General features: G+C 51.7%; 53 protein-coding genes, 1 tRNA gene and 9 pseudogenes (2 of these 63 only partly in view). 24 read left to right on the top strand and 39 right to left on the bottom strand.

Annotated features, from left to right (window positions below):
• The 8 genes and pseudogenes from HRU78_01125 to HRU78_01090 form a co-directional block, all read left to right on the top strand.
• On the top strand, positions 1 to 154 hold the end of the coding sequence (locus HRU78_01125) for an isochorismatase family protein (protein ID QOJ22414.1). The gene continues 479 nt to the left of window position 1, outside the view; 154 of the gene's 633 nt are visible here — the last part of the coding sequence; its start codon lies beyond the left edge, outside the window; the stop codon is at positions 152 to 154.
• Positions 155 to 161: 7 nt separating this feature from the next.
• On the top strand, positions 162 to 512 hold the full coding sequence (locus tag HRU78_01120; protein QOJ22413.1) for a nuclear transport factor 2 family protein: 351 nt from the start codon (positions 162 to 164) through the stop codon (positions 510 to 512).
• Between the two features lie 40 nt (positions 513 to 552).
• Complete coding sequence (locus HRU78_01115; GenBank protein QOJ22412.1) at positions 553 to 1,182, top strand: hydrolase; 630 nt, start codon at positions 553 to 555, stop codon at positions 1,180 to 1,182.
• Between the two features lie 139 nt (positions 1,183 to 1,321).
• Positions 1,322 to 3,196: an amidohydrolase gene (locus HRU78_01110; GenBank protein QOJ22411.1), complete on the top strand. Its 1,875-nt coding sequence runs from the start codon at positions 1,322 to 1,324 to the stop codon at positions 3,194 to 3,196.
• Positions 3,197 to 3,230: 34 nt separating this feature from the next.
• On the top strand, positions 3,231 to 3,959 hold the full coding sequence (locus HRU78_01105; GenBank protein ID QOJ22410.1) for an alginate export family protein: 729 nt from the start codon (positions 3,231 to 3,233) through the stop codon (positions 3,957 to 3,959).
• Positions 3,883 to 4,605 (top strand): alginate export family protein, encoded by a 723-nt coding sequence (locus tag HRU78_01100; GenBank protein QOJ24855.1) that lies wholly within the window; start codon positions 3,883 to 3,885, stop codon positions 4,603 to 4,605. The genes HRU78_01105 and HRU78_01100 overlap by 77 nt, the downstream gene beginning before the upstream one ends.
• A gap of 120 nt (positions 4,606 to 4,725) precedes the next feature.
• A pseudogene (gene ada / locus HRU78_01095) lies at positions 4,726 to 5,803 on the top strand (bifunctional DNA-binding transcriptional regulator/O6-methylguanine-DNA methyltransferase Ada).
• Positions 5,794 to 6,054, top strand: a pseudogene (locus HRU78_01090) (2OG-Fe(II) oxygenase). The pseudogenes ada and HRU78_01090 overlap by 10 nt, the downstream one beginning before the upstream one ends.
• 123 nt (positions 6,055 to 6,177) lie before the next feature.
• Here HRU78_01090 and HRU78_01085 read toward each other — a convergent pair.
• Together HRU78_01085 and ilvA are read right to left on the bottom strand one after the other, a co-directional pair.
• The gene (locus tag HRU78_01085; GenBank protein QOJ24854.1) at positions 6,178 to 6,270 is read right to left on the bottom strand and encodes a PEP-CTERM sorting domain-containing protein; all 93 of its coding nucleotides are present in this window, start codon (positions 6,268 to 6,270) and stop codon (positions 6,178 to 6,180) included.
• A gap of 730 nt (positions 6,271 to 7,000) precedes the next feature.
• A complete protein-coding gene (ilvA, locus tag HRU78_01080; GenBank protein ID QOJ22409.1) occupies positions 7,001 to 8,512 on the bottom strand; it encodes a threonine ammonia-lyase, biosynthetic in 1,512 nt (503 codons plus the stop codon).
• A gap of 229 nt (positions 8,513 to 8,741) precedes the next feature.
• Here ilvA and HRU78_01075 point away from each other — a divergent pair, with 229 nt between their 5' ends.
• Positions 8,742 to 9,032, top strand: a complete 291-nt coding sequence (locus HRU78_01075; protein QOJ22408.1) for a nucleotidyltransferase family protein — start codon at positions 8,742 to 8,744, stop codon at positions 9,030 to 9,032.
• Complete coding sequence (locus HRU78_01070) at positions 9,025 to 9,378, top strand: DUF86 domain-containing protein (GenBank protein QOJ22407.1); 354 nt, start codon at positions 9,025 to 9,027, stop codon at positions 9,376 to 9,378. The genes HRU78_01075 and HRU78_01070 overlap by 8 nt, the downstream gene beginning before the upstream one ends.
• Before the next feature lie 32 nt (positions 9,379 to 9,410).
• Here HRU78_01070 and sbcB read toward each other — a convergent pair whose 3' ends face one another.
• Positions 9,411 to 10,838, bottom strand: coding sequence for an exodeoxyribonuclease I (gene sbcB / locus HRU78_01065; protein ID QOJ22406.1), 1,428 nt, complete (start codon positions 10,836 to 10,838; stop codon positions 9,411 to 9,413).
• A 117-nt stretch (positions 10,839 to 10,955) separates the two neighbouring features.
• Between sbcB and HRU78_01060 the strand changes: the two genes are divergently transcribed.
• Complete coding sequence (locus tag HRU78_01060; GenBank protein ID QOJ22405.1) at positions 10,956 to 11,348, top strand: RidA family protein; 393 nt, start codon at positions 10,956 to 10,958, stop codon at positions 11,346 to 11,348.
• Between the two features lie 105 nt (positions 11,349 to 11,453).
• On the opposite strand, the pseudogene HRU78_01055 reads toward HRU78_01060, so the two are convergent.
• From HRU78_01055 to HRU78_00990, 14 genes and pseudogenes are all read right to left on the bottom strand, one after another.
• Positions 11,454 to 11,543: pseudogene (locus HRU78_01055) on the bottom strand (PEP-CTERM sorting domain-containing protein).
• Positions 11,544 to 12,104: 561 nt separating this feature from the next.
• Complete coding sequence (locus tag HRU78_01050) at positions 12,105 to 12,245, bottom strand: hypothetical protein (GenBank protein ID QOJ22404.1); 141 nt, start codon at positions 12,243 to 12,245, stop codon at positions 12,105 to 12,107.
• Positions 12,246 to 12,484: 239 nt separating this feature from the next.
• Positions 12,485 to 13,333: a hypothetical protein gene (locus tag HRU78_01045; GenBank protein QOJ22403.1), complete on the bottom strand. Its 849-nt coding sequence runs from the start codon at positions 13,331 to 13,333 to the stop codon at positions 12,485 to 12,487.
• 29 nt (positions 13,334 to 13,362) lie between these two features.
• A complete protein-coding gene (locus HRU78_01040; protein ID QOJ22402.1) occupies positions 13,363 to 13,758 on the bottom strand; it encodes a prepilin-type N-terminal cleavage/methylation domain-containing protein in 396 nt (131 codons plus the stop codon).
• Complete coding sequence (locus HRU78_01035) at positions 13,752 to 14,261, bottom strand: type II secretion system protein (protein QOJ22401.1); 510 nt, start codon at positions 14,259 to 14,261, stop codon at positions 13,752 to 13,754. The genes HRU78_01040 and HRU78_01035 overlap by 7 nt, the downstream gene beginning before the upstream one ends.
• Positions 14,262 to 14,269: 8 nt before the next feature.
• The gene (locus HRU78_01030; GenBank protein QOJ22400.1) at positions 14,270 to 16,570 is read right to left on the bottom strand and encodes a secretin and TonB N-terminal domain-containing protein; all 2,301 of its coding nucleotides are present in this window, start codon (positions 16,568 to 16,570) and stop codon (positions 14,270 to 14,272) included.
• Positions 16,567 to 17,133 carry a hypothetical protein gene (locus HRU78_01025; protein ID QOJ22399.1) on the bottom strand — a complete coding sequence of 189 codons (567 nt, stop codon included), beginning with the start codon at positions 17,131 to 17,133 and terminating at the stop codon, positions 16,567 to 16,569. The genes HRU78_01030 and HRU78_01025 overlap by 4 nt, the downstream gene beginning before the upstream one ends.
• Before the next feature lie 5 nt (positions 17,134 to 17,138).
• Positions 17,139 to 17,735, bottom strand: a complete 597-nt coding sequence (locus HRU78_01020) for a hypothetical protein (protein ID QOJ22398.1) — start codon at positions 17,733 to 17,735, stop codon at positions 17,139 to 17,141.
• Positions 17,717 to 18,265: a PilN domain-containing protein gene (locus HRU78_01015; protein QOJ22397.1), complete on the bottom strand. Its 549-nt coding sequence runs from the start codon at positions 18,263 to 18,265 to the stop codon at positions 17,717 to 17,719. The genes HRU78_01020 and HRU78_01015 overlap by 19 nt, the downstream gene beginning before the upstream one ends.
• Positions 18,246 to 19,085 (bottom strand): hypothetical protein, encoded by an 840-nt coding sequence (locus HRU78_01010; protein ID QOJ22396.1) that lies wholly within the window; start codon positions 19,083 to 19,085, stop codon positions 18,246 to 18,248. Before HRU78_01010 ends, HRU78_01015 begins: the two co-directional genes overlap by 20 nt.
• On the bottom strand, positions 19,066 to 20,754 hold the full coding sequence (locus tag HRU78_01005) for a type II/IV secretion system protein (GenBank protein ID QOJ22395.1): 1,689 nt from the start codon (positions 20,752 to 20,754) through the stop codon (positions 19,066 to 19,068). Before HRU78_01005 ends, HRU78_01010 begins: the two co-directional genes overlap by 20 nt.
• Complete coding sequence (locus HRU78_01000) at positions 20,754 to 21,938, bottom strand: type II secretion system F family protein (protein ID QOJ22394.1); 1,185 nt, start codon at positions 21,936 to 21,938, stop codon at positions 20,754 to 20,756. The genes HRU78_01005 and HRU78_01000 overlap by 1 nt, the downstream gene beginning before the upstream one ends.
• Positions 21,939 to 21,947: 9 nt before the next feature.
• Positions 21,948 to 22,382 (bottom strand): type II secretion system major pseudopilin GspG, encoded by a 435-nt coding sequence (gspG, locus tag HRU78_00995; GenBank protein ID QOJ22393.1) that lies wholly within the window; start codon positions 22,380 to 22,382, stop codon positions 21,948 to 21,950.
• Positions 22,383 to 22,524: 142 nt separating this feature from the next.
• The gene (locus HRU78_00990) at positions 22,525 to 23,208 is read right to left on the bottom strand and encodes a zinc metallopeptidase (GenBank protein QOJ22392.1); all 684 of its coding nucleotides are present in this window, start codon (positions 23,206 to 23,208) and stop codon (positions 22,525 to 22,527) included.
• Between the two features lie 327 nt (positions 23,209 to 23,535).
• On the opposite strand from HRU78_00990, the gene mgtA reads away from it, so the two are divergent.
• On the top strand, positions 23,536 to 26,040 hold the full coding sequence (mgtA, locus tag HRU78_00985; protein ID QOJ22391.1) for a magnesium-translocating P-type ATPase: 2,505 nt from the start codon (positions 23,536 to 23,538) through the stop codon (positions 26,038 to 26,040).
• Between the two features lie 221 nt (positions 26,041 to 26,261).
• Positions 26,262 to 30,248, top strand: coding sequence for a PAS domain S-box protein (locus HRU78_00980; GenBank protein QOJ22390.1), 3,987 nt, complete (start codon positions 26,262 to 26,264; stop codon positions 30,246 to 30,248).
• Positions 30,249 to 30,300: 52 nt separating this feature from the next.
• On the opposite strand, the gene HRU78_00975 is transcribed toward HRU78_00980, so the two are convergent.
• Positions 30,301 to 31,710 carry a GTPase/DUF3482 domain-containing protein gene (locus HRU78_00975; protein QOJ22389.1) on the bottom strand — a complete coding sequence of 470 codons (1,410 nt, stop codon included), beginning with the start codon at positions 31,708 to 31,710 and terminating at the stop codon, positions 30,301 to 30,303.
• Between the two features lie 3 nt (positions 31,711 to 31,713).
• Complete coding sequence (locus HRU78_00970; GenBank protein ID QOJ22388.1) at positions 31,714 to 33,096, bottom strand: DUF2868 domain-containing protein; 1,383 nt, start codon at positions 33,094 to 33,096, stop codon at positions 31,714 to 31,716.
• Positions 33,097 to 33,261: 165 nt separating this feature from the next.
• On the opposite strand from HRU78_00970, the gene HRU78_00965 reads away from it, so the two are divergent.
• The gene (locus HRU78_00965) at positions 33,262 to 33,963 is read left to right on the top strand and encodes a type 1 glutamine amidotransferase (GenBank protein QOJ22387.1); all 702 of its coding nucleotides are present in this window, start codon (positions 33,262 to 33,264) and stop codon (positions 33,961 to 33,963) included.
• 17 nt (positions 33,964 to 33,980) lie between these two features.
• Here the strand turns inward: HRU78_00965 and HRU78_00960 are convergent, their stop codons facing one another.
• The gene (locus tag HRU78_00960; protein ID QOJ22386.1) at positions 33,981 to 34,991 is read right to left on the bottom strand and encodes a metal-dependent hydrolase; all 1,011 of its coding nucleotides are present in this window, start codon (positions 34,989 to 34,991) and stop codon (positions 33,981 to 33,983) included.
• A gap of 376 nt (positions 34,992 to 35,367) precedes the next feature.
• Between HRU78_00960 and HRU78_00955 the strand changes: the two genes are divergently transcribed.
• From HRU78_00955 to HRU78_00945, 3 genes are read left to right on the top strand one after another with little or no spacing between them, the layout of a single operon-like run.
• Positions 35,368 to 36,030: a protocatechuate 3,4-dioxygenase gene (locus tag HRU78_00955; protein QOJ22385.1), complete on the top strand. Its 663-nt coding sequence runs from the start codon at positions 35,368 to 35,370 to the stop codon at positions 36,028 to 36,030.
• 3 nt (positions 36,031 to 36,033) lie between these two features.
• Positions 36,034 to 36,984, top strand: a complete 951-nt coding sequence (trxB, locus tag HRU78_00950; protein QOJ22384.1) for a thioredoxin-disulfide reductase — start codon at positions 36,034 to 36,036, stop codon at positions 36,982 to 36,984.
• A 43-nt stretch (positions 36,985 to 37,027) separates the two neighbouring features.
• Positions 37,028 to 37,576, top strand: a complete 549-nt coding sequence (locus HRU78_00945; protein ID QOJ22383.1) for a Smr/MutS family protein — start codon at positions 37,028 to 37,030, stop codon at positions 37,574 to 37,576.
• 6 nt (positions 37,577 to 37,582) lie between these two features.
• Here the strand turns inward: HRU78_00945 and HRU78_00940 are convergent, their stop codons facing one another.
• The 3 genes from HRU78_00940 to HRU78_00930 form a co-directional block, all read right to left on the bottom strand.
• Positions 37,583 to 37,954: a TraR/DksA family transcriptional regulator gene (locus tag HRU78_00940; protein QOJ22382.1), complete on the bottom strand. Its 372-nt coding sequence runs from the start codon at positions 37,952 to 37,954 to the stop codon at positions 37,583 to 37,585.
• A 112-nt stretch (positions 37,955 to 38,066) separates the two neighbouring features.
• Complete coding sequence (locus HRU78_00935; GenBank protein QOJ22381.1) at positions 38,067 to 38,600, bottom strand: peroxiredoxin; 534 nt, start codon at positions 38,598 to 38,600, stop codon at positions 38,067 to 38,069.
• A 14-nt stretch (positions 38,601 to 38,614) separates the two neighbouring features.
• A complete protein-coding gene (locus HRU78_00930; protein QOJ22380.1) occupies positions 38,615 to 39,847 on the bottom strand; it encodes an MFS transporter in 1,233 nt (410 codons plus the stop codon).
• Between the two features lie 30 nt (positions 39,848 to 39,877).
• Here HRU78_00930 and HRU78_00925 point away from each other — a divergent pair.
• The 4 genes from HRU78_00925 (at position 39,878) to HRU78_00910 (ending at position 41,767) form a co-directional block, all read left to right on the top strand.
• Positions 39,878 to 39,953: transfer RNA gene (locus HRU78_00925), tRNA-Arg, on the top strand.
• A gap of 373 nt (positions 39,954 to 40,326) precedes the next feature.
• A complete protein-coding gene (locus HRU78_00920) occupies positions 40,327 to 40,647 on the top strand; it encodes a transposase (protein QOJ22379.1) in 321 nt (106 codons plus the stop codon).
• A 17-nt stretch (positions 40,648 to 40,664) separates the two neighbouring features.
• The gene (locus HRU78_00915) at positions 40,665 to 41,489 is read left to right on the top strand and encodes a transposase (GenBank protein ID QOJ22378.1); all 825 of its coding nucleotides are present in this window, start codon (positions 40,665 to 40,667) and stop codon (positions 41,487 to 41,489) included.
• The gene (locus HRU78_00910; GenBank protein QOJ22377.1) at positions 41,375 to 41,767 is read left to right on the top strand and encodes a transposase; all 393 of its coding nucleotides are present in this window, start codon (positions 41,375 to 41,377) and stop codon (positions 41,765 to 41,767) included. Before HRU78_00915 ends, HRU78_00910 begins: the two co-directional genes overlap by 115 nt.
• A gap of 38 nt (positions 41,768 to 41,805) precedes the next feature.
• Here the strand turns inward: HRU78_00910 and HRU78_00905 are convergent, their stop codons facing one another.
• From HRU78_00905 to HRU78_00875, 7 genes and pseudogenes are all read right to left on the bottom strand, one after another.
• Positions 41,806 to 45,033 carry a type I restriction endonuclease subunit R gene (locus HRU78_00905; GenBank protein ID QOJ22376.1) on the bottom strand — a complete coding sequence of 1,076 codons (3,228 nt, stop codon included), beginning with the start codon at positions 45,031 to 45,033 and terminating at the stop codon, positions 41,806 to 41,808.
• A gap of 69 nt (positions 45,034 to 45,102) precedes the next feature.
• Positions 45,103 to 46,236, bottom strand: coding sequence for a Fic family protein (locus tag HRU78_00900; GenBank protein ID QOJ22375.1), 1,134 nt, complete (start codon positions 46,234 to 46,236; stop codon positions 45,103 to 45,105).
• Positions 46,233 to 47,498, bottom strand: a complete 1,266-nt coding sequence (locus HRU78_00895; GenBank protein ID QOJ22374.1) for a restriction endonuclease subunit S — start codon at positions 47,496 to 47,498, stop codon at positions 46,233 to 46,235. The genes HRU78_00900 and HRU78_00895 overlap by 4 nt, the downstream gene beginning before the upstream one ends.
• Positions 47,495 to 49,564 carry an SAM-dependent DNA methyltransferase gene (locus HRU78_00890; protein QOJ22373.1) on the bottom strand — a complete coding sequence of 690 codons (2,070 nt, stop codon included), beginning with the start codon at positions 49,562 to 49,564 and terminating at the stop codon, positions 47,495 to 47,497. The genes HRU78_00895 and HRU78_00890 overlap by 4 nt, the downstream gene beginning before the upstream one ends.
• A gap of 54 nt (positions 49,565 to 49,618) precedes the next feature.
• Positions 49,619 to 49,867 carry a hypothetical protein gene (locus tag HRU78_00885; protein QOJ22372.1) on the bottom strand — a complete coding sequence of 83 codons (249 nt, stop codon included), beginning with the start codon at positions 49,865 to 49,867 and terminating at the stop codon, positions 49,619 to 49,621.
• Between the two features lie 67 nt (positions 49,868 to 49,934).
• Positions 49,935 to 50,036: pseudogene (locus tag HRU78_00880) on the bottom strand (PEP-CTERM sorting domain-containing protein).
• Between the two features lie 808 nt (positions 50,037 to 50,844).
• Positions 50,845 to 51,000: pseudogene (locus HRU78_00875) on the bottom strand (serum amyloid a protein).
• Positions 51,001 to 51,358: 358 nt separating this feature from the next.
• On the opposite strand from HRU78_00875, the pseudogene HRU78_00870 reads away from it, so the two are divergent.
• The 3 genes and pseudogenes from HRU78_00870 (at position 51,359) to HRU78_00860 (ending at position 53,579) form a co-directional block, all read left to right on the top strand.
• Positions 51,359 to 52,127: pseudogene (locus HRU78_00870) on the top strand (MBL fold metallo-hydrolase).
• Between the two features lie 131 nt (positions 52,128 to 52,258).
• Positions 52,259 to 53,290: a helix-turn-helix domain-containing protein gene (locus HRU78_00865; GenBank protein ID QOJ22371.1), complete on the top strand. Its 1,032-nt coding sequence runs from the start codon at positions 52,259 to 52,261 to the stop codon at positions 53,288 to 53,290.
• Between the two features lie 22 nt (positions 53,291 to 53,312).
• A pseudogene (locus HRU78_00860) lies at positions 53,313 to 53,579 on the top strand (ubiquinone biosynthesis protein UbiE).
• A gap of 169 nt (positions 53,580 to 53,748) precedes the next feature.
• On the opposite strand, the gene HRU78_00855 reads toward HRU78_00860, so the two are convergent.
• From HRU78_00855 to HRU78_00815, 9 genes and pseudogenes are all read right to left on the bottom strand, one after another.
• Positions 53,749 to 54,234, bottom strand: a complete 486-nt coding sequence (locus HRU78_00855; GenBank protein ID QOJ22370.1) for a hypothetical protein — start codon at positions 54,232 to 54,234, stop codon at positions 53,749 to 53,751.
• A 173-nt stretch (positions 54,235 to 54,407) separates the two neighbouring features.
• Positions 54,408 to 54,725 carry a DUF190 domain-containing protein gene (locus HRU78_00850; protein ID QOJ22369.1) on the bottom strand — a complete coding sequence of 106 codons (318 nt, stop codon included), beginning with the start codon at positions 54,723 to 54,725 and terminating at the stop codon, positions 54,408 to 54,410.
• Positions 54,726 to 54,741: 16 nt separating this feature from the next.
• On the bottom strand, positions 54,742 to 55,125 hold the full coding sequence (crcB, locus tag HRU78_00845; protein ID QOJ24853.1) for a fluoride efflux transporter CrcB: 384 nt from the start codon (positions 55,123 to 55,125) through the stop codon (positions 54,742 to 54,744).
• A gap of 48 nt (positions 55,126 to 55,173) precedes the next feature.
• Positions 55,174 to 55,389, bottom strand: a pseudogene (locus HRU78_00840) (RHS repeat-associated core domain-containing protein).
• A 78-nt stretch (positions 55,390 to 55,467) separates the two neighbouring features.
• Positions 55,468 to 55,680 carry a hypothetical protein gene (locus HRU78_00835; protein ID QOJ22368.1) on the bottom strand — a complete coding sequence of 71 codons (213 nt, stop codon included), beginning with the start codon at positions 55,678 to 55,680 and terminating at the stop codon, positions 55,468 to 55,470.
• A gap of 249 nt (positions 55,681 to 55,929) precedes the next feature.
• Positions 55,930 to 56,238: a hypothetical protein gene (locus HRU78_00830; protein ID QOJ22367.1), complete on the bottom strand. Its 309-nt coding sequence runs from the start codon at positions 56,236 to 56,238 to the stop codon at positions 55,930 to 55,932.
• 14 nt (positions 56,239 to 56,252) lie between these two features.
• A complete protein-coding gene (locus HRU78_00825; protein QOJ22366.1) occupies positions 56,253 to 56,444 on the bottom strand; it encodes a hypothetical protein in 192 nt (63 codons plus the stop codon).
• 68 nt (positions 56,445 to 56,512) lie between these two features.
• Positions 56,513 to 56,821, bottom strand: a pseudogene (locus HRU78_00820) (RHS repeat-associated core domain-containing protein).
• Between the two features lie 72 nt (positions 56,822 to 56,893).
• Positions 56,894 to 57,671, bottom strand: partial view of an RHS repeat protein gene (locus tag HRU78_00815; GenBank protein QOJ22365.1) — the 3' portion only. The gene runs 2,015 nt beyond the window's last position; 778 of the gene's 2,793 nt are visible here — the last part of the coding sequence; its start codon lies beyond the right edge, outside the window; it ends in the stop codon at positions 56,894 to 56,896.

Genomic DNA, 57,671 nt, shown 5'->3' with positions numbered 1-57,671 from the left:
CACGGTCGCAGTTATTTCAGAATTGCAGAAAACCTGGAACCGGTCGGAAGCGCTGGATTTTGCCGATCTTTATGCCGACTATCCGATGCCGCATTATCGGCAGTTGATCGAGAGTTATGACAAGGCCCAGGCTGTTCAGAAAGCAAAAAATTAGGAATAACATGACCTTAGAAGAAAAACTCAACGATCTGAATCAGATGATTCTGAAGGGCGAAATTCTGGAATCGATGGACAAGTATTACCATCCCGATTGCGTCGTGATCGAAAAAAATGATGTGGTGGCGAAAGGATTGCAACAAGCCAAAGCCCGGGAATCCGAATTATTCGAAGGCGTTGAAGCATGGCTCACATCGGAAATCGTATCGACCGCCGTAGGAGAAAACGTCACGATGACCGAGTGGCATTATGAATACAAACATAAAGATCTGGGCCACAAAAAGTTCGATCAAGTGGCGGTACAGCACTGGAAAGATGGCAAGATCATCAGCGACCGATTCTATGCGCTGTATTGAATAAAAATGCATAACAACAACCCATGAAAGGAATACGACAATGAACAAGACTTTCACATACAACCGGCTTTCTAAAGATGATGCTGTGTTGCTATTGGTGGATCATCAGGCAGGGCTGATTTCTCTGGTGCAGGATTTTTCGCCGAATGAGTTCAAGAATAACGTGTTGGCGATCACCGCCTGCGGCAAGTATTTCAAGCTGCCCACCATCCTGACCACCAGCTTTGAAGATGGCCCCAATGGACCGCTGGTTCCGGAAATCAAGGAAATGCATCCTACTGCGCCATATATCGCTCGTCCCGGCAACATCAACGCCTGGGACAACGAAGATTTTGTCAAGGCGATCAAAAAGACCGGCCGCAAGCAGCTCATCATCGCCGGTGTGGTGACCGAAGTCTGTGTCGCTTTTCCAGCATTATCCGCGATCGAGGAAGGTTACGAAGTATTCGTAGTCACGGATGCTTCGGGCACCTTCAATGAAATAACTCGCGATGCTGCCTGGATGCGCATGCAGGCCGCAGGCGTACAGTTGATGAGCTGGTTTGGCGTGGCTTGCGAATTGCATCGCGATTGGCGCAACGATATCGAAGGCTTGGGTGCTTTATTTTCCAGCTACCTACCCAACTACCGCAACCTGATGACGAGCTACTTCGCCATTACCAAGAAATAAATAGCCAGGCCCCGAAAGGGATAAAACATGGGTGACAGCGCAGTAAACCTGCGCCGTCGGTGTATTTTTACAAGCAGCCGGAGCGTCTTTATTGTTTTCGAAAACCAGTGTGCTTGCTGAAACTTCGCGAGGTGCATCAATGCAGAACCACAAAGCCCAATTGATACTGCGCAACGGCCAATTCACGACGCTCGATCACCAGAATCCGCAAGCCACGGCCATTGCAATTGCGGAAGGCTGTTTTATTGCGGTGGGAAACGACGACGAAGTGATGCGCCTTGCCGATAGCAGTACGCAGGTGATCGATCTTAACCGCCGTCGCGTCATTCCCGGCCTGATCGATTCACACCTGCATTTTATCCGCGGCGGGCTCAATTACAACATGGAGTTGCGCTGGGACGGCATCCCCTCGCTGGCCGATGCCATGCGCCGCCTGCAGGAACAGGTGGCACGAACGCCCGCACCGCAATGGGTGCGCATCGTCGGTGGCTTTACCGAAATGCAGTTTGCTGAAAAACGCTTACCAACACTCGACGAAATCAATGCAGTCGCACCGGATACCCCGGTTTTCATCTTGCATCTCTACGACCGCGCCCTGCTGAATCGCGCCGCGCTGCGCGCCTGCGGTTACGATCGCAACACGCCTAATCCGCCAGGCGGTTTGATTGTCAAGGACTCCAACGGGGAACCGATAGGTCTGCTGCTGGCGGAACCCAATGCGCTGATTCTGTATGCGGCGCTTGCCAGAGGTCCTAAACTGCCTTACGAGTATCAGCTCAATTCCACGCGCCATTTCATGCGGGAAATGAACCGCCTGGGTATCACCAGCGTCATTGATGCCGGCGGCGGTTTTCAGAACTACCCGGACGACTACAAGATTATTGAAGAATTGCACCAAGCGGGTGAGCTGACCCTGCGCATCGCCTATAACCTGTTCACACAAAAAGCTGGAGAAGAGGTTGCCGATTTCACTAAGTGGACAAAGATGGGAAAACCTGGCGACGGCGATAGTTACTACCGCCATAACGGCGCAGGCGAAATGCTGGTCTTTTCCGCAGCGGATTTCGAGGACTTCCGCATGCCTCGCCCGGATCCGGCCGCGCACATGGAAAATGACTTGGAGGCGGTGGTGCGCATTCTTGTCAGTCATCGCTGGCCATTCCGTCTGCACGCCACTTACGATGAGACCATCTCGCGTGCGCTGGATGTATTCGAAAAAGTGAATCGGGATATTCCCTTTGACGGCATCCACTGGTTTTTCGATCACGCTGAAACCGTAACCGATGCCAATCTCGAACGCATCGCCAAACTGGGCGGCGGCATTGCCATCCAGCATCGCATGGCTTATCAGGGTGAATATTTTGTGCAACGCTACGGCCGTAAAGCGGTGGAACGCACGCCGCCTTATAAACGGATGCTGGAACTGGGAGTAAACGTGGGCGCAGGCACCGACGCCACCCGCGTAGCCAGCTACGACCCTTGGAATGCACTGTATTGGCTGGTTACCGGCAAGACCTTGGGAAATCTCCCGCTGTATCCGGCGGCCAATCTCGTCGATCGCGAGACTGCATTGCGCCTATACACGCATGCAAATACCTGGTTCTCGAATGAAGAAGATGTCAAAGGCCGGATCAAACCCGGACAGTATGCCGATCTGGCGGTATTATCCGCCGATTACTTCAAGATTCCGGAAAACGAAATCCGCCACCTTGTATCGGTGCTGACTGTCGTCGGCGGACGCATTGTCTACGGCGACGGCGAGTTTAGCGCGCTTTCCCCGCCTTTGCCGCCGGCCATGCCGGATTGGTCGCCGGTGAATCACTCCGGCGGCTATTTCAAACCGGCCGCAAGCACAGCGGCATCACTGCACACACTCGCTCAAACCGCTTGTGGCTGCGGCACGAGCTGTCTTGTGCATGGCCATGCGCATGGGCGTGCGTATCAGGGTGCCGTGAATGCCGATGACCAGCGTGGCTTCTGGGGTGCACTCGGCTGTTTGTGCTGGGCGATATGATGCACATAAAATCTCTCTTGCGCAGTAAATCTATATGCGCCAGCAGGCAGCAAAGAAACGCAAAACCAGTCTGATTGCCGTTGTAATGTTCGCCATGTCATTGCCAGTGGCCGCATCCGAATATCTGCCGCTACGATTCGAAGAAGATTGGGGCGCAAATTGCAACAAAATGACTCCTAAATGCTGGCATATCACCGAGGGAACCACGCTGACGCTTGGTGCCGATGCGCGCGTGCGCGCCCAAGGTTATTGGCCTCTGGATTTCGATATCGGTAACACAATGAACGGCCATAGGGGTGACAGCTACACACTGTTTCGAGGCTTGGTGCATGGCGATCTGCGTCTCGGCAAACATGCCCAGATTTTCGTGCAGTTCGGGGCCTATGATGAGTCTGGACGCAGCGGAGGTGCAGAGAGTACCGATCAAAGCAATCTCGACTTGCAGCAGAGTTTTCTGGCGTGGAACGGCGATAGATTTTCCCTCCGTGCGGGCAGACAAGAAGTGACTCTGGGCACCTCGCGCTTGATCTCGGTACGAGAGGGTCCCAACATCCGTCTCGCTTTCGATGGCGCACGCGCCAGTTGGAAACAGGGGCCATATCGCATTGATGCTCTCGCCTTTCGTCCGGTTTTGAATAAACCGGAAGCTTTTGATGATGTGACTAGCAAGTCGCAAGTCGCAGGCGCTGTACGGCTTATATGCCACATTCGCGCCGGAAAGTATTGCGCCGCTCAAAATCGATCTCTACTGGCTTGGTTATGAAAGGGATCAGGGGCGGTTTGCAGCAGCGCAGGGACGGGAGCACAGGCATTCTTTCGGCACCCGACTGTTTGGTTCTGCAAAGAATTGGGACTGGAATCTGGAAGCGGTATTCCAGATCGGCCATATCGGCAGTCAAACCATCCGTGCCTGGACGGTTGCTTCTGATACAGGTTTTACCTTTACTACGCTGCCGTGGTCACCCCGGCTCGGCTTGAAAGCGGATATTGCCAGTGGCGATAAGAATCCTGGCGACGGACGGCTCGGTACCTTTAATGCGCTCTATCCCAACCCCACCTATTTCACCGAGGCAGCACTATTGGCACCAGGTAATATCATGGACTTGCAACCAGCCGTGACCATCAAACCTGTTTCTACGCTAACATTCACTGTGGGCTGGAATTTCCTATGGAAACATTATCAAGCCGATGCGGTTTACACGCCGCCGGCACCATTGGTAGCGATACCCGAAACCATTGGAACCGACCGCTACATTGGTGATCAGCTTAAGCTGGAAGGCAGTTATCGCCCGCATCCGCAGTGGGAATTACGCGCCGCTGCAGTCCATTTCAACGTCGGGGAAGCCCTGACGCAGGCTGGTGGCAAACGTGTCGATTTTTTCATGACAAGCCTGGCATTTCGCTGGTAAGCAAGCCCACGACGACAAAGCTCTGCACGCCTCGCATACCGACCGCAAGAATCGGAGTGCTTGCGATCGAAGTCCAATCTATCATGAGCCCTGTGAGTTGACGAGCCCAGGAGTTATGACATGACTAACAGAACTTTTGAATCCGAAGATGATCGCTGGGCGGCAGTGCAGGTACGGGATGCTGCAGCCGACGGTCATTTTGTCTACGCTGTGCGTACTACCGGTGTGTACTGCCAGCCGAGTTCGACCGCGCGACTACCCAAGCGCGAGAATGTGGAGTTCTTCGATACGGTCGAAGCTGCCGAAGCAGCGGGTTATCGCCCCAGCCGTCGCGCCCGAAACGACCAGACCAGTACAGCCGCCGAGCGCGTCACGCTGGTGGCGCGCGCCTGCCGTCTGATCGAAGCATCAGAGACACCGCTCCAGCTTGATGACCTAGCGATCGAGGTCGGCATGAGCCTATTTCACTTCCATCGCCTGTTCAAGGCCGAAACTGGCCTGACGCCTAAAGCTTACAGCTCGGCCTATCGCGCCCGCAAGCTGCGCGAGAAATTGAGCAGCCCGGATGCCTCCATCACCGATGCCATCTATGACGCCGGTTTCAACTCCAACAGCCGATTCTATGAAACCGCGGATGATTTGCTGGGCATGCGTGCGCGGGATTACCGGGCGGGTGGCGCCGGAGCTGTCATCCGCTTCGCCGTGGGACAATGCTCGCTGGGTGCCATTCTGGTGGCTCAGAGCCAGCGTGGCATCTGTGCCATCCTGTTGGGCGATAACCCGGACGCGCTGGTGCGCGACCTGCAGGATAAATTTCCCAAGGCCGAAATCATCGGCTGTGACGGTAAGTTCGAGCAGTTGATCGCCGAGGTCGTGGGCTTCATCGAGGCACCTTCGATCGGGCTGCGCCTACCGCTGGACGTGCAAGGCACGGCCTTCCAAGAGCGTGTCTGGCGCGCTGCGCGAGATCCCACCGGGCACGACCGTGAGTTACGCAGAGATCGCAACTCGCATCGGTGCCCCCAAGGCGGTTCGCGCCGTGGCCCAGGCCTGCGCGACAAACCATATTGCCGTGGCTATTCCCTGCCACCGTGTCGTGCGGCGCGATGGTGACCTCGCAGGCTATCGCTGGGGCGTTGATCGCAAACGCGAGCTGCTGCGTCGCGAAGCCAATGTCAGACAAAGCCGATGCCGCTGATCCTTCAGTATAAGGAGGGCGACTACAACTGCCTTCACCAGGATCTCTATGGCGAGCATGCTTTTCCACTCAAGGTCAGCGCATGGATGTTGTCGCGCTGCACCAGGGCGATGCGGTGTGTTCACCGTCAATCAACGGCCCGCGATGGGGGTCGGCGTGGCACCTGTAAGGTGGCCATGCGGCACGGCATCAGCCGCATCCGCAGCGGCAAGCGCCATGCCGTGGAGCTGATCTTTCACGATACGAGGTGAGCATGGAAACGCTCGAACTTTTCAAGGCAACAGCGCTGCCCCCGCGCCAGCGCCTGGGGCCTGCTGCGATGGTGCTGCGCGGTTTCGCGCTGCCATTCGCGCGAGAAGTAATACCAACTTCCTCTAGCCGCAGAGCTGACCGGGCCGTCTTGCGCCCAGCCATGCCAAGCCTGCCAGCAACATCGCATAGGTTTCGGGTTCGGGAAAACAGGAGATAGCAAGAACGCATGCCCTTGGTCAATACCCAGGAGGCTATTGATCGCAGTTCCCACAATCGCACCGTGATCGTTGATACCGGCCGCTTCTTTCAACACCCAGCCAGCGCTCGCCAGCGCAGGATCCAGCAGACTATTCAGATCGATCAGCACGGTGCCGTTCCACAGCATGGCATGCTGCGAGCCGTCCGCCAATTCGCTCCAGCCGACGGCTTGCCCCAGGCTATTGAGCGCGAGAGCCTGACTGTTTTCTCCGCCCAGCGTACCCAGATCGGTCAGGGCAGCGCCACCCCAAAATGTTGCGTGTTGCACGAAATCACCCGCGAGATAACTCCAGCCGGCAATTTGTCCGAAATCGTTGATGCCTTGGCCCACGCTCCAGAACTCGTCCTTGCGCCCGGCCAAATCGCCGAGATCGGTTCGCACACCGGCAGCACTCCAGGTGGAAGCGAAAAACCAGAACCCGCGGTCGGCGTATCCGCCCGCGATCGCGCCTGCAGCATTGATGCTCCAGCCGCGGCCATCGAAATCGCTGGTGGTCATGGTGGTCGCTGTCCAAATGGTTAGAACTTCTCCGTCATCTCGTGTTGGAGTACCCCGGCTGTTATGCACAACGTCAATGTGACATATTGTCACAGATGCTTTCCATGAAGCGGGATTGCTCAGATCGAACTATGCGTGATGCGGTGTTACGACGGTGTGAATTTCCGCGGACGAAGAATTTGATCGTGTTACCCAAGAAACAATTTATACGCGGGATTCTTGGTTTCGTCCCAATAGCGATAACCCAATTGATCGAGAAAAGCCCGGAAAGCGGATTTCTCTTCCGGCGGTACTTGGATACCGATCAGCACGCGACCGTAGTCGGCGCCGTGATTGCGATAGTGAAACAGACTGATGTTCCAGTTGTGGCTCATGTTGTTGAGGAAATTCATCAACGCGCCGGGGCGGTCGGGAAACTCGAAGCGGTACACAATCTCGTTCTTGACCGCGTGCGCATGCCCGCCGACCAAGTGGCGCACGTGCAGTTTGGCCATTTCGTTGTTGCTCATGTCCTCGGTGGCCAGGCCGCTTTGTTTCAATTCCTTGATCAGTTGCTGCGTTTCTTCCTGATTACGCACCGACACGCCGACAAACACATGCGCGACGTTCGAATCGGAGTAACGGTAATTGAATTCAGTAATGCTTTTGGCGCCGAGCAAATTGCAGAATTTCTTGAAACTGCCGGGTTTTTCGGGAATCGCCACCGATATCACTGCCTCGCGCTGTTCGCCGATTTCCGCGCGTTCGGAAATATGGCGCAAGCGATCAAAATTCATGTTGGCACCGGACGCGATCGCCACCAGTGTTTTATGCTGTATCTTCTCCCGTGCCACATACGCCTTGATACCGGCGATCGACAATGCACCGGACGGTTCCATAATGGTACGGGTGTCTTCGAACACATCCTTGATCGCGGCACAAATGGCGTCGGTATCGACCAGCATCACCTCGTCGACCAGCTCGCGGCATAAGCGGAAGGTTTCCTTGCCGACATGCCGCACCGCCACGCCATCGGCGAATAAACCGACCTGCGCCAGCTTGACGCGGCGGCCGCTTTGCAGCGAACGATACATGGCGTCGGCATCGACCGGCTCGACCCCGATGATTTTGATTTTCGGGTACAGCCGCTTCACATACGCCGCAATCCCGGCGATCAACCCGCCGCCGCCGATCGGCACAAAAATCGCATGAATCGCACCGGTATGCTGGCGCAGGATTTCCATACCGACCGTTCCCTGCCCGGCGATCACATCCGGATCGTCGTACGGATGCACGAACGTGGCCTGCTCGTCCTTGGCCAATTGCATGGCATGCTCGTAGGCATCGTTATACGAATCGCCGTGCAATGCAACCGTGGCGCCGTGCCCCATGACCGCATGCACTTTGATTTGCGGCGTGGTCACCGGCATCACGATGGTGGCGGAGCAATCGAGCTTCTTGGCGGCCAGCGCCACACCTTGCGCATGATTTCCGGCGGAAGCGGCAATCACACCGCGGTTGCGCACCGCAGGCGGTAACTTGATCATCTTGTTGTACGCGCCGCGCAGCTTGAACGAAAAAACCTGCTGCAAATCTTCCCGCTTCAACAACACTTGATTATGGATACGCCCCGACAAATTGGCGACCAGATCCAACGGACTCTCGATCGCGACATCGTAAACCTGCGCGGTCAGTATTCTTTCAAGGTAATTGTTTTTCATGGCGGGAAGTGGGTAAATCCAGGCAAAATTTTAATCTGTAACAGCGATAGAGATTTTATCACGATCATAGATCGCAGAAATTTTCTTGCAGCTATAGAGAAGCGCTTACGCCGCAAGAAATGGGTTGAATCAGCAAAGATTGTTTGACTTCGCGTATTCGGTTCGTGTAATTTGAGGGGCAGCACTCACTTTTTTGTATGCTCATCCGCGATCATCTGGGAATCACGCAATGCATCGACAACATGTTCTGGCATTACTGACACAAAGCAAACCAGAACTGCAAAACCGCTTCGGCGTCACCCGTCTTGCTCTGTTCGGCTCGACAGTGCGTGATACCGCAAATGCAAGTAGTGATGTGGATATCCTGGTTGCCTTTGACGGCCCCGCAACTTCACAGCGTTACTTTGGCGTGCAATTCTATCTGGAAGATTTACTAGGCTGCCCGGTCGATCTGGTTACTGAAAAAGCATTGCGGCCGGAGTTGCGTCCTTATATTGAAAAAGAACGAGTCTATGTCTGATGCACCGCTGCGGGAATGGCGTTTCTATATTGGCGATATGATCGGCTTCGCCCACAAGGTGCTCGCTTATAGCGACGGCCTGAATCAAGCTGCTTTTGTGACAAGTGGACTAAACTATGATGCAACTTTGCGCAACTTGGAGCTTATCGGCGAAGCGGCAACGCATGTTCCGGATAATATACGAGCAAAATACCCTGAAGTACCCTGGCGGATGATCATTGCTACACGTAACCGGCTGATTCACGGCTACCTCGGTATCGACAACGACACCCTGTGGAGCATTATTCAAGATGATATTCCAGCTCTGCTGCCGGTACTGGAATCGTTAAGAGAAGACTATCAATGATGAAACGGCGTATCGTAAAAAGTGAAAAGAAATTATCCCGACAATTCCATGCCCCATGCTTCCAGCGCATTCAATACCTGCCGGGCATTCTCATCGGTTTTTGTTTCTCGCAATAATGTAATTTTTGCTGCCAATTCATTTAGCGTGATACTTCCACCGCCACTACCTTGTGTCAAGCGTTGCAAACGTATCTGTTCCCATCGTTCCCTTTCTACCGGCGTCAACGTTTCCGGCCAATTTCTGGCGCGGTAGCGGAACAGTAGTTCGGGCAACCGCCAGTCATGAAAATCAAAGCGTGCGCTAGCCAATTGCTGCGGCGTGGCGCGGCGTATTTGTGCCAGTGATGCCGCATCGGCATTGTCAAAAAAACCGTCATACAAAGCCACATCAACATCGCCGGAAGGCTCAAATGATTGGCTGGTATAAGCCGTGGCGACACGTTGAAAGAAATCGGAATGATTGCACAATGTTTGCCAGTGCCGGTAGCACCGGTTCTTATCCAAGGCGATGCGCTCGGCGGCTTCTTGATCTAGTGTGTTGCGCGGCGCCAGTGCCGGGCATTTGTTGATCTTCACCGACTTGACCGGTAGCCGTTGCATGCCTTCGGGCAAGTCATCGTTGCGGGTGAACAGCAATTGACTGAGATCATCGGTGCTCAACGGTAAGAACATATTCGGATCGTAGCGCAAGTCGTAGACCAGCACGCTGTTGTTGTTGCCCGGTTCAGCGATCAATGGCATGACCAGCGACGTGCAACCGGTTTTGGCCGGATACATACGCGTGGTATGCACGACCGGCTGACGATTGACCAGATCGAGCTGGCTTGCGGCTTTACGTTTGTCACGTAATTGCAAAAGCCAATCGTATAAGCGTGGTTGTTGTGCGCGCAATAGGCGAGCCAAAGCAATAGTGGCACGCACATCGGATAGGGCGTCGTGCGCGGATTCGTGCAGAATACCGTTGGCGGCGACCAGATCTTCCAATTTGAAACTCGGTTGCCCGTCGTCGTGCTGCGGCCAATGGATGCCGCCGGGACGCAGCGCATACGTCATGCGCACCAGGTCGATAATGTCCCAGCGCGAATTGCCTTGCTGCCACTCACGCGCATACGGATCGTAGAAGTTGCGGTAAAGCGTGAAGCGGGTGACTTCATCGTCGAAACGCAGCGAATTGTAGCCGACGCCACATGTAGCCGGTTGTGCGAGTTCGGCATGAATACGTGCGATAAACTCCGCTTCCCGCAAGCCTCGTGCATCGGCCAGTTGCGGCGTGATACCCGTGAGCAGGCACGCTTCCGGATGCGGCAGGTAATCGCGCGTCGGTTTGCAGTAGATCACCAGCGGTTCGCTGATTTCGTTCAGTGCCTCATCGGTGCGCACGCCGGCAAACTGTGCCGGTCGGTCGCGCCTGGGATCGGCGCCGAAAGTTTCGTAATCGTGCCAATAAAAGGTAAAGGACATATTGGTTTTGGGATTGGAATTAAATGCCGGGAAACTCGCTTTGCATCTGGCTCATTGCAATATTATAGTGTGGTATCGTACGCGAAAATTTTTAAACCAGCATAAGGACAGCATTGTATGGCACGCAAACTCATCAGTTCAGGCTCGACATTTGAAAAAGAAATCGGCTACTCGCGCGCGGTCGTCGTGGATAACTGGATATTGGTATCCGGCACGACCGGTTTCGATTACAGCAAAATGACCATTTCCGATGATTTACTGGAGCAGGCGGAACAATGTTTCAAAAATATCGATGCGGCTTTACAGCAAGCAAGTTCGAGTATGAAAGACGTGGTGCGGGTTACTTACGTGTTTCCCATATCTGAGGATTTCGAAAAATGCTGGCCGGTGATGCGCAAATATCTGGGCGATGTTCGACCGTCGGCAATGATGTTGACGGCGGGATTGTCCGATCCGAGGATGAAAATTGAAATTCAGGTGACGGCGTATCGCAGCACCGGAGCTGAATGAAACTTGTGTTTTTTGACTAAAAAAACGAACGGCATTCAGAAATCAGGAAAAATAAAAAGGAGCTTTCGAATTAACGATCGCTCCTTTTTTACGGCTTATTTCAGATTAAACGTTTTGTTGTCTGCGGCGTGCGGCAAAACCCAGTAATCCCAAACCAGCGATCAGCATGGCATAGGTCTCAGGTTCCGGAACAGCATTGATAACGAGATCCTGATTTACACCCCAATTTTGTTGAACGAGACTTGCGGTGCCAAAAGAGCCATCGCTGAAGAATACGCTCACACTTGCATTAGCAAGGCTAGGACCGCCAGGTGAAGGTATTATGGAACTAGACACAACTGGCGGTACAACGGTTACGATTAAATCGATATCCAAACCGCTAAAATTAAAAGCACCGCCGCTACCGACACTGAGTCCACTCCATGTTTCGGTCGAGTACCAGTCACCGGTCAGGAAATTTGAATGTGTACCTGTACTGCTGTTGATTTCCCAAATCGCAATGCCATCGGCTTGCGTGCCCAGATCATAAACGACTTGAACAATATCGACACCGGGCACTGAAGTATTTGTTACCGTTCCGGATTGAATAAAATTTCCGCCATCCAGATGAACCGTGGCGGTACCTAATGACATAGCGTTATTTGAAAATAAAGCCGCCATAGCAACAAAAGCCAAGTGATGTAATTTCATTTTATTATCTCCATATTATAGTAAGTCTGTATCACAAAGGCCTCATTCTATAATGTGAGGCACTTCTTAAATACAGCTTGTATTTTGATTCTTACGACGTGCAGCAAAACCCGACAATCCCAAACCAGCACTCATTGTTGCATGGGTTTCAGACTCCAGAACGGGTAAAATGGTCAGTGTAGATGTTTGTGAAAATTTTGTTTTCATTATTCATTCACTTCCTCAATAAATTGATTGCATAAAAATAAATAATAAAAATATTATTTTTCATGACCCTATAACAATTTCTTTTTCTCATGTTCATGTATATTCGAATTCAAAAACCATATACACCAACAGGCTAACTGTATACCCCTTTTATGAAAATGGGAAGCCATAACTTCTTTCCTCCTACATCTATACTATATTTTATCCCTAAAATTTAGTATAGATGTACTAAATAGCTATCAATCTGCCGGAAAGCCGGATGATTGCGGTGCAAATGGGGAGGTGTTACCCGTCGACGAAGGTCGCGAAGAAAAGGGTGAAGCACTTGTTCCTGAGGATGATTGCGATGTGAATGGAGAATTTACCGGTGAAGTTCCCGATGCCGTATTCGGTTTGGTTTGGGATGTTGCTGGTTTCTGTGAACCAGCGTCATCTCCCGGCTTATAGACAAATTTCCAATCGCGGTAAGTCACGGCTTCAGAAAATTTAGCAAACTGTTCGGGAAACTTGTCTTTTTTGATCGGCTTTTTCTCGGAGAGGCTGTATACCCCAACAATTCTCTTATCAATACTGGAGCTTACCGGGTTGCTATTCGGCATCGCGCTGCCGGGTGCGGAGCTGTTAGTGGACGCCTGACTACCGGGTGTCGCGCTATTGCCAAGCATAGATTGCGTATTGAGTACCGGATTATTACCAGCCGCCGGGTTTGCATTAGGTGTTGGATTATTGCCGGATGGCGCATTCGTATTCGGCGTAACGTTACTGCCTGGCGAAGATTCTTCAATGAGGCCCCATTCGGCCATATTCGTTACCGGGTCCTGATAGATTTTGCGCAAATGGCGTTTGATGGCCGGCGTACGTTTATCTTGCAGCAGTTCTTCCAATGTTTCGGGAAATTGTTTAGTACCGGTATTGTAATAAGACATGATCGCCTTGCGGAATTCCTCGCCCACGTACAGCAATTGGGCTTCTTTTTCGCGTTGCGCTTTCACTTGCCATACTTGCCCCACACCGGCCATGACAATGCCCGCCAGTACTACCGCAAACAAGGCCCAAAGATAGACAAAACCATTTTCCGCGCGTGACATGTTATTTATGCGCTAATAATGTAAGAACGCTACCATTCCTGATAATACGAGCCATCCAATGCCCGCCCGGTATAACCGCTCTGCACATCATAGACTCCCGACTCCGTCTCATTTTTAGGCGGAATTTCGATCCAGGTTTTATCGCTTTCGGTAAAGGGATCTCTCGGTATACTGCGCATATACCGTTTATCGACCAATTCAGCCAAATCGATGGGGTATTTGCCGAAATCCGAATAAAATTGATCGATAGCGTTGCGCATGACACCGAGATCTTGCCGCAAGACCGATTCTTTGGCTTTATCGATGGAATTAAAATACCGCGGCGCGACAATGCTCAACAACGTCGCAATGATCGCCATCACCACGAGCAGCTCGATCAAGGTGAAGCCTGTATATCTGTTTGCTCCGGACATATTAATCACCATTCCCGGTAAGGAATGCCGTTCAGACCAATGGCCTCAGAACGTGAGTAAACATCGTAGACATCATCGCCTTCTTTCGGGCCATCCCATGGGCTTTCGTAGCTGCGTTTGCCCCAGGTATCCGCAGCCGGTGTCGCGGTAACACCGACGATATCCAGCTCGACAAACATCGGGTCGCGAGGTAAGCGGCGCATAAAATAAATCACCTTTTTATCCGGACTCTTGATATCCGGTACGCCCATGAATAATTCTTCCAATCGGGGAGGATAACCGGATTCATCCGCCTTCTTCGTGATACGCCCCTCATCCGTCGCTTGTTTGTAAGCATCAATCGCCGATCGAATCTGCCGCAATGCGACACGTAATTCCTGCTCTTTCTCGCGCTTCACCATGAGTTCCCGCAATGGCATTGCCGCTGCCGCCAAAACAGCCATGATAGCCACCACGATCATTAACTCGATTAGCGTAAATCCTTTGTGTCTTGCAAAAGCGCTCAATACACCCATGACCGGATTTATTTCATATTGATGCTTGCTGGCGGCGGCAATGTCACTTCCGTTGCTTGACCATTTTCCATATCTTCGGCGGTGGCGTGCTGGATACTGATCTCTGTCGTACCCGGGTTCGCCGCGATCACCTTGAAGCGAATCTGGGCAGCCAAGCCGGAAGCCTGATCCTTGCCTAATTTGATAGCACGCGTTCCCGATTTATCGCCGCCATCCAGCGCCTCCAATGAACTGGATTCATAAGTTAATTGCAAATCACTGTTGACAGTGGTTTTTGCACCCACCAGCCGGACACTGACCGAAAATTCCTTACCCAATCCGACATTGGTCGGTGCTTGCAGCGTAAGCGCCGGCGAAGAAGACGATGAAGATGCCACACTAGCGAATGGATTGGGCGGAGGCTCTTGTAATTCGGCTGCGGAAAAAACATCCATCGCCGCAGGCGCCGCACCGCGTCCTGACCCAGCCGGTGCAATCGACAAGGATTGCGCGGCAGTTTTTTTGATGGCGATCGGTAATTTACCCGCCTCACTGGCAGTACCGAAGTGGTACTCTCTCTCCAGGTTGGTTGGTTTGGGAATATTACGAATGATACGGGGTGTAATCAATAAAACAACTTCCGTTTTAGTGCGGGTAATATTCTGATTCGATGTAAATCTATCCAATCCCGGAATATTTAGCAAACCAGCAAGTCCGCTTACAGCCGTTTGATCCCGATTATCAATGAGTCCTGCCAATACTTGCGTTTCCCCATCTTTCAGAGTCAACATAGTTTCTGCACTTCGGTTTGAAATGATAGGAGCCGTCGCACCACTCGGCCCTTGTAAATCTCCGGTCTTATTACTTACTTCGAGTGTTACTTTCAGCGTAATGTCATTATTTAAACCAATACGCGGCTCAATATCCAGCTTAACCCCAATATCGATAAAAGTCGGCGTTGAAGTAACAATCGAATTAATACCCGGCTGAACATTGGCTGAAAAGAAAGGCCTTTTCTCACCAATATGAATCTTTGCTTTTTCACGATTACCCACCCGAATTCTGGGATTTGCGAGTATGTCGGCATTTGAAAGTCCTTGTTGAAAATCTATCGTCGCTTTAGAAGTCATGCCGAAGCTCTTAAGACCGTCAAAACCGAATTGACTGAGCAGCGCCGCACCCGGACCAGCCGTTGCTGCCGCAGCTGCGGTAGCGGGTGTAGCACCGAACGCACTAAATGTAACTTGCGTAGGAATACTGGGGCCTAGCAAAAAATTGTTATTGCGTGCGATCTCAAGGATTGCAACATCCAGCATAACCTCGGGTTCGGCTATATCGTTTAGTGTCACGAGCCGTTCTGTCAGACGAATAGCTTCCAGCGTATCGCGCATGATAAACAGATTAAGCTGTTCATTAACGTAAATATCTTTCGCTTTAACAATACCGCGAATCATGGCAACCATCTGTTTTACATCCGTATACGCGACATGAAAGCTGCGCACGACCAGCTCTTGATAATCTTTCTGTTTCGCCGGTGTATTCGGATAAATAAGTAATGAATTATTATTCAGCACTTTATAGGCCAATTGATTGGTCGTCAGTATTAATTTGAGGATATCCTCGATAGTATTATTACGCACAAAAATGGAAATTTTGCTGTCTTGCCGGATATCCTTGTCAAAAACAAAATTGATACCTGCCGTGCGCGCCATGATTTCAAATACCGATTTCAGGTCGGTATCTTTAAATTCCATCGACAAGGTTTTCTTGAAAGCAGTCTCCAGCGCCAGATCAGAAACCTCAGGACGCACCATGAGAGAACTGATTTGCGATATCAGTTGCCGCGCATGAGATTGTTGCGGGTTTTCCTGCAATACTGCTCGAACAATTGTTTCCGCCCCCATCACATCATTGCGCGCCAATAATCCCTTTGCATCATTAATAGCAGCAATATGACGACGCTCGGATTTCAGCGCTTCGATGCCTTCTTTAGCTCGTTCATGAAATGGATACAGATTCAAGACTCGCTGATATTCCCGCTCGGATTGATCCAAATCGCCTGCAAAGCGGAAGTTATCAGCCTCAGATAGTATCTTGTTAAGCACTTCTTCACGCATGCGTATCAGCACTGCACGAATTTCTTTATTCTCAGGCTCTTCGCGTAATGCCTGCTCCAGTTTCCCGAGTCCGCTCTCAAACTGACCCGCAGCAATCAGTTTTTGCCCTTCATTGAATGCAATGTTTCGCGTGCTGAATGTTCGATTATTGATTGCGCACCCTGCAATGAACATCAGCAAAATGATAAGGACAATGGTTTTCCAGCTTGTCATCGGAACATTCCTGCGATTTTATTATTGATAGTAAGCGTCTGCTTGACATTCAGCGGCAGATAAGTGACGGTAACCGTGCTGTCATTGATCGAATCCAGCCGGTATTGGCTATTAATTTTCCCACCCACTTTGGTGATGTGGTGCTCTCCCGATTGCGACAGGAAAACCCAGGTTTCATTGTCGGTAACCGCCTTACCGCTGTACTTGAATTGCAAGGGTGGCGCGGTTGGTGCGGGCGGTGGAGCGGCTTTTTTTGCCTGTTCCGCCCGCGCGATTTGTTCTTCCAGACTGATTTGCGGTTGTTTCGGCGCCCATGTAGTCGACGCGAACAGCTCACCCGCCAGCGGATTGAATTTTCTTTGTCCCAATTTACTGACATCCAGCAATTCGGCGGTATTTTCCTGGCCTCGGGCTCTTTCTTTTGTACTGGCTGGTTTTGCCGGTTGCACGGTTTCTCCGGTATCAGTCGCTATCTCTTCCTCTTCAACCAGCACCACGGCAACCAATGTAGCGATCAATGCGCCGCCCAAAATCAATTTCCGCTTTTTCTCAGCCTGATCCATTGCGCTTATTTATTTAAGTACAGATTAATTTCAAGACGAACTTCCAGTCTATCGGAAGCTATGTTTTCGCGTTTCATCGCGATCGCAGAAATGGCCATGGCGGGAACGGCTTCCAGCGCTTCCGACATGAAAGCGCGAATCTGCGGATAGCGGCCTTTTACCGGCAAAACCATTTCGTAACGCGCCAAACGCGCATCACCGTCGGAAACCAGGCGGTATTCACTGCTGTTAAGTTCCACGCCTTGCTTCTTGGCCAGTTGCACCAATTCACGAATCCAAAAAGGCGATGAATCGATGCGCGGAAAAAAATCATAAAACACTTGCAGCGCCTGATCACCGCTCAATTTTTTCCCACCTTCCGTTTCGCCTGGATTTTGTTTTGCATGCTCCTGCATTTGCAGTATCTCAGCGCGCTCCTTCAGTCTCTGCAGATCGGATTCTTGCGGCAACAGCGCCGAGAAAAAATAGATTGTAGACACTACAATAAGACCTAAACCGGTTTTTCCAATTACACCCAGGCGGCTCGCCTGCCAGCGCAATTGCAGCGCCAGCCGGTTGAATCGTATTTGGAGGGCTTCGGTCTTCAAGAAACTTGCATCCATGCTGCAGTCAGAAGAAAAATAATGGGCCGCTGGGGATTATCCTGCTTAATTTTGTAGTTTAACAAATGTACATTCTCAAAAACCAGTTCACGCTCAAGCGCTTCGACAAAATCGAGCAGCTCCGGCATACTTTTGGCCTCACCGCTGATACGCAAGGTCCGGCTGCTCACATTCGGTTGCAAGGATAATAACGCGATTTCTTCGGTCGCCGCGTGCTCGATGGCATCGAATAATGTCTCCCAAGGCAAATTGATTTGATCCAATATCGCATTGGCCTGGGTAATTTCCTTGCGGATTTCCTGGCTGAATTCTTTTACCCGCGAAGCCGCCCGGGAGCGCGGCGCAGCTTTTTGCTGCTGTTGTTTCTCCAGACGTTCGACGCGATTCGTCCAGTAATTCACTTCCTCGGTTACTTGCCGGAATTGCCAAAATACACCGGACAGCACCAGCAGACCGATCAGCAGCAACGTAAAATCAATGTGCGGAACCGCTTGCCCGCGATCGGGAAACTTAAGCTTCAAGCGCGGCATGATTCAACCTGCTGTCACCCATTTGCGCAGATGGATAGTGCGCCGGCGCCGGTATCTTCTCCGCCGGCAGCGGAATGGTAAGCCAGCCACAGTTCTCCGGCAGCGTCAAATCCGGATGCTGCGGTGCGAATAGAAAAACCTGTTCAACCGCCGCTTTATTGCCGGACAATACAGCTTCCTGATCCAATGCCGCGAGCAGTTCATCCGCCACGCTATGCACAATGCGCTGATTGCGGATGCTGTACCAGACGCCGCCAATCTGAGTGGAAATGCACACACGCCCGGTCTCCACTACGGCACAATAGGTTTTTTCGCCATCCAGCAACTTTTGCCAGCGATCATAAACGGACGCAAAATAAGGCTCGATCTCTTTGAGCTTGCATTGCAGCCGCGCAGCCATTTTCTCCAGTTCCGCCAGCAAATCGCGCGGAATCGCCGCACACACGGCACCAGTCAGCGGATTCCATTCACTGACACTGAGCACCCAGGCATCAACGCGTTCGGCATATATTTCGCGCATGCGGAAAGCGGCATAGGCGTTCACTTCCTCCGGCGTCATGATTTCCGCCTGCGGTGGCAGCGTCACGTAACGCACGAAATGATTGGACAAAGTGATTGTCAATTCCGTGTTGGATACCTCGGTCAAATGTTTTTCCAGTTGCTGCAGCGCTGTCCGCCAAAGCGGCGCACCCTGCATCGGTTCGCACAGCACAGTGACTTTGGCCGCCTGCACCGGTTTGAAGCCGCGTGTCGAGCGAACCCAATCGATTTGTCCGGGCGCCAGAAAGATCTGTATCCGGTCACGCCACAATGGTGACACGATTGGCCTCCTCCAAACTGGTTAATCCTTGCTTGACCATATCCAAAGCCGCCTCGCGCAGGAAACGCGTACCGTTGTTCCGGGCCGCTTCCTTGATACGGCGTATCGGTTCCTGCGCCACGATCAGCTCGCGGATCTCATCGTTCAGCAGCAGAATCTCGGCAATGGCATTCCGTCCCCGGTACCCGCTGCCGCGGCATTGACCGCACCCTTTTCCGTTGCGGAAGTTGTAATGCTTCGCTTCATCCAAAGCGATTCCGGATTCTTCGATCAGTTTATCATCCGGGCGCTCGTCGATCGCGCAATGCGGACACAGCAAGCGCACCAGGCGTTGCGCCAGAATTCCGTTCAACGCGGAGACAAAACTGTAGGGATCCACGCCCATATGCGCGAACCGGCCGATGACATCGAATACGTTATTGGCGTGCACCGTGGTAAAAACCAAGTGACCGGTCAACGCCGCCTGAATGGCGATTTGCGCCGTCTCGGCATCGCGAATCTCGCCCACCATGATTTTGTCCGGATCGTGCCGCAAGATCGAGCGCAAACCGCGTGCGAAGGTCAATCCTTTTTTTTCATTCACCGGAATCTGCAAAACACCCGGGAGCTGATACTCAATCGGGTCTTCGATCGTGATGATCTTATCGTCGCCTCTATTGACCTCGGAAATCGCGGCATACAGCGAAGTCGTTTTACCGCTTCCGGTCGGCCCGGTAACCAGCAGCATACCGTAAGGCTCTGAGCTCAAGCGGCGGATACTGGCGATTGCCGCCTGACTGAAACCAAGCTGATTCAGGGTCAATCCTTCGATGTGATCGGACAGCGCTTGCCGGTCCAAAATACGCAAGACGGCGTCTTCGCCGAAAATGCTCGGCATGATCGAAACGCGGAAATCGATCTCCCGTCCCTGGATGGAAATTTTGAAACGCCCGTCCTGCGGCACGCGGCGCTCGGCAATATCCAGTTCGGACATCACTTTGATACGCGAGATGACTTGCTCGGCCAAGTCCGCGCCTTGAATCACGCCGATCGAGCTCAATACACCATCAATGCGATATTTGATCGACAACGTACTCGCCGTCATTTCCAGGTGAATATCGCTGGCCTGCGATTTATGCGCATCGTATAACGTGGAGTGCACCAGCCGCACCACCTGACTGGTACCCTCGTTGATGCTTTTTAGCGATAAATCCTCGATCCCGCTTTGTATTTTATCCAGCTCGGTGGAAGACAGCACCTGATCCATGGCGCGCATGGTTTTTTCCTGCTGGGTGAAAAAAGCGCCCAGATCGGCCGGATGCACCAGATACCATGCCACCGCAACATCAAAACGTTCTTCCGCCCATGCCCGCAACTTGCTGGAAAAGGGATTGCTGACGGCAAACAGATAATTCCGTTCCTGGCGGAACAATGCGCACTCATTCATCATGGCTTCGCCGAACGGCAAAATATCAAAAGCGGGACTGAGCACATGAATCGCCTTCATATCCAGTACCGGCATATGCAACAGCTGCCCCAGCTGCTGCATGAGCTCATCAGGTGTATAAACGCCTTTTTCCTCCAGAATCCGGATAACGGAAACGCCCTGCTCGAACGCTTTCTGCCGCGCCGCAGCCAAATGGCCGATATCCATCGGCGCTTTGCTTTCAGAGTGTACGGCCGTATCCATCAGTTGATACTTCCCGCCAATTCAAATATGGGCATATACATGAGAATAATGATTCCGCCGATCACGATACCGATGACCGCCATCAGCAGCGGCTCGATCAATTTGGTTGTCCATTCGACCCAACGGGCGATTTCCTCGTCGTGAAAATTACCGATCCGTTCCATCATATCGCCCATCAAGCCCGTTCTTTCACCGACGCGGAGCATGCGATTGCCGACTGCGGTCGTTAATCCCTCCGCTTCCATCGCGGTGGAAATCGTTTTACCTTCACGGATATGTTTGGCGGCCGCGGCGACTTTCGGCCGGAAATGCGGCTGCAGTAATCCGCTGACCATGTCCAGCGCTTGCGTGATCGGTATACCGCCGCGTAACAGCATACCCAGCGTTTTGTAAAAACGCGCCAATTGATAAACGCGCATGTGCTCGCCGATCGCCGGGATGCGCCATAACAGCCGCATCACATTGGCACGGAAGGTTTGCCGGGTCACCGTGTATCCTGCCGCCGCCAGCAGGGCCAGCGCGGCAATCGCCAGTTCCCAGCCGCGTTCGTGAACGAATTGTCCCCATTTGATCAGCAACAACGAAAGCCACGGCAAATCGCTGCCCATGTCATCATAAATGGCGCTGAATTTCGGCACGACAAACACCATCAAAAAGATGGAAACCAGAAAACCGACGACCAATAACAACACCGGATAAATCGATGCACCAACCAGCTTTTTGCGCACGAAATCCATCTGTGTCTGGTAAGTGATAAAACGTGTCAATGCTTCGGCCAGATCGCCAGTGCGTTCACTGGCGCGAACCGTGGCGATATAGAGCGGCGGAAACGCTTGCGGATATTCTTCCAGCGCTTGCGAGAACGTCACCCCTTCATACAATCTGTCGAGGATAGTCTGGATAATTTTGCGATTACCCCCGTCCTGCTCTTTTTCAAGCAGTGTTTCGATACTTTCCACCAAACTCAAACCCGCGGTTTGTAACGACAGCAATTCCTGGCTGAAATGGACCAATGGAAAATGGCTCTTCGTTTTCAGCGAAAAACCCGAGAAGCTGCGCCGTATGCTAAGAACCATGCCGCCCTGCTCAATCACCTGACGGCGAGCCTCTTCCTCATTGTTCGCTTCCAGCTCAAGATGCACGGTGCCTTGCCCGGACATCACGGCTTTCACTTCATAACGCATTACCGGAATTTACCAATTCGTTATGTCAGCCGCTTCGCCTTCGCCACCCGGTTGTCCATCCTTGCCCAAAGACAGCAAATCGAACTCGGCTCGTTCACCGGGATATTTGTAAATATACGGACGCCCCCAAGGGTCGGCTGGCGGCAATTTAGACAAATAAGGACCTTGCCAGCGCGCTTCGTTGTTCGGACGATTGACCAGCGCGACCAAACCCTGCTCGGTTGCCGGGTAGCTTCCGACATCCAAGCGGTATTGATGCAATGCTTTTTCCAGCGCATCGATCTGCGCTTGCGCCATTTTAATTTCCGACTTGCCGACCTGCGAAAAATATTTAGGCCCGACATAGGCAGCCAGCAAGCCGATGATCACCATCACCACGAGTAATTCGAGAAGTGTAAAACCACGCTCGGCTTTTGCCTGTTGTTGTCCAACCAAATGCATCATATTCGTTCCTTAACTAAAAAGTTTTTTGATTCCTGCAGATACGCCACCAAATTCACATTGAACTTCACATGGTAAGTTGCTTATTTGACAGGGTCAAGACGATAACTATCACAAACAATGGGATTTTACCGCTTTAATACGGCTAACGCCGCAGTATCGCCCACCACCGGCCGATATTGAGCAGTGCCATCAATGAAGCGGCGACATAAGTCCACGCAGCGGCACGCAAAATCTTACGTGCATGCGGTTTATCTCCTTGGATGAGATATCCGCCTTGTTCCAGCATCGGCAATGCGCGGGCAAAACTGGCATGCAGTTCCATCGGCAACGTGAACATATGGATGACTGCTGCAGTTCCCAGCGTTAACAAACCGCCCGCCAAAAACAAAGCACCTGTAACCGGCGCGCGCGTTGCAACCGCAATAAGCGGTGCAAGCATCAAAATCGCCGCACCCAATTTCTCGGCTGGAGCCGCTATTTGCACCAGGCGCGTACGCCACTTCAGCGGCGGATAACCATCCCGATCCTGAATCGCATGGCCGACCTCATGTGCCGCAACCGTGATCGCTGTCAACGATTTGCCGTTAAATTTATCCGCTGTCAGCCGCACGGCTTTCGCGATCGGATCGTAGTGATCGCCTTGCTCCGTTACTTCAACTTTCACTGTCTGCAAATTGGCCCAATCCAGCAGAATACGCGCCAATTCAGCACCCGTTCCCGGATAACGGTCATCGGGATGACTGTATTTCTCCAAGGTATGCTTAACCCAGTAGGACGGCCCCACGATGAGCGCAGCGATGACAATGACCAGTATCAAATAAAGCATAAACCTGAGATAACCACATGAATAATTGGTTCCACATGGAATTTACCCGTCATTTCGCGTATCACCTCAGAATATTCCTTATTAATCAATTATCAGGAAATATTCGTCAATTATACCGTTTGCTTTGGAACCAAGCGACAATAAAGCGCCGTATCGAGCACTGAGAATAGCGTCAAATTCATTCTTTTGATTTCCCGATGTGAACAGTCAAAGGGTGCTATTTATCCGTTCCAGCAGGTTTCTTGGCTGTGAATCCGCACAAAACTGAAACATCAAATCATCGTAAAGCCGCTATAATCAACCGTCACAAGCACGGCTCGAGACAAAATGGTTAACGATCCGACAGATACCGGTTTAAGTAACGCCGAAGCAGCGCTCCTGTTAAAGCAATACGGTGCGAACGAAATTAAGCCCGTCCGGCAACGCTCCATCGTGCTGCAATTTCTCGCGCATTTCTACAATCCGCTTGTTTTGGTGCTACTGCTCGCCATTACGATATCAGCGCTGAACGGCGATGAAATCAGCGCATTGATCATCGGTGTCATTATCCTGATGAGCGTCACACTGGACTTCATTCAAGAATACCGCGCCGGACAGTCGGCCGCCAAACTGGCGGCGCAAGTCGCCATTACCGCGACCGTGCTGCGCGACGGCAAGTTATCGGAGATTCCGGTTGCCCGGCTGGTGCCGGGCGATACTGTCTACTTGTCAGCCGGGGATCTGATCCCGGCCGATGGCCAGTTGCTCGACGCCAAAGACCTCTTCATCAATCAATCGCAATTGACCGGGGAACCCTATCCGGTAGAAAAATTTGCGGAAGCCTCGGCGCATCCCGATCCATGGGACGTCGAGGCGAAGTCTGCGGTCTTCATGGGCAGCACCGTGATCAGCGGTTCCGCCCGGATGCGCATTACCCGCACCGGCCAGACAACCGCGCTCGGGCAAATTGCCGGCAGCCTCGAAAAAAAACCGCCGCCCACGGCGTTTGAGCTTGGCATACGCCAATTCGGCATGCTGATCATGCGTTTTACGTTTCTGCTGGTTCTTTTCACGCTGCTGGTCAATGTCGTGCTGCACCGCCCCTTGCTGGATTCGTTTTTGTTTGCCGTGGCATTGGCGGTTGGCTTGACGCCCGAATTATTGCCCATGGTGGTGTCGGTTACGCTGACACGCGGCGCATTGCGCATGGCCGCTTTGAAAGTCATCGTCAAACGGCTGTCGGCGATCCAGGATATGGGCGCCATGGATATTCTCTGCACCGATAAAACCGGCACGCTGACGGAAGCGAAAATCCGTCTGGAACGCCATGTCAATGCGCAGGGTCAGGAAACACAACGTGTCTTGGAGCTTGCTTATCTGAACAGTTATTTTGAAAGCGGACTGAAAAGCCCGTTGGACGATGCTATTCTGCTGCACCGTGAAATCGCCGTCAGCGGCTGGAAAAAAATCGACGAAGTGCCTTTCGATTTCGAGCGCCGCCGCGTATCGGTACTGGTAGAGCATGAAGAGACACGGATACTTGCAGTCAAAGGGGCTCCTGAAGACATCCTGAACCTTTGCACCCAGTATGAGGATGAAACAGGCGCTATCGTTTCACTGGATGAAACCGCACGGCAATCGATTAATCAACTGCTCGACCAATTCGGAAATGATGGTTTTCGCGTACTGGGCATCGCTTGGCGCGAGGTTGCGCCGGATCACCCCTATGCTGTCATAACCGATGAAAGCGAGCTGGTATTCTGCGGTTTCGCGGCCTTTCTGGATCCGCCCAAAGTCAGCGCCGGTCCGGTTCTAGCCGCACTGCAAGCCAGCGGCGTACAAGTAAAGATCTTGACGGGGGATAACGAACGGGTCACGCGCCATGTGTGCAACCGCTTGAACCTCCCCGTCACCGGTGTGCTGACCGGAAATGATATTGCCGCCATGCAAGACGACGCGCTGCTCGCCCGGGTGGAAGAGGTCAATCTGTTCTGCCGCGTCAACCCGGCGCAAAAAAATCGCGTGCTGCTGGCGCTCAAGGCGCGCAAACATGTCGTGGGTTATTTGGGAGACGGCATCAACGATGCGCCATCCTTGCACACCGCCGACATCGGCATTTCAGTCGCCGGCGCGGTGGATGTCGCCAAGCAAGCGGCTGCCATGATCATGCTGGAGCACGATCTCAAGGTACTGCACGCCGGTGTCATCGAAGGCCGGCGCACCTTCGGCAATGTAATGAAATACATCATGATGGCAACCAGCTCGAACTTCGGCAATATGTTCAGTATGGCCGCATCCACGCTTTTTCTGCCGTTTTTGCCGCTGCTGCCATTGCAAATTTTGCTCAACAATCTGCTGTACGATCTATCCGAAATCACCTTGCCGATGGACAATGTCGACCGGGAGGATTTAGCGCAGCCGAGTCAATGGAACATGAATTTCATCCGCAATTTCATGATGACCATCGGCCCGATCAGCTCGATATTCGATTTCGTTACTTTTTACTTGCTCATCGCGGTATTTAGCGCCGATGAAACCCTATTCCGCACCGGCTGGTTTGTGGAATCGATCGCCACACAAGTGCTGGTCATTTTCATCATCCGGACGCGGCGCAATCCCTTCCGTAGTCACCCGCACCGCTGGCTGACCGTCACTTCGTTGAGCATTGTCGCCATCGCCATGACACTTCCAATGAGCCCGCTGGCGGAATATCTCGGTTTCACGCCGCTACCGGCGTTATTTTTCGGATTACTGGCGGTTCTGATCGGCGCGTACCTGCTCACCGTGGAATATTGCAAACAGTGGTTCTACCGGCGCTTGAATCACGCTTCGCACAAACCGTTCAGTACATAAGAATCAACAATTGCACAAAAACCGTTCGTCTATTTCATCAAGCCCTTGCCAGCACTTCTTAACAATTACTGAAAGAACATTTTGTTTCAATCTTCACCGTGCTAATCTCTACTGCATGCTTCGTTTAGCGATATTTATGCCCGAACCACAGACCACCCATCCGATCGATTTCCCGCTTTTACATGCTAAGTAACCATCAACCGGCTTCCTCCCGCAACCATATGATTCAGCTGCTCGTGTTAGCGGTCTTATATTTTGCCTTCGGCCATATCAGCTTTCTGATATCCGTTTCGCATTTTATTGTCACCCCGGTTTTCTTCGTCGCCGAAGGCATCGCGCTGGCCGCTGCCATTTTACTGGGGCGCAAAATCTGGCCGGGCATTTTTCTGGGACAACTGGCACTGGCATTCAGCAGCGGACTCGAATTTCTACCGGCGCTCGCCATTTCCGCCATCAATAGCATCGAAGCGGTGATAGCGGCTACTATATTCAGGCGCTGGAAACTTGATCCTGCGCTCAACAGCGTGCATGACTTGAGTCGGCTGGTTGCCATGATTTTTCTGATTCTCCAGCCATTCAGCGCCACCCTGGGAACAGCCACACTGGTATTTTTCGATGTCATTCAAGAGTCACAGAACTACTTGCAGGCGTGGGCATACTGGTGGTTCGGCAATTGCTTAGGACAATTCCTGGTAACGCCGTTTCTGCTGATTGCGTTTTCTTCACCCGATCGGACCGGCATCCGGCAGTCCATGCGTCACGCGATCGTGCCGGTTATCTTGATGCTGCCCGCCACCTGGCTGGTTTTTGGCAATTCCGATTTCAGCGGCATTTCCCTTGCACTGGTCATCTACGTGCCACTGCTGTTATGGATTGCGATCAAAGGCGGATTAGCCGTCGTATCGCTGATATGCAGCGGCATTACTGTATTGGCACTGTTTGAAACAGCGCGCAAATTTGGCCCCTTTGTCGTGGATGAAATCCCGCACATCTTCGACATGAATATCTTTATCCTCGGCATTTCACTCACAGCGCAATTCGTCAGCGTGCTGCTCGCCGAGCGCAACCAAGTAGAGGCGGAGCTGCGGAAAAGCGAAGCCAAACTGTATGCGATTATTGATTCATCCCCCATCCCCAAAGCGATTAACGATGAACAGCAAAATATCGTTTTCCTGAACAAAGCGTTTATTCAGACATTCGGGTATACCTTGGACGATATCCCGACACTCGCCGAATGGTGGCCCAAGGCATATCCGGATCCGGCCTATCGCCAGTGGGTGGCAAACACTTGGCGCGAACATCTGGAAAAATCATTACAAAACAATACCAACTTCGAACCGCTCGATGTCGTCATCCGCAGTAAAGACGGTTCAACGCGTAGCGTTATCGCCACCGCTTCGCCGTTGGATTCGGGCACGTCGGCCAAGAATCATCATTTGATTACCTTGGTCGATATCACGTTGCGCAAGAATCTGGAAACGCAGCTCATCAAAAGCCATAAATTTCTTGAAGACTTATCCAATAGCATCCCCGGTTTTATTTACCAATTCCAGCGGTTTGCCGATGGGCGCACATGTGTGCCTTACGCCAGCAAAGGCATCAATGAAATTTTGGGTATACCACCCGAAAACGTTATCGATGACGCTTCCGCAGTCTTTTCCATCGTTCATCCGGAGGATAGGGAAGCATTCAACCAATCAATCCGGGAATCCGCCGACACCCTGAACGACTGGCACACTGATTTCCGGATCGTTACCCGGCAACATGAGGTCCGCTGGATACACGCGCATTCGAAGCCGGAAAAACAGAATGACGGCAGCGTTATCTGGAACGGCTACGCCAACGACATTACCGAACTGAAAAACATCTCATTGAAATTTTCAGCCTTGCTCGAACTCGCCAGCGACGGCGTTCATATTCTCGACGAGGACGGCAATATCGTGGAGTTCAGCCACTCGTTCGCCAAGATGCTCGGTTATTCCAACGAAGAAACCGCGCGGCTGAATGTCAAGGACTGGGATGCGATGATTCCGAAGGAAAAACTGATTGACGCCGTACGCGAAGTTTCAAAAAACCCGCGTGTTTTCGAAACGCGGCACCAGCGCAAGGACGGTAGCATCATCGATGTCGAGATCAATGCCAGAAGGCTGGAAATTTCTGGTAAGCAATTGATTTATGCTTCATCGCGCGACATCACCAGCCGCAAGCAGCATGCCAAGGAACTGGAATATCAGCGCTTGCGTTTATCCAACATCATCGAAGGAACTAATATCGGCACGTGGGAATGGAATGTGCAAGCCGGGCAAGTCATTTTCAATCAGCGCTGGGCCGAAATCATCGGCTACACCCTCGACGAGCTGGGGCCCATATCCATCGAAACCTGGCTGAAGTATGCACACCCGGATGATTTGCAGCAATCCAAAATACTGCTCAAAGATCACTTCGCCGGAAAAATCCCTTATTACGAATGCGAAGCACGCATGCGCCACAAAGCCGGACATTGGATCTGGGTGCTGGACCGCGGCAAAGTGTTGAGCTGGACTACGGATGGCAAACCGCTGATGATGTTCGGCACGCACCAGGACATCACCGAACGCAAAGAGCGCGAAACCATGCTGATCGAGGCGCGCCAGCAGGCGGAAGCCGCCAGCCACGCTAAAACCCGTTTCCTGGCAATGATGTCGCACGAAATCCGTACCCCCATGAATGCCGTTCTCGGCATGGCTTACCTGTTGAGCAAAACCTCGCTGGATGAACGGCAGAGCGCCTACCTGCGCAATATCGAAGGTTCCTCCAATATTTTGCTGGGGGTGATTAACGATATTCTGGATTATTCCAAGATTGAAGCCAACAAGATCGAATTGGATCACATCGCTTTCGACCTGAACACAATTCTGGAAAATCTGTCGGCGATCGCTTCAATCGCGGCCAAAGACAAAACCATCGACGTGCTTTTTTATGTCGAGCCGGATGTACCGAGGCATTTTATCGGCGATCCGCTCAGACTCAGTCAAATTTTCGTGAACCTCACCAACAACGCGATCAAGTTCACCGATCGCGGTGAAGTCATTATCCGCATCGCAATCGATTCCACTGAAGATGCTGAAAACACTACGCTGATTTTCAGCATCACCGACAGCGGCATTGGTATCTCCAGCGAACACATGGCGCACCTTTTCGAGGCTTTCGCGCAGGCTGATTCGTCCATTACGAGGCGTTTCGGCGGCACCGGTTTGGGTTTGTCTATTTCCCAGCGGCTGGCGCAGCAAATGGGCGGCAATATCATCGCCGAAAGCGAACCCGGCGTAGGCAGCAAGTTCCACTGCACCGTCAAATTGCAACGCAAAAACCACGCTATGGAACCGTGGGTGACCATTCCTGCCAACCTGCAATCGCTCAAGGTCATGATCATCGACGACCGTGCGGTCACGCGCGCAGTCATTACGGAAATCGTGCAATCCATCGGCTGGAGCGCCGTTGCCGTCGATAGCGGCACGGCATCCATCCGCATGTTTGCGGATCCCAGCCAAGTGCCGTTCGATTTGCTGCTGCTGACACGCTTAGCCGATACCCGCTATCGCGAGACCATTCAGGCCATCGAAGCCGCATTCCCGGTTTCGAGCCATCCCAAAATCATTCTGATCAGCAACAATATGGATCCGGCATTTACCGATCAGTTTGCAGAAAAAAGCGCGATCAGCGTTTTGATAAAGCCATTCACGCCACTCAATCTGCTCGATACGGTCACATCGCTGCTGAGCGAAACCAAAACCGGCCAAACCGATCAACCAGCGCCCCCCGGCCCGAAACAATTCCCCGGCGCCCATATCCTCATCGTGGAGGACAACGAATTCAACCAAATGCTGATCACCGAATTGCTGACCAATTTGGGAATCGCCGTAAGCCTGGCGCAAAATGGCGTGGAATGCCTGGATTTGCTCAATACCACCGAATCTCCGTTCGATCTGATTTTTATGGACCTGCAAATGCCTGAAATGGATGGATTGGAAGCAACCCGGCGCATCCGCCAGGACCTTCAGCTCACTGAGATCCCGATCGTCGCGCTAACCGCGAATATCATGCAGCACGACCCGCAAGAATTGATGAAAATCGGTATGAACGCTTACTTACCCAAGCCTTTCGATCCTGATCAGCTGATTCAAGTTCTCGAGCAATTTTTGCAAAAAAGCGCTAACAGAAATTCCTAAGAAAGCTCTGAGCAAGGTAGCGAGCGACGGCAAAGCGAAAGCTGTAAGCATTTCAAGCTTCATCCAGTAACGCTTCGACCAGCTTCGTTTCGATTTCCTGGAATTGCGGATTGCTGTTGCGCGCGGCGGAAGGCTCCTGCCAAGCCGGGTTCTGGCGCAAGGCGCTGACCAATTTACTCCAGCTGGCCGGTAATTTCTCGCTATCGGCTTTATCCACATGCACTGTATCCTGCGCGGCATGACCGCGGTGCATCAATTTTCTGAGCAAATGTTTCTGGCGCAGATACAGGATTTGCAGCGTGGTTTCGTCGGCGCATTGCCACTTGGTGCCTTTGACCGTCGCTTTGATCTCGTCGCCGTAGCGCTTGAATGTCGACCAGCCGGCACCGGCGATGGCGCCTAACGCGCTGGCTGCGCCCAGGCTCATGCCGCCGACCACCAGATCGATCCCGGCGCCGGCTGCTGCACCCTTAGCCGCGGCGCTGCCAACATCCAATCCATACGCTTTGAGGATGCCGGGCGCGAAGATATCCAGTTGCCAATGACCATTGCTAACCGGAATTTTCTGGATGGCGACGTCCTTTTCCGAGAAATTGAAAATGACCAGCAAATCGTGCAAGCAGCTCTGCTCGGCTTTGCGGACAAAATCATGCAACCGGTCTTCCAGCAGCGAATGCGTAAGCAAATTGTTTTCAGCTCCTTTGCTCTCACGGTAACAGGCCACGTTAACAACCAATTCGGCAACACGCTTGGCGCCGGATAAACAAAGCTGATTCCATAATTTGGCGCGGTAATCGATCAGTTTCTGCAGCCGGTCGTAATGCGATTCCACCAGCGTCTGCATTTTCTGGTACAAGCGCTTTTCCGCTTCGAATGAAAACGCCACGGTGTCGAATTCCAGTGTGGCATGCATGTGGAAAGCCGCCAGATGCTCGCGCCACTTGGCTAGCTCATGGTCGTGCCCGGCGATAAAATTAAACACCGGGATAACCGGTTTTCCCGCTTGTGTGAGGATTTCCAGTTCCAGGCGGTATTTCTCCAGGAAAGGTTCGCGCACGTCGATGATGTACAGCAGAATATCGCTGCGCAACACTTGCCGGATTACTTTTGCTTCCTGCTCCAGCGGATCGTTGACGGTGGCATGCGCGACAAACTCCTGCAAAATTTGCGCGGCAGACAACGATTTTGCTCTTGCACTCAGCTTCTTAATGTGCGCGGATAATGCTCTTGAGTCTTCCAATCCGGGTGTATCGTACAAATTCAGAACCGGTTCATTGTCGGCGGATATGGCCGCTTGCTCGACATGCCGCGTCGTGCCCGCAGCATCTTCGATGACGCCGAATTCGGTGCTGCGCAACATGGTGCGGATCAACGATGTTTTGCCGGTGTTGGTATGCCCGACGACTGCAACATTCAGCAAAGTATCGGTTTGCAGCTGGTGCTGGGTATTTTTATCTATCATGAGTTAGCGCGTAATGACGTGCTCCGCAGGAATCCCGCACGCTTCGGCGAGCCGGAACCAGGCAAATTCGCGCGCGCTAGTAACCGGTGCCGACGGCTTGCTGAGCAGAATCAACCAAGGTTTGCTATTGCTGCAATCGGTCAGTTCCTTGATCAAACGCTGCACGCCGCGATCGGGCAGGCGATGCGCCGCCACGCCTAGCAATAACGGGCCGTTGAGATTTTTTATCAACGCCATGGCCTGGTCGTGCGACTCTTCATCGACGATATTTAACCGGCAGGTCACGGCATCCGGCCAGTGCGTGGCTGCATCTAACTCGATGCCAAAAGCTTGCGCATTGGCCGGAATGGCGACATTTTCCGGTGGACGTTCCACTTCTGCCGGCTTCATACCGGCTTGCGGATCGGCGTCGATCACTTCGGCTTTCACCTCGCGCGCCATCAAGCGCTGACGCAGTTCGATGTAATAGGGTAAATACAAATCCAACTTGAAGCGGTACTCGCTCCATTTTTGCATGAGCAACGAAAAGCCCAGCACCAGCAAGCGCGGCAACAAGCCGTAAACCAGCACCGCACCGATCAGGAAAGTGGCCCACGCAGTGCGCGTTTCCGCATCCTGCTTCATGACGCCGACTCTGCTCGCGACCGTTTGCGGATTATCGGGAATTTTCAATCCCAATCCTTCCAGCGGCGCTCCCAGCATCTGTGTCAATCCCGGTAACGTGCTGTCGGGCAGCAGTGTCGTACCCCAGATGAAATTGTATTGTTTGGCCAGCATCAGCAAAATCAACAGCACCAGACCGGCACTCAGGTAGGTCATCCAGAATTGATGCGTCAACACGCTGATGCGCCATTTCCCGACAGTACCGGTTAAGCAGCTTTCCCACCAGGCGTGCGAGGCCAGCGACGGAATCGCCGGATCCTGTTTGTGCCGGTAAGGCAGCCAACTGGCCAATTGCGCCACGATGCCGCTGCTCAAGCTTTGCAAATTCAGCGCAATGCCCGATAACCACAGCAGCAGCGACAACGTGTTAAAACCGAGCAGCACCGCGAGCAGCCAGTAAATATTCAATGTCGACGATTCGCTGACAGCCTGACTGGCCGCCAATCCGCCCAGAACCACCGCGGCGATCAGGCAAATCCGGCGGGCGCGGATGAACTGCCAGTGCGGCTGCTGCAATGCATCCCCCAGCGAGTTGTCGCGAATCAAGAGATTGGCACGAATCGCCAGCCGATCAACGAATTCCGCGTAGTTGAAATCACCGGTCACGGAACCGGGCATAGTCTTGATGGCCTCGTACGACAATTCCCCGGCTTTGATGGATTCGATCTTGCGCAATTGCTCGATACGCACCAAATCAGCGAAAGTGTGCTTGTTTACCGGCATGGCGGAATCCGTTGCGGAAAAATAACCATAGAAAAATTACAATTGGCGGTGTCGTTGTACGTCACGGCATTCAAAGAAAAATGCCCGGATTTTCAGCAGAAAACAAGCTGCAAAACAAGCTAAAATTCGTCATCAGATTATTCAAAATTACGGCAGGAAAATTTCATGAAACCGGTTGCAATTTTTAGACACATTCCCATCGAAGGACCCGGCTATTTTGCCACATTTCTCGACAACAATCATATTCCATGGTACTTGATCAAAATCGATGCCGGAGAAAAACTACCGGCCAGCGTCGATGAGTTCAGCGGCTTGGTATTCATGGGCGGCACGATGAGCGTCAACGACGATTTGCCGTGGATCGAGCAGGAATTGTCGTTGATCCGTCAAGCGGTGGCCGCTGATGTGCCGGTGCTTGGCCACTGCCTCGGCGGGCAGCTCATGGCCAAAGCCTTGGGCGGTGCAGTCAGCGCCAATCCGGCCAAGGAAATGGGCTGGGGCGAAGTTACCGTTCCGGATAATCCGGTGGCGCATGAATGGTTCGGCGACGTGATCGGTTTCAATTCGTTTCACTGGCACGGTGAAGCATTCAGCATCCCGCAAGGCGGCACACGCATTTTGTCCAGCCCATACTGCGAAAACCAAGCGTTTGCACTCGGCATGCACCTCGGCATGCAATGCCACGTCGAAATGACCGAACGCCTGGTGATCGACTGGTGCAGCGTCGGCGCGGAAGAACTCGCCAGCCTGAATGAGCCGTCAGTGCAATCGTTAGAGGAGATTGAAAAGGATTTGCCGGAACGGGTCGTTGCACTGAATACGGTGGCGGAACGGTTGTATCGCAAGTGGATTGTGAATTTGAAATAACCGCACGGTTATTACACTCAATCCAACACATGCTCACCCAGCAGCAACCTCAGAAACCTCTCGCGCGTCGCATTGGATGAATCGCGATAGAGTCTGTACTGTGCATGTTGATCCGGTTGTTCCGGGTTGATTTCGATGCCCCACAGCGGTGCGGTTGTCGTCGGCAAATTGGAATAACGCACATCGACCAGCACATCCGGTTGTTGCGGGCGGATAGCGAGAAATCCGGATGAGAAGTGACTGAAACGCGCGATATCCTGCGCCAGCACGGATGAAGCCGGCAATCCCTGCAAGTCGCGTTCGAGTACGAATTTATCGACCGATTCGCCCTGGTAAATGCGCGGCGCAGAAAATAAGCCGACACGAACTGCGTCCACATAGAATTTGCCGTCGAATTCGTAGATGGAGCGCCACAACACCAAATTGGCGAGCGTCGGTTTGACCAGTAGCCGTTCAGCTCGATGGTCGCGTTCGGAAATCAATGCAATAGCAGCGGTTTCGGCACGGTGTAATTGCATCCAACCGAACGACAGATAGATTGTTGCCAGCAATAAACCGATACGCGCCGCGACATGACTATATTTTTTCCATGCGATCGCGCCGGCAATCAGCAGAATCAACGTAAAAACAGGGTCGAGCACGGAAATGATGTTCAGTGCAACGCGCTCGTCACTGACCGGCCACAGCAGATTCGTGCCGTAGCTGGTGAATGCATCGAGCGTACCGCTCAAGCAGTACCCCAAGAAAGTGAACCAATATAACCGCGCAAATGGCAAGCGTTTGCGCAAGAATGGCCAGAGCATGAACGCGACAATCAATGCGCCAAGTGGTACGAAAAACAGCGAGTGCGTGAAGTGCCGGTGAAATTCGATATTCAGCAGCGGATCATTCTCCGACTGAATCAGAATATCGACATCTGCGGCAATGCCGGCAAAAAAGCCGATACCGGTTGCGATACGCGTTTCCTGTTGTTTTGCACCCGACTGCGCCATCGTGGCGCCGAGTAATCCCTGAGTCAATAAATCCATAGTTGCGAGAATCTTAGAAGATAGTGGAGTGTAATCACCTCGAATTTTCGATCCATTCAAAAGTAGAGGTTATTGGGATTTTGCCATAATTGACACGCATGATGAATTATAGACCCAGTTTGGTTTTGACATTTCATAGGACATTTTTTCCAGCGTCATTCAAACTCCTTTAAAGAATGCAGTTCAAAGTTAACTGATACACCGTTAAACTTCGCTAAGGAAACACTGATTAATTCGGCGAACGAGATGAAATGCTCATTTACCTCTGGTAAATTGCGCTTTTTCACCTGATTCCGCTCCGCCTGCCATCGTTCGCTACCTTTTTCAGAGTTTCCCAAGAGTCTATTCATTAAACATGCAGGAGATGTAAAAAGGCATGAAAAGAGTCTCCCGGAGAAAAATAATCAAATTAAGCATACTGAGCGGCATTGTCGGCGCGCTTGGTGTTCACGGCAGCGTTGCCAAAGCATTGGCGCTGATGCCGACACCCGATGAAACCGCAGGGCCATTTTATCCGGTAAAAGATCAGCAAGACAAAGACGCCGATTTAACGCAAATCAAGGGTCATACCGCCATTGCGCAAGGTCGGCATATCGTTGTCAGCGGTCAAGTCCGGGATGTGGCCGGAGGCGCCATTGCCAGCGCAGCGATTGAGATCTGGCAGGCGGATGCCAACGGCCGCTACCATCATCCGCGCGATCCCAATCCGGCAAAGCCGGATGAAAATTTCCAGGGCTGGGCAGTTATCCATAGCGACGAGAACGGTTTTTTTCGTTTCAAAACCGTGATCCCCGGTGCTTATCCGGCCAGCGGAACCTGGATCCGGCCGCCGCATATTCATTTCAAAATTGCAAAACCCGGTTATCGCGCACTGACGACGCAAATGTATTTTCCCGATGAAAAGCTCAACAACAGCGATTTGTTGCTGAGCGCGAAATCGCCAGCGGAGCGTGCCGCGATGACTGCACGGCTGATCGCACAGCAAGGCAATCTGCCCGTTTACGAGTACAATATCGTTCTCGATTTATTCCGCAAGTAAAACATGACAACCAAACACAATAAATTGCTTATTCTGGGCTCCGGGCCCGCCGGTTATACCGCGGCGGTTTATGCCGCACGTGCCAATCTGAATCCGGTTTTGATCACCGGACTGGCGCAGGGCGGGCAATTGATGACCACGACCGATGTCGATAACTGGCCGGCCGATGCGCTGGGCGTGCAAGGGCCGGAATTGATGGAACGGTTTCAGAAACATGCCGAACGTTTTCATACCGAAATCATTTTCGATCACATCCATACCGCCAAGCTGACAGAAAAGCCGGTGACGTTGATCGGCGATCAGGGAACCTACACCTGCGATGCGCTCATTATCGCTACCGGCGCATCGGCACAATATCTTGGCTTGCCGTCGGAGGAAGCATTCATGGGGCGCGGCGTTTCCGGTTGCGCGACGTGCGACGGCTTTTTCTACAAAGGGCAGGATGTTGCCGTGATCGGCGGCGGCAATACCGCGGTGGAGGAGGCGCTTTATCTGGCCAACATCGCGCGCAACGTGACCGTGGTGCATCGCCGCGACCAGTTCCGTTCGGAAAAAATTCTGATCGACAAGCTGATGGAAAAAGTCCGCAATGGCAATATCAAGCTGGCATTGAATCACGTGCTGGAAGAGGTGCTCGGCGATCAATCCGGCGTTACCGGCATGCGCATCAAAAGCACGCAGGACAATTCCACGCAAACAATCGATTTACAAGGCGTGTTTATCGCCATCGGCCATAAACCCAATACCGATATTTTTACCGGCCAATTGCACATGGAAAATGGCTATATCGTCACACGCGGCGGCGGTCAGGGCAATGCCACGGCAACCAACATACCCGGCATATTCGCTGCGGGCGATGTGCAGGATCACATTTACCGCCAGGCGGTTACGAGCGCCGCGAGCGGCTGTATGGCGGCATTGGATGCGGAAAAATACCTGGACCACTTAAAGTGACGAAAGTACCGGAAGCCATACGGCAAGCAGTCAGTGACAGGAGATGACGCAAAAAGATTCCAGTCAGAATGACGATGATGCGGCATTGTTTCATGCCGCCATGCGCGATGTGGCGCCGCTGCCCGCCGCCAATAAAGCCGCGGTTGGTAACTCTCCCGTTGCTCCGGTTCCCCGCAGAAGAAAACAGCAGGAACAATTCGTTGCGGAAGATAGGCTCTCGGATCATATCGCTATCGAAATGGAAGCGGGCGATGATTGGTCCTATGTGCGCCCCGGTATGCCGCATCAAACGCTGCGGAAATTGCGGCGCGGTCATTGGGCAATTCAAGCGAATCTCGATCTGCACGGATTGACGCGCGACGAAGCCCGGCGGGAATTAAGCGTTTTCCTGGATGCATGCACACAAAGGGGGCTACGCTGTGTCCGAGTCATTCACGGCAAAGGACTCAGCTCGAAGAATCGCGAACCGGTTCTCAAAACCCGGATCGGAAACTGGCTGCTGCAACGCGCGGATGTGCTGGCTTTCTGTCAGGCCCGGGCGGAAGATGGCGGCGGTGGCGCTATTCTGATCCTGCTCAAGACTAAAGCGTAGATATTTTTACAGCGAAGGATTGGATTCCTGCGGAAAAGCTTTTTCGTATTTGCTTTGACACTCGATACAGCGCTGCGCGGCGGGTTGCGCCAGTAACCGCTCAAACCCGATTTCGTTGCCGCAATCGATGCAATCGCCGAATTCCAGCTCGTTGAGATACTCCATCGACATTTCCAGCTCGCGCATCTCGTTGATCTGCCGGTCGATCAGCGCCGTGTCGATGTCGTCGGGGCTATCATTGGAGTACTCATTCTGCTCGGAATCGCGCGTAGCTCTGGAATGCGACAATTCATTATTGACCCCTTCTTGCAATGCAAGATAACGTTTCTGCAGCGCTATTTTCAACTGCATGAGCTGATCTTCTGTGAATTTTGCCATTCTGTTCCTTCCTTTTTCTACTCGTTACATACTGTCCGAGATGCCGTTTCAAATTCTTGATTGAAGTCAAAACAACAGCACGGAGCCAGTTCAAGCCTTCCATCGGCCATCGTTATACCGCTTGCAAATGTTTTAAGTCTGCGATCACTTCGGCGGAGTTACGCGCCGCGCTGGCCGACAGATACATGCGGGCAATCTTACCCTGCGGATCGATCAGGAAGGTATTGCGCCTGGCAAACTTGATCACGCCGAGATTGACCAGGGAATGATAACGCGCCGCCGTTTCTGCCGTGGTATCCGCCAGCAGCGGAAATTGCAGTTGAAATTTTTTGGCGAAATCGGCATGACTGTTGGTATCGTCGACACTGACACCGGCCACTGCAGCGCCTAAATCCACCAATTCCTGCAGACCGTCACGAAATGCGCAAGCCTGTTTGGTGCAGCCGGGCGTGTCATCTTTCGGGTAAAAATACAGCGCCAGCCATTTACCGTGAAAATCAGCCAATGTATGTGTTTCCCCATGTTGATCGGTCAATTTGAAATCCGGTGCGGGCTGACCCGGTTCGAGCGATTTCTTGTTCGTGGAAAAAAACCAGAACATGAATCCCAATGCGAATACCGCTAAGATGATAGTGAACCATTCCATAATACTTTTCGTCCTTATTCGTTAAACGGGCGATGCACCGGCCAGGCCCACAACCGTAATAGTACGATTGCCAATACCGCCAGCAGGCTGGCGAACATAAACGCGGTGGCGGCACTGTATACTTGCCATATGACTCCGAACAGCAATCCTGCCGGGATGGCGGCGATACCGCTGACCAGATGATACCAGCCGAACGCGGTGCCCCGTTCATCCGGTGATGCATAATCGCTGATCAATGCACGCTCCGCGCCTTCGCTCAGCCCCATCAGCAAACCGTAAAAAATACTGACGAACCATAGCCCGGTATTGGTTGTAACTTGGCTCAACGCCCCAAACGACAGCGCCAGCGCGAACCAGCCGATCAGAATCAATGCGCCGCGCCCGAAATGATCGGCTAATTGCCCTCCCTGCGTGGAAGTAACCGCCTTGGCAAGATTCAGCGCGGCCCATAACAGTAGTAATTCAACAACGCCAACACCTAATTCATGACCGAATAGCAAAATAAAAGTTTCAGAAGCGCGTGCGAACGTAAACAGCATCAATACCCACAAGTAATGCCGCATCGCTACGGATAACGCCGACCAGCGCAGCGGCGGAAGCACACGCTGCGGCTCCATCGATTGAACAGGATTTGCTTTGGCTTCTTGCACGCCCGCCCCCAAAAGCGCTACTGCGACAAAACCGGGTACTGCCGACCACAGGATCACTTCACCCAAGCTCAACTCAGACCACGCCAGAATGGCCGCGGCCGTCAGAGCGCCTGCAACCGCCCCGGCGTTATCCAGTGCACGATGAAAGCCGAATGCATAACCACGAATCGGCGGCGGTGTCGCATCGGCGACCATGGCATCGCGCGGCGCACTGCGCAATCCCTTGCCGACACGGTCGATACTGCGCAGCAACAGTACAGTCACCCAGGAACCGGCTAGCCCGAGCAATGGGCGCGCGCAATTGGAAAGCGTATATCCGGCTAACGCCAAGCCTTTACGCCGCCCGCTCATGACATCGGAATGCCGCCCTGCCCATAACTTGAGAAAACAGGCCAGCGCATCCGCCACGCCTTCGATCAACCCCAGCACAACCGGCCCCGCCGCCAGCACAGTCGCCAGCAAGATCGGAATCAGCGGTATCACGATGTCCGAAGCGAAATCGTTGAAAAAACTGACGAATCCGAGAACGACAACGGTTCTCGGCAGTTTCTTCACAGCACCGGAGTGTGCAGCATCGGGTTGATCAAGTTTATTCATAGCGTGATATTAGCGTAAAATGCCGGGTCCGCCCTGGTAGCTCAGTGGATAGAGCAACCCCCTCCTAAGGGGTAGGTCGCACGTTCGATTCGTGTTCAGGGCGCCAATGAATCAATATGTTATATGAATAATAGTTCTCTACAATCAATTGGTGCCACACTGGTACCACGCTGAGAAAAAATATCAAACAAATAAAAACACTCCAGTAATAGCGTTTACCAGAAAACTATTAAAAACAATGCATCATAATGATTCATAATCAGCTGATGGTAGCGGATTGATTTAGCTGGAAATACTTTAAACATGCATCAGCTAATTGATTTAATGAAATGCATTTTCTGTAATTCAGACCCGATCTGACAGGCACATCATCAAATCGGGTAACTGTCAGATCAAGTCTGCGGCCTGTTGAAAAACCTCTGATACTACGTTGAGTTGATAATAAAATAGACTTCACTATCGACCACCGGTAAAGATCAATGCAAGGCAAACAAACGCATCAACGGGAATTATTCTCGACGATAGATCTAGAGAGCTTTATTCCCAAAGATCATTTATTAAGGAAGGTCGATAAGCTACTGGATTTGGAGTTTTTGTATGGCCTGACCGAAGAACTCTACTGCGTAGACAATGGACGAACCTCCATTGATCCCGTATTGTTTTTTCGGATGCAGCTGATCAGTTACTTGTTTGGGATTGAGTCTGACCGTCAGCTTTGCCGTGATGTTCACCTGAATCTGGCGTATCGTTGGTTTTGCCGGATTCCCTATACCAGTCTGTACCTCACCACTCCTCATTAACCCGTATACGAGACAGAATGGGAGAATCCAGATACCAGCAAATATTTAAACTGATGTTGCTGCAATGGCAAAAGCAGGGTCGATTCACCGGCAAGCAGATTGTTGTTGATGCGACGCTCGTGAAGGCTAATGCCTCCATGGATTCCCTGGTAAAGCGCGAGAATGCTGATCCTAATGCCAGAGTTTTAAAGCAGTATGAGAAGCGGTATCATGATTTTCAGCATGGAAAACGCAAACGCCGAGTGGCTAATCAGACTCATGTCAGTGCCTCAGACCCAGATGCCACTATGGTCTATCGTAAAGGTACTGATGGTGGTCTTAAGTACAAGGTTCACTATAGTGCTGATGTAAAGACACGGATTATTACTGATTGTTATACCACGACGGGCTCTACTCATGAGGGCCCCATACTCCCTGACAGAATCGACTATTTATGTAATGAGATGGGTTTTGATGTTCAAGAAGTGATTGCTGATCGTGGATATGGTCGGGGGCCAACTTATAGTGCGTTTAGGCAACGCAAGATACGCACTTATATACCGCTGCACGATGCCCGTCTTGGCAAAGGCAAACTTACGCCCACTGAGTTCAGGTATCACAGTGAGACTGATCGATACCAATGTCCAGAGGGGTATTTTCTCTACCCTTATGAGAAATTGGATAACGGGATGATCAAACGATACCGAATCACTGGCGGGCACTGTCGCCAGTGCCCCAGGCGAGCAGATTGCTTACCCGAGTCGGCCAAAACAGGGCTCGGTTTGTCTATCGAAGTCCACATCAGCATGAAATTGACAAGGTTCGTGTACGGCAAGAAACCAGAGCTTTTATCAGCAAGATGATATTGCGCAAATGGACGATCGAAGGATTATTCGCTGAAGCCAAGCAGTTTCACGGACTAAGACGTGCCCGTTACCGGGGATTACAGAAAGTATCGATTCAGGCTCTGATGACCGCAATGGCCCAAAACATTAAGCGAATCGTCAAGCAATCGCCAAGTATTTATTGGCTTTTGAAAAAATATCTGTCTCTCCGAGAAGAAATATTGAAAGTACAAAATTATCTAAATTACTTTAGACGCATACCAAAATTTTTTCCACATGAAGCAGTCTCGGCATAAAACTGGCTTTTTCAACAGGCCGTCTGAATTACTACAGCTTAGGCTGCCCACTTCCTGCCATGACTGGCATATTCCAGCACCAAATAAAACACGTTGTCGCATTTCTCGCGGAATAGCACCCGATCATAGCTTTCCGGTAAATTGCTATCCAGCACCTGCTCGACTGCCGAGCGCACCATTTTCTGAGTTTGATTATCTTTATACCAATCCTGCACCAATACTTTGGGGTGTTCTTGCAAAAGGCGATGCAGCAGTGACTTCGCAGCAAGCCGGACTTTCTGCGTTTCCTCTTGCGTCATCTTGTCTTTTTTCAGCAAATCGAAGAGCTCCAGTTCATCCTCGGTTAACCCTTCGCGAATGTGACGCTCATCCTCCGCGCGCAAATCCTCGGTGAATTGCATCAGATCTTCATAGTAATTTTCGGTCGATGAACCGCCAGCGTTGTAGGTGTCAATAATCTGCTGCAAGCGCTGGGCAAAATCTGTTCGCGTTGCATTCTGTTGCAGCATCAATTCCAGTTTATGTTGCAAGAATGCGCGCAGGTCGGCGATCTCGATATGCTTGTACGGCGCTTGCTTGAATTCCTCGCGTAATTTGTCGAAATTGATTTTGCTCAAATCCCAGGTTTTGCCCTTCTGAATAATCTGATATTCCGCATCTTTCTGTTGTGCTTTATGCGCTTCCGCGCCATCTACCACTACACTTTCATCCAGCAGCTCGGCAATCTTTAAGCTGATCGCGTCGATATCCTTCTGTTCGATATGCGCTTCGATCACGCCCCGCAAATACTGAAACGCAGCCACCTCGCGCCCTTTGTTGCGTCCTAGAACCTCCGGCTTACACGCCTCATACAGCGACGTGATGGTGTTCTCATACACGTTGAAACTCTTGCGCCATTCATCGTTTGCCAGCAAGGTGTTAGCAAAAGACTCAAATCGCCCGACCTGTTTGAATACATCATCGCTACCCAGCACCTCGCGCAATGCAACCGCCTTTTCGTGGCAAAACGCAAAGCCTTGTTCAATCGCTTCGTCCAGCAAACGAAACAGCTTCGCTTTTTCCTTGACCGGCGGTTCGGTCTCGTCGCCGCCTTGCGCGTAATCTTTCAGCGCCAGTTTCATATTGCGGAATACATTGTAGTAATCCACGATTTCGCCATTGCGCTTCTCCACTTCGTTGATCTTCCACGATGTCACGCGATTGGCGCGAGCGATGGTCTGCATCAGCGTATGGCCTTGCATCGGTTTGTCGAGATATAAAGTGGAAAGTGTCGGCGCATCAAAGCCGGTCAGCCACATGGCGCAGACAAACACCAATTGCAGCGGATGTTCCGGATCTTTGTAGTTGTATTCAATATCGTGCCCATGTTCATCCAGCTTATCCATGCGTTCGCGATGCGGTTTGATGGCCAAGCCCTGCGCGGCAAATTTTTCTTCCTCACCCGCGTCTCCGCTAATCACCACGGCCATTTCAACAGAACGCATGAATTCAACGAGCTGCTCCAGACGCCGCTTCTCAATTTCGCTGGCGGTTTTGCTGATAGTCCCTTTCAGGCTTCTTATCTCTTCCTTCCACAGCCGCTGCACTTTATCGTACATCTTCACGGCGGTGAATTTATCCACCGACACCACCAGCCCTTTACCAAGATAACCGCGCCGGGGGAAGTGATAGACGATGTCCTTCGCGATTTTTTCCAGCCGGTCGTCGCGTTTGATGACTTCTATTTCCGTGGAGAAACGCTTCTCCAGCTTAGCCTGCTGCGCCTCATCCAGATTCTCATCTTCCAGAATCTGGTAAAACTCCTCGCTCAATCCCTCGTTCTGGATCAACACCTCCGGCACGCGTTTCTGGTAAAACAGCGGCACTGTCGCACCGTCATCCATCGATTGTTGAAAATTGTATTCCGACACATAACCGCCGAACCACGCATTGGTTTTGCGTTCTCGCCCGAGCAGCGGCGTGCCGGTAAATGCCAGATAGTTCGCTCTGGGCAGCCCCTTGCGCATGTTTTCCGCCAGCGACTTGTATTGCGTGCGGTGCGCCTCGTCGACGATCACGATGATATCGTTTCGCGCTGAGAGCTCGGGATATTCCCGGCCTTTGTCCCAGCGGAATTTCTGGATCAGCGTGAAAACGATGCGTTTGTTCTGCCCGAGGAATTTTCGCATCTCCTCGCTGTTCTTCGGTTGTGCCGCCTCGGCCTCACTCACCGTGCGGGTGTTGAGGAAATTACGATAAATCTGTCCATCCAGATCGTCGCGATCGGTCACCACGACGAAAGTAAAATTGCCGGTCTGCTTGCGGAAGATTTTGCGCGCGTAAAAAATCATCGAAAAACTTTTGCCCGATCCCTGCGTATGCCAGAACACCCCTAGTTTGCCTGCCAGTTCCTCACGTTGAAGGAAAACGTCATACGCGCGATTCACGCCGATAAACTGATGGTTCTGCGCGATGATTTTCTGCGTGTCCTTGTAATAGAGAACGAAATTCTCCACGTAATCCAGCAACTTTTGCTGCGGCAACAGGCCCTCGATGACACCTTCCAGGCTGGTGCCTTGCGCACGGATTGCCGCGCGGTCAATTTTCTGTTTCTCATCATCGGCGCGCAGCCAGTTGAAATAATGCTCCCACTGCGCCGTGATGCTGCCGACTCTGGTTTCGACGGCGTTGGACAGCACGCAAAACGCATTGGTCAGGAAAAGCTGCGGAATCTCCGCCTTGTAATTCGTCAGATTGTCGTCATAAGCGTTGCGTAGCTTCACATTCGAATTTTTTAGTTCGATGAACACCAGCGGAATACCGTTCACGTACAGCAACACATCCGGGCGGCGGAAACCGCGCTCGCCCTTGATCCACAGTTGCGTCACGACCAGAAAGCGGTTATTGCCCGGCACGTTAAAGTCCAGCAAGCGCACGCGCTCCTGCTGAGACTGTCCCTGCGCATTGTCAAACGTTACCGGAATGCCGTCGCGCAACAGGCCGTAGATTTCCTGGTTTGCCGCAATCAACGTCATCGCCTGCCGCCGCTCGCACAGTTTTTCCAAAGCACTCTCGATGGCTTCTCGTGGAATATCCGGGTTCAAACGGAGCGCGGCTTCGCGCAGCCGATCCACCAAGATCACATCGCGTTTGCTGGCGCGGTTTGAACCGTCGTTCAAATCTTCCGCGTTTTCCGTATGGCAATCGAGCGCGTCGAAGCCGTGCAGATGCTGGAGCTTTTGCACCAGCGCTTGCTCGATCTGATCTTCGGAAATAAAGTTAGGCATTCAGTTTTCTATCCGGATTTATTTTGCTTTAACTTAATCGTCGTCTAAGTTAAGGGAAAGCGGTTTCCCTTAACTAGTGAACAAGCTTAAGTAACGATCAAACACGTAAGCGCGTCCTCGTTGCTGTCCGGTAATTTCCTGCAACAACCCTAATTGTTCGAAATCCCGGATCAAGGCATTCGCTGTTGGCGGACTGACGGACAGATTTCGTTCAATGTCAGCCGCTGACACAATGGGCTTACGATACAATAAATTCAACAACTGCCGCGCATTGGCGGCGCGTTTGCCCAATGTCAGCACAGCGAGTTCCACCTCGGTGCGTAGAGTCAATACCTGCCGGAATACGTCGCGTCCCTTGGTGGCGGTTTCCGCTATGCCTTGCAGAAAGAAACGCACCCAATGAATCAGGTCGTTCGATACCCGCACACCCATCAGCGCATCATAATAACTCGCCCGGTTGCGCTCGAAAAAATCAGACAAATACAACGAAGGCTTCTCCAGCAAGCCATGGCTAACCAGATACAAAGGGATCAGCAAACGGCCAATACGGCCATTGCCGTCCAGAAACGGATGGATGGTTTCAAACTGATAATGACTGATCGCCACGCGGATCAAGTGCGGTACGACAATTGCCTCATTGTGCCAAAACGCTTCCAGATCGCTCATCAAGTCAGGCACGCCATCCGGATGGGAAGGAATAAACGCGGCATCCGCTAGGCTGGAGCCGCCGATCCAGTTCTGGCTGGTGCGAAACTCGCCCGGCAGCTTATGCTCGCCGCGCACCCCGCGCATGAGGATTTCATGCGTTTGTTTCAGCAGCCGGTTCGACAGCGGCAGATGTTTTAATTCAGCAACCGCGCTATTCACCGCGTCGATGTAATTACGCACCTCGCGCCAGTCATTGCGCTTTTCCGGTTGAATCTGATCTTCCGACATCAGCGCCTCGTCGATACCGGTCTGCGTGCCCTCAATCCGGCTGGAAGTCTGCGCCTCCTTCACCACGTGCATTTGAATGAACAGGTCAATGTCCGGCACGATCAAAGAAAAAGCGTTCAATTCCCCGAGCGCCCGGTTGGCCGCTTCCAGCAGGGTATTGATGGTGGCATCTTCCCATACCCACTCATGGTTCACCGGTACCGGCTCGAAACTTTTGTACTGATAACGCTGCTGCCAAGCACCGGCTTTAAATGTTTCAAATTTCATGGGCGATCCTCCATGCCGGGCGGGAACCGGATGTCGAGATGCTCGACGGCAAGTTTGCCGGAGATCAGGCGGGGAAGTAATTGATCTCTCGTCTGTCTCAAATTGGCTTGTACTCTTGCCAATAAACTTGTATCGAATGAATCGAGTATTTGAAGATCAATATTCTCGTGAAAAAAAATCAGATGCCTATCTAACAAGCGCTCGGCTTGTAAGTTAGCGATACCATTTGTGGCAACATTTTGGAAATATTCAAATAAGCCCTGTTCAAATAGTAGCCTGAAATTTAGTGAAAGGAGCTTTGAATGCTTGGTATTTTTGGGGCGAATCAACTTGCAAAAACTGGCACAGATCGCATCTCCATCGAATAGATCTAGCAAATGCTGTGTTATCAGCAACGATTTCCCGGCAGTGCGGGACTGATGGTTAACGGAATTTTCAACAATCAAATCCCCAACTCTGAGTTTTCGGCTACGCAGACTTGAATCCTTTACGTAACGAAGCGGAACTGAAGAAATATTACCTTGCAGAACACCTTCAAAATCAGTACCTCTAATAACGTACACTGGATTTGCGAACTTCGAACCTTGCATATCCTCTCCCCAGTCTCCGCCAATATATTCCTGAACAAAATCTCGGAGCGGACGACTCTCCAACTTTATCTTCTTGTGACCGGGAAAGCGCAGGCGCACAAACCATTCGCGATAGATTTCCTCGGCCATCTTTTCCAGCAGCGCGATGCGCCGCTGGCTGTTTTCGATCAGCTCATCGTAGGCGGAAAGAATCGCCGCTATTTTTTGCTGCTGATCGTAGTCGGGAATTCGAAAACGCAAACTTAGAAGTTTTCCCTGGCTCAAGTTATCCTGCGTCGTACCTTGGGAAATTAACTGCATTTCCTTCTTATAAGTATCTAAACAATACTTGATAAACCTTACTTCGGATTTTCCTTTTTCTGGAATAAATCCGATGATGCTATCTGGGAAACAGGCGGGAATTTTTAAAATAGCCGTATCAGCGATATTTGCAGCAATAGTGATGCAAAGCGTTCCAGGCTGCCAAAGTTTGCTTTGTGCGAGTCCCTTTTCGCTGTATGTCTGCACGTATTCAGTAATATAAAAATTGGCGTGTTTCACATCACCAGTTTGAATAAATGGATAGGAGCCACCGTAAAGCTCAGGCGCATTTCTGGGGCGGTGCTTGGATTTTCCGCGATTCACTGTACCAACTTCAGTGAGCTTTCTGAATTGTGATTCATATTGCTTCATAGATCGCCAGCTATCGCAGAAATATTGTGCGTAATAACAGATTCGAGCTTGCTCGCTTGTTTATTGAGAGCAAGCAACTCATCATTCATCGCCAGCAATTCCGCGATAAATTCCTCCTCGCTTTTGCCATCCTCCTCAATCACCACACCGACATAGCGCCCCGGATTCAGCGAATAATCCTGTTCTTTGATTTCTTCGAGCGTGGCGAGTTTGCACAGGCCGGTGACGTCTTCATATTGCGCATTGGGAAAGCGTTCCTGCAGCCAATGGATATGCTGAAAGTAAATTTCCGCGCTTTTCACATCCTGATGCAGTTCTTCCAGCGCGGATTTGAGCGCTTTTGTTCTGCGGTCAGTTGCGGTGCGCTTGCCTTCCCGCTGCGCCTGCCCGGTTTGCTGTTTTTCATGATGGCGCACGGTCTTGTCCAGGCGCTTCAAGCCTTCGTGCAGTGCGGCGAAGAATGGATCGAATGCATTGCGCAACTGGTGTTGTGCCTGGTTTTTCTTGTCGATTTCTGCGGCAATCGCATGTTCTTTGCGATATTGCGCGTAATGGGTCTGTAGCTTTTCCAGTTCTCTCCAATGCTGTAACAGTTCACTCACCGCTTGTTTGCCACCCGCGTCGTCCAGTACATCAAGCAATTGCGCGCAGACCGGTTCGATCTTTTCGTTGTTTTCGATCAGCCGCTCCATACCGGCAGCAAAATAGCGATCGATGAGCTGCACGAATTTTTCGCGCTGGCCTTTGTGCAGGTGGCTGATGACGGCGATGTTTTGAATGTGTTCCTCGCTGAATTCGCGGTGGGCGCGGTCGATCTGGGTGAAAATGTTGCGCGCGTCGATGAACAGAATCCTGTCGTCGCTTTTGGCTTTGTCGAAAAACCACAGCGTGGCAGGCAGCGTGACGGTGTAGAACATGTTCGACGGCAGTGTCAACATAGCGTAGATCAAGTTCTGCTCGATCAGCGTTTTGCGGATGTCGGCTTCGGAATGGCGCGCATCGGAGGCGGAATTCGCCATGACCAATGCGGCGCGGCCTTGCGGTTTGAGCGAAGTGGCGAACAGGCTGATCCACAGGTAGTTGCCGTTCGGCACGGTTTCCTTGCCTTCGTCGGCTTTCTTCACTTTCGATTTGTTGCGCGGGATGCCATAGGTGTTAAAACGCCGGTCCTTTTCCACGCTGGAAAGGCTCACGTCGTCGACGTTGAACGGCGGATTGGCGAGCACGTAATCGAATGCGCCGAAGCTATCATACGGGTCTTCGTAATAGGTGTTGGCCTGCTTGATTTCGCCGCGCAGGCCGTTGACGGCGAGGTTCATCTTGGCGAGCTTGACGGTGTCCTGGGTTTTTTCTTGGCCGCAGACATACACGCCGCTGTCCGCGCCTTTCAATTCCTCGCGATGCGCTTCGATGAACTGTGCGGATTGCACGAACATGCCGCCGGAGCCGCAGGCGGGATCGAACACCTTGCCGCCATGCGGTTCGATGATCTCGACCATCAGGCGCACCACCGAGCGCGGTGTGAAGAACTCGCCGCCTTTCTGGCCTTCGCTGCGGGCGAATTCGGACAGGAAGTATTCGTAAATCTGCCCGAACAAATCGCCGGTCGCATTGGCGGGAATATCCGCGAACGTTCTCAGCAATTGTTGCGGAATGGTTTTGTCGGTGCGCGTCAGCGCGGCGTATTCGTCCTTCGGCAGCACGCCTTCGAGTTCCGGCTTGTATTCCTCGATGGCCTTCATCGCTTCCTTGAGCGCCTTGGCGATATCCTTTTCTTCCGGCAGATTCAGCAGATAATCGTAACGGGTATGGTTGGGCAGGTAAAAACCGCATTTCTCGATGGCGATTTCAGAAACCGGTTTCTCGCGACGGGTACCCTGCAATTGCTGATATTCGGCGAGAATGGCCTGCTCGTGGCGGCGGTAATTGTTGTCGGCAAATTTGAGGAAGATCAGCCCCAGCACCGGGGTCGCATATTCGCTCGATTTCAGATCGGAATTTGCGCGCAGTTTGTCAGCAGCACTCCACAAATCAGCTTCGAGTTTTTTTAGTTGATCTTTGTTCATGAGCTATTGGAGATATTCCAGAAGTATTTTTTTTGCTGATAATAGTGGTTTTAATTATATTTTCATACCTGTGGCCCGTAATTGCTGCATCATCACGCTGGCCAGTTTATGAATATCTGCTTCTGGATTCTGTTGCGCAATCGCCAATTGTTTGATGATTTCACCTTGGCGGTGTTCCGCCACCTGACCATAACTCAGGAAGGTAGTCATCACGCCTTCATGCCCCAGATTCTGGCTCCACGCCTTGAAATCTTCTGGTGTTTTGCATACCGGGGCTGCCATCGAGGGATGACCGGAAGACAAACGAGAGAATGAGCTGTTGAAAAGAACGGGAGCTTATACTCCCGTGCGGTAAAAATTTAAGCTTGAACTACATGGAAATTTCTTTTCTACGATATGCCATAAATCCCAGTAATCCCAGTCCGGCCACCAGCATAAGGTAGATTTCGGGTTCGGGTACGGCTGTGATGTTAATTGCGACGCCACCTGCGTTATCCGTCAAATAGTAGTCCCGAATCATGAAATCGAGTGTCGTCGTAGTTGACAGGTGGAACGTACTCATAAAGTTTTTCACACTGAGTTGATCGGCAATTCCCGATTTTGTCGAGGATAATCCCCCTGCTTCCCCATAAAGAACGACTTTTTTATCTGAATCATCGGCAATGATAAAATTCCATGCCCAATTAGCTCCGCCCATGTCATTGAAGCGTGCGGCCGTGAAATCGGGGTTGGCACCCGGCAAGCCGGTAGCGTTTGTGACAGTGTAAGTGCCGGCACTAAGCGTCAGCTGGTTAAGAGGGCCACTTGTGCTAAAAGGAATGATTATTTGACCGACTACAGGCGCCGGGTCGGTAGGAAAAGCAAATCCATATTGAGTGGCGCCGATATTAACCACCGTTGCCGAACTTGCAGTCGCGTAAAACAAGAAAGCGCAAGTCAGAAATTTTGATATCACAATACGTAGCAGCATTTTGACCTCCTTCTGATTTTTTATCGATTAACCTACTCATCAATTCAAGTTTCTTGTTGCTCGGTAAGCTGTCACTGATTTTCTTTAAGTACACACCTCCTTTCTTCGTAATTCCATTTCCCGCCTCTGTCCAAACACTTATCTATTTCCCCAAAATTACAATCCGAGAGAAACAATATAACCAATAAAAATATCAGTAACTTTTTCATGCCATCCGGCCTGATAATTTCAGTACTGCGATGGTAGACCGTTAGGCCTATACGGAGGCAAATCTGGCGACAGTCACCACCTGGATCTGTATACCTCGCGCTTAACCATAACGATTCGCAATTTGATCCGCATAAGATTCGGCACTCTTAATACTTTGATCAAACCATTCTCGAGCATCACTTAAACACCTCACAGCATCTTCACCGCCTTTACCACGTTGTGTGGCTTCATAGTTAGCTTTACAGTGAAAATATTTATGCTGCTAATAGTGTCGGCATACCTCTCTGGGTTTCCACGCACATATCCAAAGCATTAATTCCATTAGCCGGATCAGGTGAAATATACCGCCCGGTCTCTGACTCATATTACCGGAAATAGTTATACTGAAGATTGGTTTCCTTATCAAAATACCGCCCTGGGAAGCGAGGATTGTATTCAAACGATTGACTGTTTCCGTCCGAGTCTTCGCTTGTGTCATCAGAATGACCCTGGGTCATACAAAAAACCTTCGCCATTTTGGCCCGGACTGCATGCGAAATGTCCCGCGGGACACTGCCATTTTCCAGCCGCTTGCTCATAATATTCCCATTCAGTATAGAAAAGGAGTACTCGCCATGCAATTCACACAAATCCGCAACGCAACCTTGCAAATTAATTATGCCGGCAAAAAATTCCTGATCGATCCGTGGCTGGCGGAAAAAAGTGCAGTACCGGGATTCGGCGGGACGATCAACGATCACATCCGCAATCCGACGGCCGGGCTGCCGATGCCGGTCGGCGAAATCGTCGATGTGGATGAGTCATTTTGACGCACGATCATCCGGATCACTGGGATGATACGGCGCGGCAGGCCATCTGTAAGGACATGCCGTTTTTCGTGCAGCACGAGAAAGACGCGCTGGCGGTTAGGTCGGCGGGATTCTGCGATGTTCGCGTGCTGGATGAACATACCGGTTTTGCAGGCATTACGCTGATCAAAACCCCGGGCCAACATGGCAGACCCAAAGTGCTGGAAGACATGAAAGCATTGCTTGGAGAAGTCAGTGGTGTCGTGTTCAAACACCCGGATAAAAAACATTCTATAGCGCCGGAGATACCGTGTGGTGCCAGGCGGTCGAGGATAATCTGAAAAAATATCATCCGGATATTGTCGTGCTGAATAGCTGCGATGCTCAGGTCGTCGGCAATGAATCGATCATCATGGGCAAGCAGGATATTTACGATGTTTACAAAGCCGCGCTTGACACGACGATCATCGCGAGCCACATGGAAGCGGTGAATCACGCCACGCTTTCCAGAAAGGAATTGCGCGAGTTTTTGAGCGCAAGAGCCATGACGCGACGAGTGCTGGTTCCTGAAGACGGTGAGTCTTATAGTTTTTGACTCAAGACTGAAGCAAGCAATGAATCTATGCTGCCAGATCGTTCAACTTAAACTATGGTCTGATTGTTTACGAGCATTACTATGAGATCATCATTGAACGTAAAAAGCCTTCTCTTTCATAGAGGTTCATCATGTCCGCTCCGTTAGTCGCCGTGGTTGCCTTCAACCACTTCAGCCCTTTCCACTTGTCGGTACCGTGCATTATTTTCGGCGATCTGCTGCACGAGCGGAAATTATTCGATCTCAGACTCTACGCCTACGAACCCGGCAAGCTGCGCTCCAGCGAAGGGTTGATGGTTGAATCGACGCTCGACGCGGACGAACTGGCGCACGCCGATATCATCATCGTGCCCTCGTGGCGCGATCCGGCCGAAAGACCTGAGCAGTCATTGCTGGATGCCTTGGCGACGGCTTACACGCGAGGCAGTCAGATCGTCGGATTGTGCCTGGGCACATATGTGCTGGCGCATGCCGGCTTGCTGAAAAACCGCAAAGCTTCGACGCACTGGGAATTTGAGCAGGATTTCATGCACCGTTTTCCCGATGTGAAACTGGACAGCAACGCATTGTATGTCGACGATGACCGTTTGATTACCTCTGCAGGCACCGCCGCCGGTATCGACTGTTGCTTATATCTGGTGCGGCAGCGTTACGGCAGTGTGATTGCCAACAAACTGGCCCGGCGTATGGTGATTCCGCCTTACCGCGACGGCGGTCAGGCGCAATTCATCGAACGGCCCGTCCCCATTTCAACGCAGGACAACCGGATCAATACGCTGCTGGATTACTTGCGAAATCACTTGGATCAGTTGCACAGCCTGGACGAATTGGCGCAGTACAGCAAGATGAGCCGCCGCACTTTTACGCGGCAGTTTTACAAGGCCACGGGAATGTCGGTGGGCGAATGGCTGACAGCGGAACGGTTACAGCGCAGCCAGGAACTGCTCGAATCCACTTCCCTGCCGATCGATGCCATTGCCGTACAGGTTGGTTTCCAGTCCGCCACGTCGCTGCGCCAGCACTTCAAGCAGCGCTTCGATGTCACGCCGGGCGAATGGCGAAGAACCTTCCAGGGTACACAGCCGCCACCAACCGAAACCCCGGCGGCTCATGATCCCTGTTCATCCAATATTTCCCCTTGCAGCCGTACTGGCAGCACTTAACGAACGCCTTGAAATAAGCGAAATCGATCCGCTCAAAGAACAGTTGATCACGATCGGCTTTGATCCCATCGTGATCTCAGTTCACCGCCATGAATACGACATTTTCGACATAGCGGCCTTTGCGCGCACACTGGTTTACTCGCCCGTGCTGTTTGAAATCAGAGATCGCGGCGGGGTAGACCCGGAAGAAATCATCACCGCATTGGCCGAAGCATTCAAAAAGGAATACGGCTCAAATCCGATGCGCTACCCGATGCAGGCCATCCTGTTCGAAACGGAAAAACCTTGAGGTTTGTACTCGGCTTGCCATGCCCTAAGGAAGCTCTGAAAAAGGTAGCGAGCGACGGTCAGGCAAGGCGAAATCAGGTGAAAAAGCGCAGTTTACAAGGGAGTAAATGAGCATTTTGAACTTGATTTCAACGCAGCATGGCCGAGCGCAGTAGTTTTTCAGAGCTTCCCTAATGCTGATGGTGGTGCCCTTGTTCCTTAGCTTGCACCGGCTGTGACGGCAATGACGCGGTTTGAATTTGATAGGCGTCATGACAGGCAATGCACTTGGCCATGGCATCGCTCAACTGCCGCAGCGTGAGCTTGGAGTCTTTCTTGGATTCGGCATCCGCGGCAATTAGATCGAAATCCTGATGCAAGGACATGCCAAGCTGCATGAATTCCCTGGGCAGCACACTTTTGAGATGATCCTCGGCTTTATGCGCCATGCCCAATCCCAAAGGACGGGCATACCTGGAGACCGACGCCATGTCATCCGCCGAAAGCGCCGCCAGAATGTCCCGTGTGCCCGACAACAATGCCCGCATTTCCTCCAGCACGTGACTACGTTGAGTTTCCGAGAGCGTAAGGGTTTGCCGATTGTCTTTATCGGCCGCGAGGGTTGCGGTTGACATTGAGACCAGCAAACAGGCAATGATCATTCGAGTTTTTCGCATTTGATGCTCCTTGATAACAATAGATTGGCCGTCCAAATTTACCAGTCTGGCGCGTTTTGCTGCAACAAGTCCGGTGAAATAACGAGGACCGGCATTTAACAATTCGACTGCCGGTAGCTCAATGTCCCGCCAAATTCATCCGCAAGCCCGCTTCCGATAATTGCTCTGCGGCATCAAGATTCCCCGGTCATACCGAACTCAATCGGCGTTTTGACATAGAACACCTTCACGCCTTCCTGCTTCAGATGCTCGAACATGCGGTCCGCCTGCTGTGCGCTGACAGCCATCGTTACTTCGACCGGCTGATCAGCCAGTTCAAAGAAATGCGCCGAATGCAGCCTACGGTCATGTCCGAAGCCTTCGGTGGCAACAGTCAGTGTTGCGCCGCCGATGTCCAGTTTCATGGCGGCTTGCACCAGCCATTCCCCGAGCGGCAGGTGATGGTGCTGGCGGTCTTGCTGGGTGAAGAAAGTCAGTTGATAGCCTTTCATGGCATTCTCCCTGAAATCAGATGGTTTTGAACGCGGAAACGGTCGCCAGGCCCAGCATCGTCATCACCAAAGAACCGATCACATGCGCACTGATCGCGCCAACAGCCCACAGCATGCGCCCTTCTTGAATCAGGGTCGTGACCTCGGCGGAGAACGTCGAAAACGTGGTCAGTCCGCCCAAAAAGCCGGTGATGACAAACAGGCGCCACTCGGGCGCAAAGCCGGGATGATGGGCGAAAACGGCAAGCGCGACGCCGATCAGGTAGCCGCCGATCAGATTCGCCGCCAACGTGCCGGGCGGAATGGCCGGAAACAGCGCGTTAAGCGACATACCCAGCCACCAGCGCAGCACGGCGCCGAGAGATGCTCCCAAACAAATGGCTAATAGCGAATTGAAAATAAATTTGTCCTCGCTCGATTGAATTTGTCATGTTCCATCATCGATGGATCACTTAGGGCCGGCAATCATATCTGTCACTAGTGATGCCAAGTCCAATGGATCAATCCACTTCGGCGGATTCTGCAATACATAACCCAAAACATTCACTCCCCCCGCCAATTCAATCGGATCGGGACTGATGTATTTTCCGGTTTCCGGCTCATAATAGCGGAAATAGTTATAGTGAAGATTGGTTTCCTTATCGAAATACTGCCCCGGGAAGCGGGGGTTGTATTCAAACGGTTGGCTGTTGCTATCCGGGTCTTCGTTGGGTAGATTGGCGCCGAAGGCATGGGTGTTTTCTCAGCGCCAAACAATGGTGTTGCTTTGATCCACGATCACTCTCGGGGTGTTGAGGTGGTCGGTGTGGATGAAGTACATCTGGATCGGGCTGGTGGCGGTGGGTTTCTTGATCACGGCCAGCGGAATATCACCCAGCCAGATGGTTTCCTGCCGCACCAGCCAGTCATCGGTTGGTGTGGTTGTAGCAGCGTTGTCTTTATATTCGCCGATCAATTGCCCGGCGGAATCGTAGAAGAAGAAAAAGTTCGGGCTTAGCGGGCCATTCTTGCTGATACGTTGATCTGGGCGTTATATTTGTGCATGTGCGTCTTGCACCTGCAGTATCTGGCCGTTCCTCGGATCATTGACTTGGATCAGGCGATCCAGTGTATCAAACTGATTTGCTCAGACTGGGCAGTACATTTCGCCTGATCCGATTATTTATCCCTAAGATAATCGTGAAATGTACAGTGATAGATACTTCTACAATTCTCCTAAAACGTTTATTACCATATTTGGATTATCTGAGTAACAGCAAATCATATGATTAATATAATCATCGACAGTCTTGATCTCCAAATCACCATTTTCTAATTTTTTAATAATCTGAGCGTTCGCAACATCGCGAATATCATCATGAATAATATCAAATTCATTTCTCTTGAAAATAGAAACAAAGCTTGCTTTTAAATCTTGAAACCGCATTTCACCATGTAATGAATCAATAGAAATCTTAAAAATATTAGCAAGCCGTTGAAGTGCTTTTCGACGAATAGCATCATTAATTTTCACTATAACCTCCTCACTTATTTGCAATTTTTTCCATGAGATTCATTGAAACTTGTTGCATCATATGCAGCTTTGAAAATAACTGCCCAATTATAAAAACCATCAACAAGCAAGGCTCCAGTCGCTAAGGTACCTGCAGCTATTACACTGGATTTTCTACCAAAATCTCGCAAAACTCTACCTGTAGCACCATTTGTTAATCTGTTCAACCTACCATTCCATCGGCTCAACTGGTTAGTTGTAGGATTCATCTGATTTCTAGGTACACCCAAACCTCTTAACTCTGAAGGAGTCTTGGCATTGTGCCAAATGTAAGGGTCGAGCCTAATGTCGCTAAATTTACTGCCGTACCAGAACGATTATCTCGGATATCACTAGCGAATTGGTCAAAATCAAAACTCAATAATCCATAAGGATCAATATAAAATAGGGGATTATCGTTTGCATACCCATAGAGATTCACTCCCCCTGCCAATCCGATGGGATCGGGTGAGACATACCGTCCCGTCTCCGGTTCATAATAGCGGAAATAGTTATAGTGAAGATTGGTTTCCTTATCGAAATACTGCCCCGGGAAGCGGGGGTTGTATTCGAAGGCTTGCCCGTTGCTGTCCGGGTCCTCGTCAGGGAAGTTAGCACCGAACGCATGGGTGTTGTCTCAGCGCCAAACAATGGTGTTACCTTGATCCACGATCACTCTCGTAGTGTTGAGGTGGTCGGTGTGGATGAAGTACACCTGGATCGGGCCGGTTGCGGTGGGTTTCTTGATCACGGCCACCGGAATATCTTCCAGCCAGACGGTTTCCTGCCGCACCAGCCAATCATCGGTGGGTGTGGTTGTAGCAGCGTTGTCTTTATATTCGCCGATCAATTGCCCGGCGGGATCGTAGAAGAAGAAAAAGTTCGGGCTCAGCGGACCATTCTTGCTGATACGCTGATCCAGCGCGTTGTATCTGTACACATGCGTTTTGCCGTTCTTGACCGTCGATAATAGTTTGCCGGCAGCATTCCAGGTAAACGTGGTGGCGCCATCGCTCAGCGGATTGCCGGAGGCATCGTAGTTGTATGTTTTCATCACCGGCCCGGCCACGGTTTGCAGGCGGTTGCTGGTGCTCGCGATTGTGTACGGATAGCCGGTGGCGCCAAATTGCGCCTGGGCGCGGTTGCTGTTGGCGTCATAGCCCCACAATTTGAATCCGCTGTTGTCCGACTGACTGGTGAGGCGATCCAGCGCGTCATAGTCATAGCTGCGGTTGTACGCCGGATTATTGGTATCCGCCGTGTTGATGATACGGCTGGCCGCATCGTAGGTCAGCGTGCGGGTATCGCTGCCGACGGGGTGGGTTTTGAGCTGACCGTCCTGGTCAAAGCTGCGGATATGTGTCTGACCGTTACCCCAGGTCCAGCTTTTCGGTGCGCCAAATGGCTGGTAAACA

It is taken from the genome of Gammaproteobacteria bacterium (assembly GCA_015709635.1).
In the GTDB taxonomy this organism is placed as follows: Bacteria; Pseudomonadota; Gammaproteobacteria; order Burkholderiales; family Nitrosomonadaceae; genus Nitrosomonas.
This window is presented reverse-complemented; position numbering and strand designations above follow the sequence as displayed.

What these genes read in the sequence shown, in the direction of transcription:
- HRU78_01120 (QOJ22413.1), top strand. Translation starts at nt 162, where the DNA reads ATGACCTTAGAAGAAAAACTCAACGATCTGAATCAGATGATTCTGAAG.
- HRU78_01115 (QOJ22412.1), top strand. Translation starts at nt 553, where the DNA reads ATGAACAAGACTTTCACATACAACCGGCTTTCTAAAGATGATGCTGTG.
- HRU78_01110 (QOJ22411.1), top strand. Translation starts at nt 1,322, where the DNA reads ATGCAGAACCACAAAGCCCAATTGATACTGCGCAACGGCCAATTCACG.
- HRU78_01105 (QOJ22410.1), top strand. Translation starts at nt 3,231, where the DNA reads ATGCGCCAGCAGGCAGCAAAGAAACGCAAAACCAGTCTGATTGCCGTT.
- ilvA (QOJ22409.1), bottom strand. Translation starts at nt 8,512, where the DNA reads ATGAAAAACAATTACCTTGAAAGAATACTGACCGCGCAGGTTTACGAT.
- HRU78_01075 (QOJ22408.1), top strand. Translation starts at nt 8,742, where the DNA reads ATGCATCGACAACATGTTCTGGCATTACTGACACAAAGCAAACCAGAA.
- HRU78_01070 (QOJ22407.1), top strand. Translation starts at nt 9,025, where the DNA reads ATGTCTGATGCACCGCTGCGGGAATGGCGTTTCTATATTGGCGATATG.
- sbcB (QOJ22406.1), bottom strand. Translation starts at nt 10,838, where the DNA reads ATGTCCTTTACCTTTTATTGGCACGATTACGAAACTTTCGGCGCCGAT.
- HRU78_01060 (QOJ22405.1), top strand. Translation starts at nt 10,956, where the DNA reads ATGGCACGCAAACTCATCAGTTCAGGCTCGACATTTGAAAAAGAAATC.
- HRU78_01050 (QOJ22404.1), bottom strand. Translation starts at nt 12,245, where the DNA reads ATGAAAACAAAATTTTCACAAACATCTACACTGACCATTTTACCCGTT.
- HRU78_01045 (QOJ22403.1), bottom strand. Translation starts at nt 13,333, where the DNA reads ATGTCACGCGCGGAAAATGGTTTTGTCTATCTTTGGGCCTTGTTTGCG.
- HRU78_01040 (QOJ22402.1), bottom strand. Translation starts at nt 13,758, where the DNA reads ATGGTGATTAATATGTCCGGAGCAAACAGATATACAGGCTTCACCTTG.
- HRU78_01035 (QOJ22401.1), bottom strand. Translation starts at nt 14,261, where the DNA reads ATGGGTGTATTGAGCGCTTTTGCAAGACACAAAGGATTTACGCTAATC.
- HRU78_01030 (QOJ22400.1), bottom strand. Translation starts at nt 16,570, where the DNA reads ATGACAAGCTGGAAAACCATTGTCCTTATCATTTTGCTGATGTTCATT.
- HRU78_01025 (QOJ22399.1), bottom strand. Translation starts at nt 17,133, where the DNA reads ATGGATCAGGCTGAGAAAAAGCGGAAATTGATTTTGGGCGGCGCATTG.
- HRU78_01020 (QOJ22398.1), bottom strand. Translation starts at nt 17,735, where the DNA reads ATGGATGCAAGTTTCTTGAAGACCGAAGCCCTCCAAATACGATTCAAC.
- HRU78_01015 (QOJ22397.1), bottom strand. Translation starts at nt 18,265, where the DNA reads ATGCCGCGCTTGAAGCTTAAGTTTCCCGATCGCGGGCAAGCGGTTCCG.
- HRU78_01005 (QOJ22395.1), bottom strand. Translation starts at nt 20,754, where the DNA reads ATGGATACGGCCGTACACTCTGAAAGCAAAGCGCCGATGGATATCGGC.
- HRU78_01000 (QOJ22394.1), bottom strand. Translation starts at nt 21,938, where the DNA reads ATGCGTTATGAAGTGAAAGCCGTGATGTCCGGGCAAGGCACCGTGCAT.
- gspG (QOJ22393.1), bottom strand. Translation starts at nt 22,382, where the DNA reads ATGATGCATTTGGTTGGACAACAACAGGCAAAAGCCGAGCGTGGTTTT.
- HRU78_00990 (QOJ22392.1), bottom strand. Translation starts at nt 23,208, where the DNA reads ATGCTTTATTTGATACTGGTCATTGTCATCGCTGCGCTCATCGTGGGG.
- mgtA (QOJ22391.1), top strand. Translation starts at nt 23,536, where the DNA reads ATGGTTAACGATCCGACAGATACCGGTTTAAGTAACGCCGAAGCAGCG.
- HRU78_00980 (QOJ22390.1), top strand. Translation starts at nt 26,262, where the DNA reads ATGATTCAGCTGCTCGTGTTAGCGGTCTTATATTTTGCCTTCGGCCAT.
- HRU78_00975 (QOJ22389.1), bottom strand. Translation starts at nt 31,710, where the DNA reads ATGATAGATAAAAATACCCAGCACCAGCTGCAAACCGATACTTTGCTG.
- HRU78_00970 (QOJ22388.1), bottom strand. Translation starts at nt 33,096, where the DNA reads ATGCCGGTAAACAAGCACACTTTCGCTGATTTGGTGCGTATCGAGCAA.
- HRU78_00965 (QOJ22387.1), top strand. Translation starts at nt 33,262, where the DNA reads ATGAAACCGGTTGCAATTTTTAGACACATTCCCATCGAAGGACCCGGC.
- HRU78_00960 (QOJ22386.1), bottom strand. Translation starts at nt 34,991, where the DNA reads ATGGATTTATTGACTCAGGGATTACTCGGCGCCACGATGGCGCAGTCG.
- HRU78_00955 (QOJ22385.1), top strand. Translation starts at nt 35,368, where the DNA reads ATGAAAAGAGTCTCCCGGAGAAAAATAATCAAATTAAGCATACTGAGC.
- trxB (QOJ22384.1), top strand. Translation starts at nt 36,034, where the DNA reads ATGACAACCAAACACAATAAATTGCTTATTCTGGGCTCCGGGCCCGCC.
- HRU78_00945 (QOJ22383.1), top strand. Translation starts at nt 37,028, where the DNA reads ATGACGCAAAAAGATTCCAGTCAGAATGACGATGATGCGGCATTGTTT.
- HRU78_00940 (QOJ22382.1), bottom strand. Translation starts at nt 37,954, where the DNA reads ATGGCAAAATTCACAGAAGATCAGCTCATGCAGTTGAAAATAGCGCTG.
- HRU78_00935 (QOJ22381.1), bottom strand. Translation starts at nt 38,600, where the DNA reads ATGGAATGGTTCACTATCATCTTAGCGGTATTCGCATTGGGATTCATG.
- HRU78_00930 (QOJ22380.1), bottom strand. Translation starts at nt 39,847, where the DNA reads ATGAATAAACTTGATCAACCCGATGCTGCACACTCCGGTGCTGTGAAG.
- HRU78_00920 (QOJ22379.1), top strand. Translation starts at nt 40,327, where the DNA reads ATGCAAGGCAAACAAACGCATCAACGGGAATTATTCTCGACGATAGAT.
- HRU78_00915 (QOJ22378.1), top strand. Translation starts at nt 40,665, where the DNA reads ATGGGAGAATCCAGATACCAGCAAATATTTAAACTGATGTTGCTGCAA.
- HRU78_00905 (QOJ22376.1), bottom strand. Translation starts at nt 45,033, where the DNA reads ATGCCTAACTTTATTTCCGAAGATCAGATCGAGCAAGCGCTGGTGCAA.
- HRU78_00900 (QOJ22375.1), bottom strand. Translation starts at nt 46,236, where the DNA reads ATGAAATTTGAAACATTTAAAGCCGGTGCTTGGCAGCAGCGTTATCAG.
- HRU78_00895 (QOJ22374.1), bottom strand. Translation starts at nt 47,498, where the DNA reads ATGAAGCAATATGAATCACAATTCAGAAAGCTCACTGAAGTTGGTACA.
- HRU78_00890 (QOJ22373.1), bottom strand. Translation starts at nt 49,564, where the DNA reads ATGAACAAAGATCAACTAAAAAAACTCGAAGCTGATTTGTGGAGTGCT.
- HRU78_00865 (QOJ22371.1), top strand. Translation starts at nt 52,259, where the DNA reads ATGTCCGCTCCGTTAGTCGCCGTGGTTGCCTTCAACCACTTCAGCCCT.
- HRU78_00855 (QOJ22370.1), bottom strand. Translation starts at nt 54,234, where the DNA reads ATGCGAAAAACTCGAATGATCATTGCCTGTTTGCTGGTCTCAATGTCA.
- HRU78_00850 (QOJ22369.1), bottom strand. Translation starts at nt 54,725, where the DNA reads ATGAAAGGCTATCAACTGACTTTCTTCACCCAGCAAGACCGCCAGCAC.